Below are 56,829 nucleotides of genomic sequence, written 5' to 3'. Positions count from 1 at the left end.
TGACGCCGGTGTTGCCGATCTGCGGAGCGGTCATCGCCACGATCTGGCGGTGGTAGGAGGGGTCGGTCAGGGTCTCCTGATAGCCCGTCATACCGGTGTTGAAGACGGCCTCGCCGAAGGTCTCGCCGATGGCGCCGTACGCCTGTCCGCGGAAGATCCGGCCGTCCTCGAGGACGTATGCGGCGGGGACGCGGGGTGCGCGTCGCGCCGTGGGGGTGGATGCCGGTGCGGTCATGATGCGCCTTCCACGTTCTTGTCGTTCAGCACGTTCTTGTCGATCTGGTTCGAGTCGTTCTCGTGGGTGACCTTCTCGTGGGCCTTGATCAGCACCTCGATCGCGGTGACCCAGTTCTCGTGGTCCGCGGACTGGTCGGCACGGAAGCCGGAGTCGAGCTCCTTGTCGCCCAGCCGCCAGGTGACGACCAGCAGGCCGCCCTCGGGGAAAACCTTGCCCGCCAGACCCTTGTCCAGGCGCGAGCCACGCAGGTCGTCGACCGGGACGAAGAAGTCCTGCGAGGCCGGGCGGACCACCGTCAGGCCCTCGGCGCTCAGCGTGAGCTCGACCAGGCTGCGGTCGCCCAGGTGGTGGGCGACGACCCGGTCCAGCCAGTTGCCGGCGGTGGTGGTGCCGACGTACCGGCCCTCGGTCTCCAGGATGGTCTCGGTCGTCCGGGCCGGGATGCCGGTGAGCTCCGGGAGTCCGGACTGCACGGTCTTGCGCCACTGCCAGCCCTGGCGCATCAGCCAGTAGACGAGGGCGATGACCAGCAGGATGCCGATGACCCAGCCGACCAGGTCACCCACATGGGTGACCGGCGCGGAGTGCGGGGTCTCCGCTGTCTGCAGAGACGAGGCAAGCAGCTTGACGCTGTCGGCGGCGCTCATACGAGCTCACCGTCGAGCACCGTGGCGTCGCCGCGCAGGAAGGTGGCGACGACGCGTCCGGGCAGGTCCATGCCGCGGTAGGGGGTGTTGCGGCTGCGGGTGGCAAAGGCGTCCGGGTTCACCTCGCCACGGTAGTCCGCGTCGAAGAGCACCAGGTTGGCCGGCTCGCCCACCGAGACGGGGCGCCCGTGGCCCGGGATGCCGCTGATCGCGGCGGGCTTGGCGGACATCCGCTCGGCGACCTCGGCCCAGCCCATCAGACCGGTGTCGACCATCGCGGACTGGACCACGGAGAGCGCGGTCTCCAGGCCGACCATGCCCATCGCCGCGGCGGCCCACTCACACGCCTTGTCCTCGGCGGGGTGCGGCGCGTGGTCGGTGGCGACGATGTCGATCGTGCCGTCGGCCAGCGCCTCGCGCAGGGCCATCACGTCGGCCTCGGTGCGCAGCGGCGGGTTGACCTTGTAGACCGCGTCGTAGGAGCGGACCAGCTCGTCCGTGAGCAGCAGGTGATGCGGCGTCACCTCGGCGGTGACGTCCCAGCCCTTCGACTTGGCCCAGCGGATGATCTCGACCGAGCCGGCCGTGGAGAGGTGGCAGACGTGCAGGCGCGAGCCGACGTGCGCGGCGAGGAGCACGTCGCGGGCGATGATCGACTCCTCGGCGACGGCCGGCCAACCGGCCAGGCCCAGCTCGCCGGAGACGATGCCCTCGTTCATCTGCGCGCCCTGGGTCAGCCGCGGCTCCTGCGCGTGCTGGGCGACGACGCCGCCGAAGGCCTTCACGTACTCCAGCGCGCGACGCATGATCACCGCGTCGTCCACGCACTTGCCGTCGTCGGAGAAGACGCGGACCTGCGCGGCGGAGTCGGCCATCGCGCCGAGCTCGGCGAGCTGCTTGCCCTCAAGGCCCACGGTGACGGCGCCGATCGGCTGCACGTCGCAGTAGCCGGACTCGCGGCCCAGCCGCCAGACCTGCTCGACGACACCGGCGGTGTCGGCGACCGGGAAGGTGTTGGCCATCGCGTGGACGGCGGTGTAGCCGCCCTTGGCGGCGGCCTGGGTGCCGGTGAGGACGGTCTCGGCGTCCTCACGGCCCGGCTCGCGCAGGTGCGTGTGCAGGTCGACCAGGCCGGGCAGGGCGATCAGGCCGTCGGCCGCGATCCCCCGCTCGCCGTCCCGGAGTTCGAGGTCGGCGCCGATCTCGGCGATGACGCCGTCCGTGACGCGGATGTCCTGCGGGTCGCCGCCGAGGATGCGGGCGCCCTGGATCAGGTAGTTCGTGGTGCTCACTTGCCGGTCTCCTCGGACGTGTTCGCAGCAGTCGCGGTGGAAGAAGTCGTGATGGCGGGCTCGGAGCCGCCGAGCAGCAGGTAGAGGACGGCCATGCGGACGCTGACGCCGTTGGCGACCTGCTCCACGATGACCGCGCGGTCGGAGTCGGCGATGGTCGACTCGATCTCCATCCCGCGCACCATCGGGCCGGGGTGCATGACGAGCGCGTGCTCGGGCATCAGCGCCAGGCGGCGGGCGTCCAGGCCGTAGCGGCGGGTGTACTCGCGCTGGGTCGGGAAGAAGGCGGCGTTCATGCGCTCGCGCTGGACGCGCAGCATCATCACCGCGTCGGCCTTGGACAGCGCCGCGTCCAGGTCGTAAGTGACCTGGCAGGGCCAGGTCTCGACGCCGAAGGGCATCAGCGTCGGCGGCGCGACGAGGGTGACCTCGGCGCCGAGGGTGTGCAGCAGGCGCACGTTGGAGCGGGCGACGCGGCTGTGCAGGACGTCGCCGACGATCGTCACACGGCGGCCGGCCAGGTCCTGGCCGACGCCCGGGTTGAGGTGGCGGCGCATCGTGAACGCGTCGAGCAGCGCCTGGGTGGGGTGCTCGTGGGTGCCGTCACCGGCGTTGACCACGCTGCCGTGCAGCCAGTCGGACTCGGCCAGCAGCTTGGGTGCGCCGGAGGCCCCGTGGCGGATGACCACCGCGTCGGCGCCCATCGCCTGCAGGGTGAGTGCGGTGTCCTTGAGGCTCTCGCCCTTGGAGACCGAGGAGCCCTTGGCGGAGAAGTTGATGACGTCCGCGGAGAGGCGCTTCTCGGCGACCTCGAAGGACGTGCGGGTACGGGTGGAGTCCTCGAAGAAGAGGTTCACCACCGTCCGGCCGCGCAGGGTCGGCAGCTTCTTGACGGAGCGCGCGGAGACCTGGGCCATCTGCTCGGCCGTGTCCAGGATCAGCAGCGCGTCCTCGCGGGTCAGGTCCGCGGTGGAGATGAGGTGACGCTTCACTTGGCAGTGCCCTCCAGCTCGCCGAGCAGGACGGCGTCGATCCCGTCGGTCTCTTCCAGCTTCACTTTCACGGACTCGCGCAGCGAGGTGGGCAGGTTCTTGCCCACGTAGTCGGCGCGGATCGGGAGCTCGCGGTGGCCCCGGTCGACCAGGACGGCGAGCTGGACCGCGCGGGGGCGGCCGTGGTCGGCCAGCGCGTCGAGCGCGGCGCGGATGGTGCGACCGGAGAAGAGCACGTCGTCGACGAGGACGACGAGCTTGCTGTCGATGCCGTCGGCGGGGATCTCGGTGTGCTCCAGGGCGCGGGCGGGCTTGAGCCGCAGGTCGTCCCGGTACATGGTGATGTCGAGCGTGCCGACCGGGAGCTCGGTGCCGGTGATCTCGGCGAGCTTGCGGTGCAGGCGGCGGGCCAGATGGGCGCCGCGGGTGGGGATGCCGAGCAGGACGACGTCGTCGGCGCCCTTGGCGCGTTCGACGATCTCGTGCGCGATCCGGGTCAGGGACCGGGCGATGTCGCCCTGGTCCAGTACCTGTCGCTGGGCAGCTGTGGTCATGCCGAAGCCGACCTCCTTCCCCGCCTCACGGGACGGGCCTTAAAGGATGTCTACGGGTGTGGCTCCCGTGGCGTCGGCCGGAGCAGACACGCACGTGGGGAACCGTCGTCCACCCTACCAGGGCGATCACCGAGCGCTCCCACGCACCCCCTCCCACCTGCACCTCCCGCTAAGCCGAACGGGGGTTCGCACGGGTGCCCCGTTCGGCTTGACGAACGCTTATCACTCTGCGTAACCTCACACTCAGTTACGGCCAGGCGACGAAGCGCCCGAAGATCTTGAGGATGTGCCGGGTTCGCGCCGTCCGGGCCGTGGAGACCAGACGAAGCACGTGTTCACAGCTTCAACGCTTCACAGCACTCGTCTTTGCACCTGAGTCCGGGGAGACACATTGTCCAGCGACTACGCGAAACAGCTTGGTGGCAAGCTGCGCGCGATCCGCACCCAGCAGGGGCTCTCCCTGCACGGCGTAGAGGAGAAGTCCCAGGGCCGCTGGAAGGCCGTGGTAGTCGGCTCCTACGAGCGCGGTGACCGTGCGGTGACGGTCCAGCGCCTGGCCGAGCTGGCCGAGTTCTACGGCGTCCCGGTCCAGGAGCTGCTGCCCGGCAGCACTCCGGGCGGCGCGGCCGAGCCGCCGCCGCGCCTGGTCCTCGACCTGGAGCGCCTCGCCCAGGTCCCCTCCGAGAAGGCGGGCCCGCTGCAGCGCTACGCGGCCACCATCCAGAGCCAGCGCGGTGACTACAACGGCAAGGTCCTCTCGATCCGCCAGGACGACCTGCGCACGCTTGCCGTCATCTACGACCAGCCGGCCTCGCTGCTGGTCGACCAGCTGATCAGCTGGGGCGTCCTCGACCCGGACGCGCGCCGCGCGGTCCGCGAGGACGACGCGGTCTGAGCCTCTCCGGCTCCCACCGCCGTACACCTCAGCAGAAACGTTGCGGCAGGCACCTTCGCCCGGTGAGTCCACCCGGTGAAGGCGCCTGCCGCTTCTGCGTTCGAGACTGAAGTTCACACTGTCGTTCGGGCTGCCGTTCACACTGTCGATCGCGCTGTCGTCCGCGCTGGGACGGGCGTGCGCGTCAGCGTTCGGTGCGGCGGCGGCCCATGCGGTTGGAGAGGCCGCCGAGGGCGCCCAGCGGAGCCTTGCGGGAGAGGGCGACCGCGGCCTGGTAGCGGCGGGAGGGAATGCAGACGGACTTGCCGCGGACCAGGTCACGCAGGGACTGGTCCACCACGTAGTCCGCGTCGAGCCAGAGCCACCGGCCCACGCGGGACATGTCCATCTCCGCACGCTGGTGGAACTCGGTGTGGGTGAACCCCGGGCAGAGCGCCTGGAGGCGGACGCCCGTCCCGGCGAGGTCGCGGTCCGCGCCCGCGGTGAACTGGACCACCCACGACTTGCTCGCCCCGTACGTCCCGCGCGGGACGAAGGCCGCGACCGAGGCGACGTTGACGACGTAGCCCCTGCCGCGCTCGCGCATCCCGGGGACGGCGGCACGGGTCAGCCGGAGCACGGCCTCGATGTGGACCTTGAGCATGGTCAGCTCGTCCTCGATCGGGACGTCGAGGAAGCCCTTCTTGAAGCCGAAGCCCGCGTTGTTGACCAGCAGGTCGACCGGATGGTCGGCGTCGGCCAGGCGTGCCTCGACGGCGCTGATGCCCGCCTCGGTGGCCAGGTCCGCCGGGAGCACCTCGGTGGGGACACCGTGCGCCTTGGCGAGGTCTTCCGCGAGCGTGGTCAGCCGAGACTCGTCGCGGGCGACCAGGACCAGGCCGTGGCCGTCCTTGGCGAGACGTCGCGCGAAGGCCGCGCCGATTCCGGCGCTCGCGCCGGTGATGAGTGCAGTGCGCATGCGCCCACGTTACTGGTCAGTTTGCTCCGCTTGACCCACTCGTGCCCGTGCGCTCGAAGAGCAGGTGCGCGACGGAGGGCGAGCTGACGAACTCGACGCACTCGTACCCGTCCGCAGGACCACTGCCGAGGTTGTCGAAGAGCCGCTCGCCGCCCCCGAGCAGGACCGGGACCATCGCCACGTGCAGCACGTCCAACCGCCCGCTGCGCAGGCACTGCTGGAGCGTCGACGCGCCGCCGCCCACGCGGACGTCAGCGCCGTCGGCCGCCTCGAAGGCGCGGTCCAGCGCGGCGTCCAGACCGTCGGTGACGAAGTGGAAGACCGTGCCGCCCTTCATCTCCAGCGGGGGGCGCGGATGGTGCGTCAGCACGAAGACGGGGTGGTGGTAGGGCGGCTCCTCGCCCCACCAGCCGCGCCACGACTCGTCCGGCCAGGCCCCGCGCACCGGCCCGAACATGTTGCGGCCGATCACCGTCGCGCCGACGTTCTCGTCGCCGCGCAGCAGGAAGGCGTTGTCGACGCCCTCGGTGCCGCCCTTCTGACCGATCATCCGCCGCCCGTACGCGGCCTCGAAGACCCACGTGTGCAGCCGCTGGCCGCCGACGCCGAGGGGCGCGTCCTGGCTCTGGTCGGGACCGGCCATGAAGCCGTCCGCGGAGACGGAGATGTTGTGGGCCCTCAGCTGCGCCATGCGTGCCTCCAGGATGATGCGACCGGCGTGCGTCCGGTGGGATCGACGGTTCCCATCAAAGCACCGGGGTACGACAGTGCCCGGACGACGTGAGGCGTGGCGCGGAACGAAAGCGGCGAGTGGCCGCGGCCGGAGGTGCCACCGCGTCCACTCGCCGCCGCAGACTCGCAGCCGCCGGTCTGCAGCCGCTGACCCGCAGCCGCCGGTCTGCCTCAGCCGACGAGGCCGGTCAGCTTCTCCAGCGACTCGTTGAGCGCCTTGGTGGTGGCGTCCTTGATCCGGGCCGCCATCATGTTGACGGCCGCGCCCTTGAACTCGCTGTCGACAGTGACGCTGGTGCCGTTCCCGTCGGCCGCCGCGCCGAGCGCGTAGTGCTGGTGCAGGCTGATGCCCATCGGGCCCTTGCCGTCCATGGTGAGGGAGCTGCCGGCGGCAAGCTCGGTGATGGTCCAGCTGACCTCGGCGGGCATGCCCATCAGGGTCATCTTCTCGCCGTAGACGGCACCGACCACGAGTTCCGTGGGGCCGCCGTTCGGGAAGGCGACATGGATGGTGTTCCACTCGCCGAAGCGTTCGAAGTCGGTGAGCACCGCCCAGACCTTGTCCGCCGGAGCGGGAATCGTGGCACTGACGGATACCTCGGGCATGGCCGATCCTCCTCGCAGAACAGTGCAGTAGCGCAGGGCAGAGCAACGCAGAGCGACGCGGAGCGAAGCAACGCGGAAGCAGCGCACCACCGGGCACGCTGCGTGGAGCTCCCAGCGGAGGTTAGTCAGAATCTGACGAACCATCAATAACTGTGAACGTGCTGCCTTCCTGCCAGATTCGGAGGGGCGCCAGGCGGGTGAAGCCGACGCGCTCGGCGACGGCCAGATCCGCGCCGGACTCGTAGCCCACGACGGGGAGGCCCGGGCAGTGGACCGAGGCGGCGGCGAGGCAGTCGTGCCAGGCGCGGAACAGGACCGCTTCGCGGGCGGCGGCGGTGGAGGTGGTGCCGGGGGCTCCGGCCACGTCGGCGGCGACGAAGAGGTTCGAGACGCCGACCACGCCCGCGCCGAGGCTGAGCAGCGCCCCGGCCGAGAAGTCCGGCGCGGCCATGACCAGGACCGACGGGTCCTCCAGCAGCGGGGGCAGGAAGAGGTCGGCGACCTCGCCGCACCAGGCGATCTCCCACGCCGCCAGCTCCCCCGGCGTGCGCAGGCGCTGCCACGGCGAGGTCGCGGCCGGGAGTTCCGGCTCGCGGGCGATCCAGTGCGCGTCGAGCAGCGGACGGAAGCCGTGCCCGGCCAGGTCGAGGGCGGCGAAGCTGTCCTTGACCGAGACACCGGGCGTCGTGCGGTCGACGCGGGCGAGCAGTTCGTCGACGTCGAGGCGCTCGGCGAGGGTGACGGCGTCCGGGTAGTAGCGCGGAGTGCGCTCCCGGCTGGTCCAGGCGTCGAGCCGGTACTCGCCGCTCAGGCCGTGGGCGCGGCACATCGCCTGGCACCAGTCGGCGTTGTTGCGCGCGGCGGCGCGGACGAGGCTCTGCTGAACGGTCTGGTCCATCACTCGTGGATCATCAAACATGAGGGGGCCTCGGGCCAAACCATTTTGTGAGTCCGGGCGCGAGCAGCACCGGTCAGTGGGCCGCCTTCAGGCCCACCACGCCGCCGATGATCATGGCCAGGAAGACGATCCGGGCCACGGTCACCGGATCGCCGAGCGCCACCATCCCGTAGGTCGCGGTCCCGAGCGTGCCGATGGCCACCCACACCGCATAGCCGGTCCCGAGCGGGACGGAGCGCAGCGCGTAGGCGAGTCCGCACATGCTCAGCACGACCGTCACGCCGAAGACGGCGGTCGGGAGGGGGCGGGAGAAGCCCTTGGACGCCTGCATCGCGACCGCCCAGACGGTCTCGAGGACGCCGGAGACGACGAGCACCAGCCAGGCCACGGCAGAACACCTCTCGCAGTAGGGGGCGGTGCGCGGTGCACCGCTCCTGCTGCGTCGTCTTGTCCTTGCCGGGTACGACGCGCTCGTCCGGAACGGAGGAATCCTCCGTCTCTTCGACGCTAGCACAGCCGCGTCCAACGGCAGCTGTCGGAGGCAAGCCCTAGGGTGCTGCCCATGGCGACTGCTGAGATCGACACGGCCGAACGGCGACGACGGATCCAGGCGCGGCAACTCGCCCGGTGGGCCACGCCGTTGGAGGCCGCGGACGCGGTCGTCGGGCTGCACGCCACGGACGCAGCGACGGTCTTCCTCTCGCTCGCGGCACGGCTGCGGGAGCCCGGCGTCGCGCTGGTCGAGCAGGCGCTCTACGACGACGTCACGCTGGTCCGGCTGTTGTCGATGCGGCGCACGCTGTTCGTCGTCCCGGTGGACGTCGCGCCCGTCGTCGACTCCTCGACCGCCCGCGACATCGCCGCCAAGGAGCGGAAGAAGCTGCTGGAGTTCCTCCGCGAGGGCGGCGGTTGGGACGCGGCATGGCTGGCGGAGGCCGAGCGGTCGACGCTGGCGGCGCTGGAGCGGCTCGGTGCCGCGACCGGGCAGCAACTGGGGGCGGCCGTGCCCGCGTTGCAGGAACGGGTGACGGTCGCGGTGGGCAAGCCGTACGAGGCGGTACAGACCGTGGCCTCGCGGGTGCTGCGGGTGCTCGCCGCCGAGAACCGGATCCGGCGCGACCGGCCGCGCGGGAGCTGGACGTCGAGCGCCTACCGCTGGGTCCCGAGCACGCCGCTGCCGCAGCTGCCCGTCGACGAGGCGCGCGCCGAACTGGTTCGCCGCTGGTTGGCCGCGTACGGGCCGGGCACCGAGGACGACCTGAAGTGGTGGACCGGCTGGACGCTCGGCGCGGTCCGCAAGGCGCTCGCCGCGGTGGGCGCGGAGCAGGTCACCCTGCCAGACGGCCCCGACGGGACCGGCCCGGGCCTGGTGCTGCCCGGCGACGCCGCATCCACCCCCGCTCCCGAGCCGCGCGCCGCGCTGCTGCCCGCGCTGGACCCGACCTCGATGGGGTGGCGCGGACGCGACTGGTACACCGATCCCGGCCATGCCGCGCAACTCTTCGACCGGACGGGCAATATCGGCCCGACCGTCTGGTGGGACGGTCGCGTCGTCGGCGGTTGGGCTCAGCAGCCGGACGGGACCGTCGTCCGGCGGCTCCTGGAGGACGTCGGCGCGGAGGCGGAGGCGGCCGTCGCCGCAGAGGCCGACCGCATGGGCGCGTTCCTGGCCGGGACCACGGTCACGCCCAGGTTCCGTACGCCGCTCGAACGCGAGCTCTCGGCGGTGGGGGCGCGTAGCTAGCTGGTGCCGCGCCGGCTAGCCGAGGGCCTCGGCGTAGGCGGCGCGGAGCGGTTCCCACTCCGCGGCCGGATCCCAGGACTGCCAGTCGACCGCGCCGCCCGCCAGGGCCCGGGCGAGGTAGTCGAGGTGGAGGTGCCAGCCGGCGAGGATCTGTGCGGGCTCCTCGATCGGCGCGGGCAGGCGCGCGCTGAAGGCGAGAGCCGTGCCGCCGCCCTCGTCGGTGAGCTCGAAGCGGACCCGGCCGTGCGGGTCGAGATCGAGTTGGAGCAGGGACGGAGGGTCGTAGGCGGTCACCGTGCCGGCGGCGATCACGGTGCGGCCCTCGGGATCGGTGTTCAGCCAGCGGAGCACCACAGCGCCGCCCTCCGCCGGGTCCAGCCGGTCGGCGGCGGCGAGCCAGCGCCGGAGCAGGGACGGACGCGACACGTGGCGCCAGACCTCGGCCACGGGGTGCGGGTAGTGACGGTAGAAGCACACGGCCTGGTGACCCGCGTCGATCGCGACGACGCTGCCGTCGAGCCGAGGGTCGCTGGAGGTGGCGGACACCCTCCGATCATCGCCCGCCGTTGCGGTTCCGGCTCGCCATTGCATCGCCCCGGTCGTGTCGCACGCTCACGTGCTGCCAGCCGGGAGCTCCTTGCTGAGCAGGGTGCCAATGCCCGCGCGGAGGACGTCGATCCCGTGCTCGGCGGCCGGGGCCTGTCTTATGGACCAGGCCGGATCGGCCTGCGGTGTGAGAGCACCCGCCTCGCCGCGTTGTCGTGGGTCGTCGGTCGCCGGTCGTCGGCGCTCCTGTCAGACCAGCGCGGCGAGCTCGCCCCGGGAGGCGACGCCGAGCTTGGGGTAGGCCTTGTAGAGGTGGTAGCCGACCGTCCGGGAGCTGAGGAAGAGCTGGGCGGCGATGTCCCGGTTGGAGAGGCCCTGCGCGGCGAGGCGGACGATCTGCGTCTCCTGCGGCGTCAGGCCGGCCAGCGGCCCTGCGGTTCGCGGCTCCGCGGTCGCTGCGCCGGAGGCGTCGAGCTCGGTGCGGGCGCGGTCGGCCCACGGTGTCGCGCCCAGGGCGTCGAAGGCGCGGGCGGCGGCGCGGAGCGGCATGCGGGCCTCCGTCTTGCGCCGGGCACGCCGCAGCCACTCGCCGTAGAGCAGCGCCGTGCGGGCCTCCTCCCAGGGCCGGCCGGACCCGCTGTGGAGCGACAGGGCGTCGAGGAAGAGCCGCTCGGCGAACTCCTCCGGGGCCAGCAGGGCGTGACAGCGCAACACCAGTGCACGCGCCCAGGGCTGTTGGGACCGCTCAGCCCAGCGTTCGAAGCGGGTCAGCGGCTCGGCCAACGCCTCGCCCTCGCGGATCCGGACGGCAGCCTCCAGCGCGTCAGGGACGGCGCGCAGCACGCCGACGTGGCCCCTGTCCGGGCCGCGTACCAGCGTGCCCAGGAAGGCGAGCGCCTCCTCCGCGCGGCCCTGACCGAGGTCGAGCAGGCCCTCGGCCCACTGCTGCCACGGCGCGCCGACCCGTGCGGAGGCGCCGCCGCGTGCCTCGGCCGAGGCAGCATGCAGGGCCGTGCGGCAGGCAGCCTCGTCACCGCGCTGCGCGGCCAGGTAGGCGAGCAGGGCGTGCGAGGGCGCGGCCCACTGCACCTGGCGGATGTCCGCGGCCAGCGCCAACGACTCCTCGGCGTGGGCCTGGGCCTGGTCCGGGCGGCCGTGGAACAGCTCACTCTCGGCGAGCGTGATCAACAGCGGCGGCAGTGCGGCCAGCACGCCCCCGGCACGGGCCTCGGCGACGACCTGCTCGGTCACGGCGAGGGCGTCCGCGTCCTGGCCGACGGTGAGCGCGGCGGCGCAGGCCTGGATGAGGTCGACCGGGACGATCGCGCCGGCGGACCGCGCCTGGGCCATCGTGGCGGGCAGGGTGCGGCCTCCCTTCGCGTCGGGGGCCACTGCGTCGGGGGCCGCTGAGTCGCGGGCTGCGCCTTCCGGGCCCTCGGCGTCGGGCGCGCCGGCCGCCACCGCGTCGAGCAGGTAGGCCACGACGGGGGCCAACGGGTCGTCCGCGGGGAGGGACAGGGCGGCGAGACGGCGTTCGGTCGTGCGCATGGCCTCGTCGCCGAGGCAGCGGGCGACGTCGTATGCCTGGAGCAGCACGCGGGCCGCCGGGCCGGGGTGGCTGGCGGCGACCAACTCGGCGGTGTCGAGCAGCAGTTGGTGGGCGGGCTCGTGCGCACCCCGCCAGAACTGGGCCAGGCCCTCGATGAACATGAGGTGCGCCAGCAGCACCGGCTCCTCGGGACGCCGGGCGCGGGCACGCCCGGCCAGCGCCTCGGCCCGCTCGATCTCACCCGCCTCCGTGGCGGACTCGGCCGCCTGGACCAGACGGCGCGTCGCCTCGGCCGGATCCGGACTGAGCTGCGAGGCACGCTCCCAGGCCGACGCCGCGCCCGCATGGCCGCCGCGACGGGCGGCGAGCTCGGCGGCCCGCTCCAGCTCGGCCGCGACCGGCTCGTCGGGCCCGGTGGCGGCCTGGGCCAGATGCCAGGCGCGCCGCACCGGCGTGCCGTGGTCGGCAAGCGCCTGCGCGAGCGACGCATGGACCGCGAGTCGCTGGGCCAGCGGTGCGCGGCTCAGCGCCGCAGCCCGCAGCAGCGGGTGGCGGAAGACCAGCCGTCCGCCCGTCTCCCCCGGCTCGACGCGGACGAGCGCCGACTCCTCCGCCGCCTGCAGGTCCTCGACGTGTGCGCCCAGCCGCTCGGCGGCAGCCAGGACCGTGGGCAGCTCGCCCGTCTCCTCGGCGGCGGCGACCAGCAGCATCGTCTGCGCGGCGGCGGGCAACCGGCTCAACTGGCCGTGGTACGCGAGCTGGAGCCGTCCGGCGAGCGGCAGCGGCTCGCTGCCGGCCCGCTCGGCCGCAGGGAGTTCGTGCAGGGCCAGCGGGTTGCCGTGGGCGAGTTCCAGAAGTTGATGCCGCGTCAGAACATCGACGTCCGGGGCGCTGTGCTGGAGCAGCTCCGCCGCCGCCGTGTGATCCAGGCCGGACAGGCGCAGCTCGGCCAGGCCCGGTGCGACACCTGACGCGCCGTCGGTCGACTGGGCCTCGCCCTCGCGCGCCGCCAGCAGCAGGACCACGCCCTCCGCCGCGAGCCGTCGCGCGGCGAAGAACAGGGCGTCGCTGGAGGCCGCGTCGCACCACTGGAGGTCGTCGATCAGGCAGAGCACCGGCCCGCCCTCGGCCAGTTCGGCCAGCAGCCCGAGCACGCCGAGGCCGACCAGCAGCCGGCTGCCCGGCGTGGACGCGTCCGGCTCGGGATCCGCGAGGCCCAAGGCGCGCTCCAACGCCGACCGTTGGGGCGCCGGAAGCGACTCCAGGCCGCCCAACGCGGGCGCGAGCAGCAGTTGCAACGCGGCGAACGGCAGCTCGGACTCGGCCTCGACCCCGGCCGTGCGCAGCACGGTGAAGCCCTCGGCCGCGTCGCGGGCGTACTCCAGCAGTGCCGTCTTGCCGATACCCGGCTCGCCACGCAGCACGAGCGCTCCGCTGGTCCGCCCCCGGGCGGCGCGCAGCAGTTCGTCGATGGCGGCCTGTTCGGTCCCCCGTCCGTACAGCATGCAAGCACCCTACCGACAGCCACCGACATGTTCGTGCGACAAGTACCTAAGCGCGACTGATTCCGCGTCCTCGCCTTCTCCGTAACGTCTTGACCTGCAGGAACGCACAGGACACCGCACCGGACGAACCGGACGAAGGAGAAGAACAATGGACGCCACCGCGAACACCACCGCCCAGGAGCTCGCCGAGCGCTACATCGCCGCCTGGAACGAGACCGACCCCGCCGCCCGCCGCAAGCTCGTCGACGAGACCTGGGCGGAGGACGGCAGCTACACCGACCCGCTGGTCGTCGCCGAGGGCCGGGACGCGGTCGACGCGACGCTCGGGGCGGTCCAGGCACAGTTTCCCGGCCTGCGCTTCCGCCTCGGTGGCCCGGTCGACGCGCACCACGGCATCGCCCGGTTCACCTGGGAGCTCGGCCCCGCCGACGCCGCCGAGCCGCTGGTGATCGGCTTCGACGTGCTGGTCGCGGACGCGGACGGCCGGATCGCGCAGGTCCTGGGCTTCCTGGACAAGGTCCCGTCCGTCTGAGCCGTCCCACCGACCCCGCGCGGGGCTGCTCCCACAGTCCCGCGCGGCCCCACCCCTCCTTGCCAAGTGCCAAGAACCCCACCCACCGACCCATTGGAGCAGGGCAGATGACCGCCATCCGGGTCCCGGCCGACCGGGACTCACGCCTCCCGCACGAAAACCCCGCCGTGCCCGTCGCGGCCGCCGCACCCGCCGCGCCTGCCGCCCGCAAGGGCCTGCTGCCGGTGGTGCTGACCGCGACCTTCATGTCCGCGCTGGACTTCTTCATCGTCAACGTGGCCATCCCGTCGATGCAGCGGCATCTCGGCGCCTCCCCGGCGGCGATCCAGTGGATCGTGGCGGGCTACTCGCTCGCTCTCGCCGCCGGACTGATCACGGCCGGACGGGTCGGCGACATCGTGGGGCGCCGTCGACTCTTCGCGCTGGGGCTGGCACTCTTCACGCTGGCCTCCGCCGCCTGCGGCCTGGCCCCCGACGTCGCCTTCCTGATCGGTGGGCGCGTCGCGCAGGGCCTCGCCGCAGCGCTGATGGGCCCGCAGGTGCTGGGCATCATCCGCACCTCCTTCCAGGGCAAAGCGCAGGCGCGGGCCATCGCGATGTACGCGCTGACGATGGGCCTCGGCGCGGTGCTCGGGCAGCTGATCGGCGGCGTGCTGATCAAGGCCGACCTGTTCGGAACCGACTGGCGGGCCTGCTTCCTGATCAACCTTCCGATCGGCGCGGTCACGGTCGCGCTGGTCAACCGCTGCGTCCCCGAGTCACGTGCGCCGGAACGTCCGCGCCTGGACAACGTCGGCGTCGTGCTCATCACGGCCGCGCTGGTCACGCTCGCGCTGCCGCTGATCCAGGGACGCGGCGACGGGTGGCCGCTGTGGACGTGGCTGTCGCTGGCCGCCTCGGCCGTGCTGTTCGCCGTCTTCGCCGCGCACCAGCGGCACTTGGGCGCACGGCAGGGTTCACCGCTGGTCCCGCCGGAGTTGTTCCGGGGCCGCGCCTTCACGGTCGGCGCGGTGGCCCAACTGCTGTTCTGGAGCGGCCAGGGGTCGTTCTTCCTGATCCTCGCGCTCTATCTGCAGGTCGGCCGCGGGCTGGACGCGCTCACCTCCGGAGTCGTCTTCACCGCGCTGGGCCTCGGCTACTTCGCCACGTCGCTCCGTGCCGACCTGGTCGCGGCGCGGCTCGGACGCCAGGCGGTGGCCCTCGGCGCGGCGTTGATGGCCCTCGGTCTGGGCCTGCTCTGGGCAGGCACCGCACAGATCGGGACCGCACAGATCGGGACCGCAGCCGGGACGCTGCGAGTGCTGTGGCTGGTTCCGGGGCTGGTGGTCGACGGCGTGGGCATGGGCCTGGTCATCGCCCCGATCACGGCGGCGGTACTGACCCGCGTCTCGCCGCAGCTGGTCGGTGCGGCGTCCGGGGTGATCACGACGCTGCAGCAGGTCGGCGGCGCGGTGGGCGTCGCGCTCCTCGGTATCGTCTTCTACGACGCGCTCGGCAGCAGCGGTCCCGCCGGATACGGCCATGCGTTCCAGTCGGGGCTGGCGGTCCTGGTCGTGGTCGAGCTGGCCCTGGCCGGAGTGATCCAGCTGCTACCGCACGATTCCTGACGGTCCATCAGTTGGGTTGAACGGGACGCCTCCCGGAGCTCTGCGCTCCCGGAGGCGTCCTCGCGCGTGTCAGCGGTGCAACTGCTCCGCCGCCTCGGCGGCGACGGCCTCCGCCACCGCGGCCAACGCCGGGGAATCGAGCCGCCACTGCTGCCAGAAGAGCGGCACATCCCGTGACCGCCCCGGCACGATCCGCCTCAACCTGCCGTCGCGCAGCCGGGGTTGCGCCTGCGCCTCGGGCAGCAGACCCCAACCGAGCCCGGTGCAGACGGCTTCCAGGTAGCCCTCGCTGGAGGGGATCCAGTGCCGTGCTCCGTCCGCACCGGCCATACCCCCGGTCAGCTCGCGGGCGAAGCCCTCCTGGAGCTGGTCGCGGCGGTCGAAGAAGACGACCGGCGCGCGCGGGAGCAGCTCCGCCGGGTCGCCGCGCAACCAGGTGTCGACGAACTCGGCGGTGGCGACGGGCAGGTAGCGCATCCGTCCGAGCGCGCGCACCGAGCAGCCGGCGACCGGCTCGGGCGTGGAGGTGACCGCGGCCATCACCTCGCCGTCCCGCAGCAGCGCGGTGGTGTGCGCCTCGTCCTCCCGGCGCAGGTCGAAGGTGAGGCCCGGCTCCCCGGGTGTGTGGCCGAGGCGGCCCAGCGCGGGGACGAACCAGGTCGCCAGCGAGTCCGCGTTGACCGCGATCGCCAGGCGCGGCGGCGTGTCCCCGGCGTCCAGGCCGAGCGCGCTCCGCGCGTCCCCTTCGAGCTGGGCCAGCTGCCTGCCGAAGCGGATCACCACCTGCCCGGACTCGGTGGCCCGCACCGGCTTGGTCCGCGTCAGCAGAACCCGCCCGGTGCGTTGCTCCAGCGCCTTGATCCGCTGACTCACGGCGGAGGGCGTGAGGTGGAGCGCGGCTGCGGCGGCGTCGAAGGTCCCCTCGTCGACCACGGCCAGCAGCGTCCGGACGAGATCGTGCGGCGACCGGCTCTGCGACGGGGCAAGGGGCGGACCGTCTGACTTCATGGCTGCTAATGCTACGTAAAAATCTTTAGCTGGTCTGCAGCAACCTCCCCGACCTAGCGTGGCGGGCATGGGAACACCGCTCACCGCTCTTACCGCCGGTTTCGGCACCGGCCTCTCGTTGATCGTCGCCATCGGCGCGCAGAACGCGTTCGTCCTGCGTCAAGGAATCCGACGCGAGGCGGTGCTGCCGGTGGTGGCGATCTGCGCGGTGTCCGACGCGGCGCTGATCGCCTGCGGCGTGGGCGGGCTCGGCGTCGTGGTCACGGCCTGGCCGGGCGCGATGACCGCCGTCCGGGTCGTCGGCGTGGCGTTCCTGCTCTGCTACGGCGTGCTGGCGGCGCGGCGCGCCTTCCGTGCGCCCGACCCGTCCGGCCCTTCCGGCCTGGAGGGCGGCGGCCCGACCGTCCGCTCGGGCCGCAGGGCCGTGCTCTCCTGCCTGGCGATGACCTGGCTCAACCCGCACGTCTACCTGGACACGGTGCTGCTCCTGGGCGCGGTCGCAGCCACCCACGGCACCCTGCGCTGGCAGTTCGGCCTGGGAGCCACTCTCGCCAGCCTCTGCTGGTTCGCCGCCCTCGGCTTCGGCGCCCGCCTCCTGGAGGGCTTCTTCCGCCGCCCCTCCTCCTGGCGCGCCCTCGACGGCCTCGTCGCCGCGACGATGCTGCTGGTCGCCCTGACGCTGGCGACCGGCGGCTGACGCTGCGTCAGTTTCCACCCACGGTCAGTTGCCCTGCGCCCACAGCCTGCGGACATGCCCGAGATGGGAGCTGATCAGCTCCTCTACCCCCGCCACGTCGCCCGCGATGATCGCGTCGAGCAGCCGCTCGTGCTCCTCCGCCGACTCGACCAGGCGGCCCGCCGAGACCAGGGCCTGGAGGCCGTAGAGGCGGGAGCGGCTGCGCAGGTCGCGGACGGTGTCGACGAGGTGGCGGTTGCCGTGGAGCGCGAGCAGGCCGAGGTGGAAGCGGCGGTCGGCGTCCACGTAGGCGATCAGGTCGCCCCGGCGGGCGGCCGTGACGATGTCGCGGGCGTGGGCGCGGAGGGGTTCGAGCTGGGCCGGGGTCGCGGTCTCGGCGACGCGGACGGTGGCCGGGATCTCGATCAGCTCGCGGATCTCGGTGAAGTCGTCCAGGTCCTGCTCGGTCAGGCCGACGATGCGGAAGCCCTTGTTGCGGACGACCTCGACCAGGCCCTCTTTGGCCAGGTCGAGCATCGCCTCGCGGACCGGCGTGGCGGAGACGCCGAACTCGGCGGCCAGGACCGGCGCCGAGTAGACGATGCCGGGACGGAGTTCACCGGCCACCAGGGCCGCGCGCAGGGCGTGGGTCACCTGCTCGCGCAGGCTGCGCCGCTCCTGCACCGCAGGGAGGTTGAGCGAGCCGCCGCCCGGGCTCTCGATGGGCTCCGTCGTCACCGTCGTACCTCTCGCGCGAAATCCTGTGCAACATCATCCTGCACCATCACGTGACACGAACGAACCCGCGCGTCAGAGCAGGAACCCGGCGGGGAAAGGGTCGGCAGGGTCGAGGAAGTACTGTGCCGTGCCCGTGATCCAGGCGCGCCCGGTCACCGTCGGCACCACGGCCGGTCGCCCGGCGACGGTCGTCTCCTCCAGCAGTCGGCCGACGAACCGGGTGCCGATGAACGACTCGTTGCGGAACTCCGCCCCCAACGCCAGCTCCCCGCGCGCGTGCAGCTGGGCCATCCGCGCGGACGTCCCGGTGCCGCAGGGCGAGCGGTCGAACCAGCCGGGGTGGATGGCCATCGCGTGCCGCGAGTGGCGAGCGTCGGAGCCGGGCGCGGCGAGGTAGACGTGGTGCACGCCGCGGATCCGCTCGTCCTCCGGGTGGACGGGCTCGCCCGCCGCGTTGACGGCGGCCATGGTTGCCAACCCGGCGCGCAGGATCTCGTCCTTGGCGGACCGGTCGAACGGCAGGCGGTAGTCGTCGAGTTCGACGAGCACGTAGAAGTTGCCGCCGAAGGCGAGGTCGTAGCGGATCTCCCCGAAGCCGGGCACGGCGACCTTGGCGTCCAGCCGCTCCGCGAAGGCGGGCACATTGCGCAGGGTCACCGAGGTCGCCGATCCGTCCTCGACGGCCACGTCCACGACGACCAGCCCGGCGGGCGTGTCCAGCCGGACGGTCGTCACGGGCTCCACGACGGGCACCATCCCCGTCTCCACCAGCACGGTCGCCACCCCGATGGTCCCGTGCCCGCACATCGGCAACAGCCCGGACACCTCGATGAACAGCACCCCGTAGTCGGCGTCCGGCCGCGTCGGCGGCTGCAGGATCGCCCCGCTCATCGCTGCGTGGCCGCGCGGCTCGTACATGAGCAGGGTCCGCACATGGTCCAGATGCTCGGCGAAATACGCCCTGCGCTCGGCCATCGTCGCACCCGGGATCACGCCGACGCCGCCGGTGACGACGCGGGTGGGCATGCCCTCGGTGTGGGAGTCGACGGCGTGGTAGATCTGACGTGTTTTCATGACCCGCTCCTCCTAACGCAGTCCCTCGGCGAGGACCTTCTCCGTCGCCCGGGTCACCAGCTCCCGAGCCGGGCCGGTCAGCTGCGCACGCGGGGCACGGCTCGGACCGCCGTGGCGACCGGCAAGGTCCATGGAGAGCTTGATGGCCTGGACGAACTCCGTCTTCGAGTCCCAGCGCAACAACGGGTGCAAGGTGCGGTAGCGCGGCAGGGCGACGGCCAGGTCCCCGGCCACCGCCGCGCGGTACAGCTCCGCACAGGCGCGCGGCAGGGCGTTCGGATAGCCGGCGATCCAGCCGACCGCACCGGCCAGCGCCAGCTCCAGCAGGACGTCGTCCGCACCGATCAACAGGTCGAGACCGGGGGCCAGTTCGGCGATCTCGTAGGCACGCCGGACGTCTCCGCTGAACTCCTTGACCGCGACGATGCTCCCCGCGGCATGCACCTCGGCCAACAAGGACGGGACGAGGTCGACGCGGGTGTCGTGCGGGTTGTTGTAGGCGACGACGGGCAGGCCGACCCGGGCGACCTCGGCGTAGTGCGCGATCACGCCCTCGCGGTCCGCGCGGTAGGCGTTCGGGGGCAGTTGGAGCACCGATCCGGCGCCTGCCGCTGCCGCCTGCTCGACCCAGCGCCGCGACTCGGCGCTGCCGTAGGCGGCGGTACCGGCCATCACCCGGCGGCCGTCCCCGGCGGCCTCGACGGCGACCCGGACCACCCGGGCCCGCTCCTCGTCGGTCAGGGTCTGGTACTCGCCGAGCGAGCCGTTGGGGACCACGCCGTCGCAGCCGTTGTCGAGCAGGAACCGCACATGCCGCGCGTAGGCGTCGTAGTCGACGGACCCGTCCTCGCGGAACGGGAGTGCGGTGGCCACCATGACTCCGTGCCAAGGCGCTTGGCGCTCGTCGGAGGTGGGAACAGGGGCGGGGGTCATTCCTTGGCTCCTCGTGTGGGCGGGGAAGCGGACGGGGGCGGTTCGACGGCGGACTCGGCCAGCAGGCCGAGCGGGACGGGCACGGCAAGCGGGCGGGTCAACGCACCGTCGACGTACGGTTCGGATGCGGAGGTCGCGTAGCCGGCACACAGGCGGGAGACGGCGGGACCGCACATCCGGCCCTGGCACCAGCCCATTCCGGCGCGGGTCAGCAGCTTGACGGTCCGCTGGTCGCCTGCGCCCAGTCCGACGACCGCCTCGCGGATCTGACCTGTCGTCACCTCCTCGCAACGGCAGACCTCGGTGTCGTCGTCGAGCCAGGCGGACCAACCAGGGCCCGGCGCATGGCGGATGGCCATCAGCTCGGCGAACTCCCGCAACCTGGCGCGGCGGCGCAGCAGCGCCGCGGGCACTGCGCGGTCGCCCGCGACAGCCCGCCCCGCCAACTCGCCTTCGACAAGCGCCAGCTGCACGCCCCCGACCCCGGTGGTCTCGCCGGCGGCCCAGATACCGGGGACGCTGGTGCGCTGGCTCGCGTCGACCTCCAGCGCGGCGGCGCCGTCCGCCGACCGGACCGTGCGGCAGCCGAGTTCGAGCGGGAGCTCCAACTGCGCGACCAGCCCGTGCCCGACCGCCACGGCATCGCACGCGACACGCTGCTCCGTGCCCGGGGCCGGCCGCCACGCGCGGTCGAGCCGCATCAGCGTCACCGACTCCACCCGGTCGACGCCGTGCGCGGCGACGACCGCGGTGCGGGTGCGCAGCGCCACCCGGTGCCGGGCGAGGACGGCGGCGTGCCGCGCTCCCTCGACCAACTTGCCGGGGTTGGCGGCGAGCACCCGCGCACCGGACGCGTAGCCGAGGTAGCCGGCCGCCTCGGCCACCAACGGCACCTGCGCCCCGGCCTTGACCAGCGACGCTGCCACGGCCAGCAGCAGCGGCCCGCTTCCGGCGACCACGACGCGGCGTCCCGGCAGCACCAGGCCGGACTTGAGCATCGCCTGCGCTCCCCCGGCGGCGACGACACCAGGCAGCGTCCAGCCCGGGAAGGGCAGCTGACGCTCGTGCGCACCGGTGCCGAAGAGAACATGACGAGCCGTCAGGCTCCGTGCCTGACGTTGGTCCGGGCCGGTGAGAGCGTGGATCCGCCACCGCCCTCCGTTCGGCGTCGGGACGACGGACCAGACGTGGTGGTCGGCGAAGTACTCGACCGGACCGAGCCGTCGCAGCAATGCCGCGAATGCGGCCCAGCCGCGGTGCAGCGCCTGCGGCCGTGCGGCGTGGAGTTCGGCGGCGGGCTGCCGGTAGAACTGCCCGCCGGGCCGCGGCGCGGCGTCCACCAGCGCGACGCGAAGCCCGCGTTCGGCCGCCGCCACGGCACCGGCCAGGCCGGCCGGACCCGCGCCGATCACGGCGAGGTCGAAGTCGGCGGCAACGCGCTCGACCTGACCGGCACAGTCGACCTGACCGGCATGCTCAGGCGAGGTCGGCATGACCGCCCCCTCGCTGCGTCCGCACCTGCGCGCCGGGGCGGGCCGGAGCCAGGCAGGCGCGGACGTTGGGCGTGCCGTCCAGTTCGACCAGGCAGTCGAAGCAGACGCCCATGCCGCAGAAAGCACCACGCGGGCGATTGCCGTTGCGGGTCAACCGCCAAGCCAGGCGGCCGGACTGCCACAGCGCGGCCGCCACCGTCTGCCCGTGCAGAGCGGGGACGGGCTCGCCGTCGAAGCGGAACTCGAAGCCGGCCCCGGGCCTGGCCCTGACGAGCTCGAAGGGGTCGGGCGGTGTGCGACTCACGGCTGCGCCTCCTGCTGCGGATGGGCGAACCTGGCGGGATCGAAGGGCGCAGGGTCGAGGAACGGTCTCTCGCCACGGACGAGTTGGGCGATCAGCAGACCGGTCGCCGGGGCGAGCCCGACGCCCGCGCCCTCGTGACCGCAGGCGTGGAACAGCCAGGACCGGACCGCGTCGCGCCCGATGGCGGGCAGGTGGTCGGGGAGGTACGGCCGGAAGCCCCGGTAGGCGCGGATCGCCCGCACCGAGGCGAGGGCGGGGAAGAGCGCGGTCGCCTGCGCGGCCAGGCGCGCCAGCGCGGGCACGGACAGCCGCCGGTCGAAGCCGACCCGCTCCCGGGTCGCGCCGATCAGCACCGGACCCGCCGCCGTGCCCTCGACCACGGCCGAGCTCTGCAAATCGGCCGATCCGCTGGCGACGTCCGCGACGTAGTCCGCCGCGTAGACCTTGTGCCGCACCAGGGGCGGCAGCGGCTCGGTGACCAGGACGAAGCCGCGTCGGGGCCGTACCGGCAGCGTGGATCCGGCCAGCGCCGCAACCTCACCGCCCCACGTGCCGGCCGCGTTGACCACCGTGTCGCAGTGCAGGGTGCCGTGACGGTCCGTCAGCACGCGTCCCCGGTCCAGGCCGATCACGTCCGTGCGGGTCAGCAGATCAACCCGGCCGGTGTCCCGTGCCCGCCGCAGCAGCGACGCCGCCGCGCGAGCCGGCTGTACCTGGGCATCCTGCGGATAGTGGACGCCACCGGCCAGGTCCGGTGCGAGCTGCGGTTCGAGCTCGCCCAGGCGCTCGGCGGGGACCCACTCGGCCGCGACGCCTGCCTTTCGCTGTCCCTCGGCCAACTCCCGCAGCGCGCCCAGCGCCTGGGCCTCCGAGGCGACCACCAAGCCGCCCTTGGGCTCGTACTCCAGCGCCTGCGCGCCGAGTTGCTCGGCGAGCTCACGCCACAGGCGGATGCCCGCGAGCGCGAGGTCGAGCTCAGGACCGGGCAGCTTGTCCGAGACCAGCAGGTTGCCCTCACCCGCTCCGGTCGTCCCCCCGGAGACCGGCCCGCGATCCACCACCGCAACGCGCACCGCAGGATCCGAGGTGAGCGCATCCGCGCACGCCGCGCCGATGATCCCGGCGCCGATCACGACCACGTCGTAGCGAAGACCTGTAGGCACGTCAGTAATATGTCACACAGCATCCCGGCCGACAATGGTCCACGCGCGGCCATGCACGGTCGCGCACGACCCCGCACACCCGGTCACGTCCGGCAGTACGCCTGTCCGTCGAACGTCCACTCCCAGCCGACCTCGCCCCGCTGCTCGCAGACCCCGGAAAGGGTGACCACGCCGGGCAGGTTCAGCGCGTGGCCGACACAGAGGACCTCGCAGAGCAGGTCCAGGTCCTCGTCCTCGATCCGCAGCACGCCACCCGGCTCCATCCGCAGATCGGCCCACGCGGTCACCGGCTCGTCCTGGGCGAAGAGGCCGCAGACCACCGTGAACGCCCCCACCCCCGCACCGAGAAGGAATCCGCGCAGGGCCTCCGCGCCGTGGGCGTAGGCGATGCGCAGCAACTGCTCGGGAAAGACGCCGGACAACGCAGCCTCCGCGGTCTCGCCGAGCATGCGTGCCAGCATCCCCCGGACCTGACCGCGCTCGTGGGCACGCTCGACGCGCAGCAGGAACTCCGCGAGCGGTTCACCGTGCCAGGGGACCCACTCCTCCTCGCCCGCCGGGTCGGCGAGGTAGGCCAGGTGACTGTCGCCGTCCGTGAGCGGCAGGCTCTCACGTGCGCAGTAGGCCTCGAAGTCCTCCGGCGAGAAGGCCCGCGCGTGCATCTCGACGCAGTCGCGCTGGAGGTCGGCCAGCAGCGCCTCGATATCGCGCAGGTAGTCGCCGAAGCTCTCGTAGCTCGTGCACCCCTCGGAGCGCAGCTCCTCGAAGTCGCCCCGGTTGGTAACCAGACCGAGCATGGTCGGCCGGACCGCCGGCGTCGGCCGCGCCGAGTCCGCGGGCGAGCCGCAGCGGCGGTGGTCGCGCGGGGTCACGACCCGGACGGGCGGGCACTGCGCAGGTCGGGGGCCATTGGGACGAGCCTGCCGGACGGGACGAGCGTGCCTGGCCATGGGAGCCTCCGAAGCTGAACGAGGGGTCGTACTGCTCCTCGTCCTCCCCTCCGGCGATCTTCCTATGCACACCCTCTGTAACAGAACTGTCACTGCTGGTGACGCAGGGCTACGACAGGCACCAACAAAAAGCCACAGGACAGACGAAAGCGCCCCGCCACTCCCCGACTCCGGGGTGGCAGGGCGCCGACGTCTTCGCGAAGCCGCCTGGCTCGTGCGCTCAGTGCGCTCAGTCGCGCTGCGTGCGCTCAGTCGCGCTGCTGGGCGCGGAGCGAGGGCTTCAGCTCCATCAGCCGGGCCAGCAGCCCGTTGACGAAGGAGGGGGACTCATCCGTGGAGAAGTCCTTGGCGATCTCGACGAACTCGTCCAGGACCACCGGGTCCGGGACCGAGTCCTCCCAGATCAGCTCGTACGCACCGAGGCGGAGCACGTTGCGGTCCACGATCGGCATCCGGTCGAGCGTCCAGCCCACCGCGTAGGTGGAGAGCAGGTCGTCGATCCGGGCCGCATGGCGGCCGTAACCCTCGACGAGGTCCCGGGTGTACTCCGGAACCTGCGGCACGCCCTCCTCCCCCGTGCGGGCGCGCGCCACCCACTCGGCGAGGACCAGCGTGGGCCTGACGCCCCGGTGGTCAGCCTCGAAGATGATCTGGAAGGCCTTGGTCCGGGCCTTGTTACGCGCGGTGGCCACGGTTAGGAATTCACCCGGCCGAGGTAGTCGCCGGTGCGGGTGTCGACCTTGATCTTCTCGCCCTGGTTGATGAAGAGCGGGACGCCGACCTCGGCGCCCGTCTCCAGCGTCGCGGGCTTGGTGCCACCGGTGGAGCGGTCGCCCTGGAGGCCCGGCTCGGTGAAGGTGACGACCAGCTCGACGGCGGCCGGGAGCTCGATGTACAGCGGGGCGCCGTCGTGGATCGCGACGACCGCGTCGAAGCCCTCCAGCAGGAACTTGGAGGCGTCGCCGACGACCTTGGGCTCGACGTGGGTCTGCTCGTAGGTGTCCATGTCCATGAACACGAACTGCTCGCCGTCCTTGTAGGAGAACTGCATCGTGCGCTTGTCGACGTTGGCCGTCTCGACCTTCACGCCGGCGTTGAAGGTCTTGTCGACGACCTTGCCGGACAGCACGTGCTTGAGCTTGGTGCGCACGAAGGCCGGGCCCTTGCCGGGCTTGACGTGCTGGAACTCGACGACGGACCACAGCTGGTCGTTGTCGAGCTTGAGCACCATGCCGTTCTTGAGGTCGTTGGTGGAAGCCACAGTCGCCCTAACTTCTGGATTTCGCTTGTCAGCGTTGTCAAGGAACCAAGTCACGTGTCCGGGGACCCCGAAGCGGGATCACAGGGCGAGGAGCTCCTTGGTCGTGATGGTGAGCAGCTCGGCGCCCCCGTCCTCGGAAGGACGGACGACGAGCGTGTCCTCGATCCGGACACCGCCGCGACCCGGGAGTGTCACCCCCAGTCCGACCGTGACCGGCACACGGTTCTCAAGTTTACCGAACTCGCCAGGCCACAGATCCAATGACCCCAGGCGTGGCTCCTCCTCGACATCCAGACCCACTCCGTGACCGACTCCCTCGGCCTGCACGTCCGGGTGCCCGGACGCCTCCAGCACGCGGCGCGCGGCCTGCGCGCAGTCGTCCAACGAGCCCCCCAGCACCAGCCCCTCGCGCGCGGCGCGTTGGGCCGCGAAGACCAGGGCGTGCAGCTCTATCTGCCACTCCTGCGGGGCCAGCCCGACCACGAACGTCCGTGCGGCGGACGCGCGGTAGCCCCGGTAGCAGGCGCCGAGCGAGACGGTGATGAAGTCGCCCTCCTCCACCCGCCGGTCCCCCGGCAGATGCCGCAACCGCCCGGCGTGGTCGCCGGTCCCGACCCGGACCGGGAAGGCCGGTCCGTCCGCGCCGTGGTCGACCATCCGCCGCTCCAGCTCCATCGCCAGATGGCGCTCGCTGCGACCGACCAGGATCGACTCCAGCAGCTCGCCGAGTGCCTGGTCGGCGATCTCGCCCGCGACCCGTAGGCAGTTCAGCTCCTGCTCGTCCTTGACCACCCGCAGTTGCTCCACGCCGTGGTGCAGGTCGCGCAGTTCGGCGCGGGCCGCTGCCACGGCGACGGCGACGGCGCGATGACGGGCGACGGTGAGGTCGTGCTCCTCCACGCCCAGCACCTCCACCTGCGCGGTGGAGGCGAGGACGGCGGCGGGGTCCTGTCCGGGCGGCACGAGCAGCTCGTCCAGCGCGTCGTCCCGGTCCCGGAGCGGATGCGCCACCGCGAGGAGCGCGTGGTCGCGCGTCAACAGCAGGGCCTCCGCCGAGGGCACCCCCGTCAGCCACCGGACGTTCGACGGCGCGGTCACCAACGCGGCGTCCACACCAGCGGCGCTGCAGCGCGCCCGCAGGCGCTCCCGTCGCTCTCCGTACACGTCAGCCATGCTCCGAGGCTATGTTCGCCGACGGCGCCCCGCTCGTTGGAAGCCCTCCGTGAGCAGCAATTTCCGAGCGGTGGGGAAGTTGCACTTACCTCCAGGGGTGCGGGGCTCTGCGCGAGCAACCACCCTGTGCGGACGGCCCTGAACGTTCGGTGCCTACCTGCGTGGGTGGCTTGTCGCGCAGAGCCCCGCGCCCCTAGAGGTGTAACTTCCCCACACCTGAAAACTGCGACCCCGTACTCCCGAAGGACTTACCGCCCGCTGTGAAGAGCCTGCTGCACCGCGTGGTCCAGCGCTGCCGCCGTCTGCGCGATGTCCATGCGGGAGTTGTCGATGATCGGCAGGCCGCTCCCGTACCACCCGGACATGCGGCCGTGGATCACGGCCACCTGCTCGTCGGGCAGCCGTCGGTGCCCGCTGCGCTGCGCGTTGCGGGCGAGGACGACGTCCAGGCCGGGAAGGAGGACCACGGCGATCAGCTGGGGGCCGACGTGGCGGCGCCAGCCGCCGAGGCCGACGGCGGGTTGGTCCGGGAAGACCGCGTCGTCGATGACGACGGAGAAGCCGTTGGCGAGATAGTTCCGCGCGGCGAAGCCGCAGGTGCGGCGGGCCAGGCGGTACTGCGCCTCGGCCTGGTCGTTCCAGCCCGCGGTCGGGCTGGCGAAGCCCGAGCGGACCCACTCCCGGACGTCGTCGAGGCTGACGTGCGCGGTGGGGGTGGGTCGCCGTTCCGCCCAGTAGCGGGCGACGGAGGTCTTGCCCGCGCCTGCCGGGCCGATCAGCAGCAGGGAGAGCGGCCCTCCCGCCGACGCCGCCACCGGTGGTGGCGGTGGCGTGGGCAGCACGAACTGCCCGGTCTGCCCGATCGCCGCGGACTCCGGCAGCGCGCGCAACTGCAGCGTGGCCCGGGGCGGGCCGGAGTTCGAGGACGGCGGCAGGCTGCCCGGGTAGTACCCGTGGCTCTCTGACATCCGGTCACCTCCCGGGGGACGACGATACAACGCGCCGACCCCCGGTACAGTGCCTCACCAGCTGATTGGCCTGATCACAGGGTTGCTCGGCGGCCCGCTCAGCGGTCTGCTCAACGATCTGCGGCAAGCGCCCGCAACGCCAGTTCGTACGAGCCGATGCCGAAGCCGGCGATGGTCCCGCTGGCGACCGCGGAGATCACCGAGGTGTGCCGGAACTCCTCCCGCGCATGCGGGTTGGAGATGTGGACCTCGATCAGCGGCGCGGTGCGCTGGGCCGCCGCGTCCCGCATGCCGTACGAATAGTGCGTGAACGCACCGGGGTTGATGACGACGGGCAGTTGACCGTCGGCCGCCTCGTGCAGCCAGCGGATCATCTCGCCCTCGTCGTTGGTCTCCCGCACGTCGACGTCGAAGCCGAGCTCCGCGCCGAGCTTCGTGCAGCGCTCGACCAGGCCCTTGTACGAGGTGGACCCGTAGACGTCCGGCTCGCGTGAGCCCAACCGGCCCAGGTTCGGGCCGTTCAGCACCAGGACCCGCTGCATCGGACCTCCCTGCGTCGGACCTCCCTGCATCAGACGCCGACCTCCGCGTACGCGGCGACCAGCAGCGTCGGGTCCGGAGCCTCCAGCACGGTCGGCTTGCCCAGACCGTCGAGCACGATGAACCGCAGCCGGTCGGCGCGCGACTTCTTGTCCACCTTCATCGCGTCGAGCAACTTGGGCCAGGCGTCCGCCCGGTAGGTCAGCGGCAGGCCGACGGAGGCCAGCACCGCCCTGTGGCGGTCGGCGGTGGCGTCGTCGAGCCGGCCGGCCAGGCGGCCCAACTCGGCGGCGAAGACCATGCCGACGCTGACCGCGGCGCCGTGACGCCACTTGTAGCGCTCGTTGCGCTCGATCGCATGACCCAGCGTGTGGCCGTAGTTGAGGATCTCCCGCAGCCCGGACTCGCGCAGGTCGCCCGAGACGACCTCGGCCTTGACCTTGATGGACCGCTCGATCAGCTCGGCCGTGTGCGGCCCGGCGGGGGTCTTGGCGCCCTCCGGGTCGGCCTCGATCAGGTCGAGGATGACCGGGTCGGCGATGAAGCCGGTCTTGATGACCTCGGCCAGCCCGCTGACGTAGTCGTGCTTGGGCAGGCTCTCCAGCGTGTCCAGGTCCGCCAGCACACCCACCGGCGGGTGGAAGGAGCCGACGAGGTTCTTGCCCTCAGCGATGTTGATGCCGGTCTTGCCGCCGACCGCGGCGTCGACCATGCCCAGCAGCGTGGTCGGCATGGCGACCCAGCGCACGCCGCGCAGCCAGGTCGCGGCCACGAAACCGGCCAGGTCGGTGGTCGCGCCGCCGCCGATGCCGACGACGACGTCGGTCCGAGTGAAGCCGGTCTGCGCGAGCACGGACCAGCAGTACGCGGCGACCTCGGCCGACTTGGCCTCCTCCGCGTTCGGGATCTGGAGCGCGATGGCCTCGTAGCCCTGCTCGGCCAGGTCGTCGCGGATGGCCTCGCCGGTCGCGGCCAGCGCCTCGGGGTGGACCACCGCGACGCGCTGCGCGGCGGTGCCGATCAACCCGGGCAGCTCACCCAGCAACTGACGGCCGATCAGTACGTCGTAGGCCTCGCTGCCGCCGCTCGCGCCGACACGAATCCTCGTAATGTCCTGACGCCCACTCATGCCTTTTTCAACTCCAGTGCGTCCATGACCGCGTCCGCGACCTGATCCGGCGTCAACCCGGCCGTGTCGACCACGACCTGGGCCACGCGCGTGTACACGGGGCGGCGCTGCTCCATCAGTTCACGCCAACGCGCACGCGGACTGCCGACCAGCAGCGGACGCGGCGCGTCGAGGCCGACCCGCTTGACGGCGTCCGTCAGCGCCACGTCGAGGAAGACCACCGGCAGACCGTGCAACAGCTCCTCGGTCTCCGCGCGCATCACCGCGCCGCCGCCGAGGGCCAGCACGCCCGCGTGGTCGGCGACGGCGGTGCGGACCGCCTCCGCCTCCAGCGCGCGGAAGTGCGGCTCGCCGTCCTCGACGAAGACGTCCGCGATCGGCTTGCCCGCCATCGCGACGACGTCGGCGTCCGTGTCCCGGAAGCCGACGCCGAGCCGCGCGGCCAGCAGCTCGCCGACCGAGGACTTCCCGGCGCCGGGCGGGCCGACCAGGACGACGACGGGCTGCGTCAACTCACTGCGCGTCACTTCACCACCAGGTGGTCGAGGTAGCCCTGGACATTGCGACGGGTCTCGCTGACGTTGTCGCCGCCGAACTTCTCGTTGACCGCGTCCGCCAGGACCAGCGCGACCATCGCCTCGGCGACGATGCCCGCCGCCGGGACGGCGCAGACGTCGGAACGCTGGTGGTGCGCCTTGGCCGCCTCGCCGGTGCGGGTGTCGATGGTCGCCAGCGCGCGCGGCACGGTGGCGATCGGCTTCATCGCGGCGCGGACCCGCAGCAGCTCGCCGGTGCTGAGGCCGCCCTCGGTGCCGCCGGAGCGGCCCGACGCGCGGCGCACGCCCTCGGGGGTCGGCAGGATCTCGTCGTGGGCCTGCGATCCGGGGATCCGGGCCAGCTCGAAGCCGTCGCCGACCTCGACGCCCTTGATCGCCTGAATGCCCATCAGCGCGGCGGCCAGCCGCGCGTCGAGGCGACGGTCCCAGTGCACGTGCGAACCCAGACCGACCGGGACGCCGTAGGCCAGCACCTCGACCACACCGCCGAGGGTGTCGCCGTCCTTGTGGGCCTGGTCGATCTCCGCGACCATCCGCTTCGACGCGTCGGCGTCCAGGCAGCGCACCGGGTCCTCGTCCAGCCGCGCCTCGTCGACGGGGACCGGGACCACCCCGGCCGGGGCCTTGGCCGCGCCCAGCTCGACGACGTGCGAGACGAGCTCGATCCCGCAGGTCTCCTTGAGGTACGAGCGGGCGACCGCGCCGAGCGCGACCCGGGCCGCGGTCTCACGGGCGCTGGCGCGCTCCAGGATCGGACGGGCCTCGTCCAGCGAGTACTTCTGCATGCCCGCCAGGTCGGCGTGGCCCGGACGCGGGCGGGTGAGCGGCTCGTTGCGGGCCAGACCGGCCAGGATCTCCGCGTCGACCGGGTCGGCCGACATGACCTGCTCCCACTTCGGCCACTCGGTGTTGCCGACCATGATCGCGACCGGCGAGCCCATGGTCAGACCGTGGCGGACGCCGCCGAGAAAGGTCACCACGTCCTGCTCGAACTTCATCCGCGCACCACGGCCGTAACCGAGCCGACGACGCGCGAGGGCGTCGGCGACGATCTCGGTGGTGACGGGGACTCCGGCGGGCAGACCCTCCAGCGTCGCGACAAGTGCGGGGCCGTGCGACTCCCCGGCCGTCAGCCAGCGCAGCGTTCCCAAGGGTGTGCTCCTTCAGCTCCCGAAACTGCCTCTGTCGCGATCCTCCCATGTCGGACACGCAGGAGCAGAATCCGTCCCACGAACTGATCAGTCCGTGGGACGGTTCGTGGGGCGCGCGGGGACGCGGTTCCGCGAAGCGGAACGTGCACCAGGCCGTCAGTGCGCGGCGGCCAGTGCGGCCTCCCCGGCGGTGCGCATGGCACCGACCACGTCGGCGTCCGCGAGGCCGGTGAACATCCGGAACTGGAGCACGGCCTGGTGCACCAGCAGGTCGAGCCCGCCGAGCACCACGCCGCCCTGCTGCTGCCAGGCGGCGGCCAACGACGTCGGCCACGGGTGGTAGAGCACGTCGAACAACGCGCCGAGACCCTCCCTGGGCGCGGCCGACAGCGCATCGGCCAGGAAGTCGGTCGCGCCGACCGGCGTCGTGGAGACGACGAGCTCCGCATCGAAGGCCTCGGCTGCCCGGTCCCACTCCTGCGGGACCACGTCGACGCCGAGCCGCTCGCCGAGCGCCCGCATCTGCGCCGCCCGCTCGGGGCCGCGCACGAAGGCGAGCACCGGACCGTCGCAGAGCTGCGCCAGCGCGGCCAGCGCCGAGGACGCCGTCGCCCCGGCGCCGAGCACCGCCGCGCTGCGGACCCGGGTGACGCCGCGCTCGCGGAGCGCGGCGACCAGCCCGGGGACGTCCGTGTTGTCGCCGGTGCGGCGGCCGTCCGGGTGGAAGACGACCGTGTTGACCGCGTCGACCGCCAGCGCGCCCGCGCTCACCTCGTCGAGCAGGCGGATCACCACGCGCTTGAGCGGCATGGTCAGCGAGAGCCCGGCCCAGCCCTCGCCCGCCACGTCGAGCTTGCCGAGGAAGTCGGGCAGACCCACCTCGTCGACCTCGAAACGGTCGTACTGCCACTGCGGCGCCAGCCCCAGCGCCTCGTACCCGGCACGGTGCAGCACCGGCGAGAGCGAGTGCGCGATCGGGCTGCCGAGCACGGCAGCCCGCCGTACCCGCAGCTGATCCTGACGGTCCGTCACTGGCACTGTCCCGTCGAGCGGTTGACGTTCTGCCCGTGGTTGGCGCAGTAGAGCTGGACGTCGTTCAGGAAGTCGCTCCAGGTGACCGCGAACTTGGTGTCGGTCGAGTCGACGGCGACGAAGTACACCCACTGGCCCGGCGTCGGGTTCAGCACCGACTGGATCGCCGCCTCGCCCGGGTTGCTGATCGGCGTGGGCGGCAGGCCCTTGGACTTGTAGGTGTTGTAGCCGTTGGTGATGCCGTCCTTCTGGGCGTTGGTGAAGGTGGTGCTGCCCAGGAAGTACTGCAGCGGGGTGTCGAGCTCCAGGTAGCCGTTGGTCGCGTTGGTGTTCAGGCGGTTGTAGAGCACCCGGGCGATCTTGCCGAAGTCCCCGACGTTGTTGCCCTCGGCCTGCAGGATGCTGGCCTCGGTCAGCACCGCGTAGGCGTCGCCCAGGTTCTGCGACTTGCCCGCCGTGGCGAGCGAGAGCTTCTGGATCTCGTTGTTGGTGTTGGCCACCATCTGCTTGAGCAGGTCGAGCGGCTTCATGCCGGTGGCGATCGAGTAGCGCGTCGGCCAGAGGAAGCCCTCGGGGTTGTTGTGCGCCTCGGGCGGCAGGCCGAGCTGGCTCGCGTCCGCCTTGGCGACACCCGCCGTGGTCCCGGGCGTGAGCTTGAGGGCCTGGTCGATCCTGCCGTAGATGTACTTGGAGGTCTTGCCCTCGGGGATCACCAGCGAGTTGCCACCCGCCTGGTCGATCAGCAGCTGCACGGCCGCGGCGCCGGACATGTGCGAGTTCAGCTCGTAGTACCCGGGCTGGATGGAGACCGACTTGTTGTTGGCGTTGTACGCGTTGGTGAACGCCTTGCTGCTCTCCACCACGCCGGCCTGGACCAGGACCTGCGCCATGACGTCACCGGTGGCGCCGTCCGGGATCTGCACCTGGACCTGGGTGCTGGTGCCGTTGCCGGCGTAGTCCGGCGGCGGGCCGAAGTGCGACTCGTAGTACTGGTAGCCGAAGTAGCCACCGGCGCCGAGGCAGGCGACCAGCACGAGGGACAGGCCCAGGCAGGTCATGCCGCTGCGCTTGCGCTCGCTGCGGCCACGCTCCGCGTCCTTGCGGCGACCGCTGCGGCTGTCGTCGGACTCGGAGAGGAAGGGAACGTACGCCTCCTCGCCGTCCTCGGACTCCTCGACGAAGACGTCCTCGTCGCTGCGCCTGCGACCGCGACCAGCGGTGTGGCCGTCCCCATAGCCATCGTGGCCGTCGCCGTAGGGGTCGAGATCCTCGTCGGACTCGCCGGGGAACGTCTCGCCCCGCGCCTCCGCCTCGAGCCGGGCGGCCTCGGCCACCCAGTCGATCCCGTCCGGGCCGGGACCCGACGGCTGCTGCTGCGGCTGAGGGTGCGTCGCCTGCGGGTTCTGCGGTCCCTGCGGCGCGCCCGGCATCGGCTGCGACTGCGGACGCGGCCGGTACTGCGGCTGCCCCGGACCCGGCTGCGGCGGCTGCTGCGGGTACGGCTGCTGTTGGGGCTGACCGATCTGGTGGCCGGACTGCTGCTGGCCGTACGGGTACTGCTGCGGCTGCTGCGGGTACGGCTGCTGCGGCGGGGTGTACACCGGCTGCTGGCCGGTGCCGTAAGGATCCTGCGGCCAGCCCTGCTGCGGCTGCTGCGGGTGCTGCGCCTGCGGCGGCTGTGGCGCCTGCGCGTGCTGCGGGTACGGCTGTTGACCGTAGGGGTACGGCGGCTGCGGCTGCTGGGGGTGCTGTGGCTGCCCGGTCTGCGGCCCGTACGGATACGGCGACTGCGGCGGATAGCCGCCCTGGTCCCCGTAGGGGCCACCCTGGCCCCACGGTTCGGAGCCGTAGCCCCGGCCCTGGTCGGTCATGCATCCCCTCGGATTCAGCGACGCCCGGTCCAGAAGGCGTCAGCGGCGAATCGAACCAGCGTGCCCATCGGCGGCGCCGTGGACGGAACGTTACCCGACCGAGTCCGACAACTCGGTTTGGCCACGTCCACGCCACGCTGAGCCGCGCCGCCCGTCGCTCAGTGTGACGAAAGGGGCCCGCCAGAAAGCGGACCCCCATTCAGCCGGGCGTCACTCTACAACGGCTGGACCGTCTCGCCGGGCGGTCTTCCGCTGGATTTCTCGGTCTCCAGCGCGCTCTGCAGGATGACCACGGCTGCTGCCTGGTCGATCCGCGAGCGCCCCTGCTTCGACTTCACTCCTGCGGCGCGCATGCCTGCCGCCGCGCTGACGGTGGTCATCCGCTCGTCGACCAGCCGCACCGGCACCGGGTACACCCGGGTGGCCAACTGGCCTGCGTACTCACGGACCTTGGCCGCCGCCGGTCCCTCGCGCCCGCTGAGCGAGCGCGGGAGCCCCACGACGACCTCGATCGCCGCGTACTCCTCGACGATGGCCGTCAGTCTTCCGAGTGACTTCTTACCTGCCGGGACCGTCTCCACCGGAGTGGCCAGCAGCCCGTCGGGGTCACAGCTCGCGACCCCGATCCGGGCGTCGCCGACGTCCACGGCGATCCGGCGGCCTCGGCGCATGGACGGCGCGTCCACAGCGTCCACGCGCCTCAGGCCTTCTCGGCGACGAGGGTGCGCACCGCCTCGACGGCCTGGCCGACCGCGGACGCGTCCTGGCCGCCGCCCTGGGCGACGTCGTCCTTGCCGCCACCGCCGCCACCGAGGGTCTTGGCCGCGGCGCGGACCAGCTCGCCGGCCTTGACGCCGCGCTCGCGGGCGGCCTCGTTGGTGGCGATCACGGTCAGCGGACGGCCGTTGGCCACGGTGAACAGCGCGACGACGGCGGCCCGGCCGCCCTGGCCGACCCGGGCGCGGACGTCCAGAACCAGCTTGCGCAGGTCGTCGGCGCCGGTGCCGTCCGGGACCCGGCCGGTGACCAGGGCCGTGCCGCGCACGTCCTCGGCGCCCTCGGCCAGCCCGGCGGCGGCCTGGAGCACCTTCTCGGCGCGGAACTTCTCGATCTCCTTCTCGGCGTCCTTGAGCTTGGCGAGCATGCCGGAGATCTTCTCCGGCAGCTCCTCCGGACGGCCCTTGACCAGCTCGGTCAGCTGGGCCACTACGGTGTGCTCGCGGGCCAGGAAGTTGTACGCGTCCACGCCGACCAGCGCCTCGACGCGGCGCACGCCGGAGCCGATGGACGACTCGCCGAGCAGCTTCACCAGACCCAGCTGGGCGGTGTTCTGCACGTGCGTGCCGCCGCACAGCTCCTTGGAGAAGTCGCCGATGGTGACGACGCGGACCTTCTCACCGTACTTCTCGCCGAACTCGGCGATGGCGCCCTGCTTCTTGGCCTCGTCGATGCCCATGATCTCGGCGGTGACGTCGAGTTCGCGGGAGAGCACCTCGTTGATCTTCTGCTCGACGTCCGTCAGCACCGTGCCGGGGACGGCGGTCGGCGAGCCGAAGTCGAAGCGGAAGCGCCCCGGGGAGTTCTCCGAACCGGCCTGGGCGGCCGTCGGGCCGAGCGCGTCGCGCAGCGCCTGGTGGGTCAGGTGGGTGGCACTGTGGGCGCGGGCGATGGCCCGGCGGCGGCGCACGTCGATGGTCGCCTGCACGGCGGAGCCGACGGTGATCTCGCCGACCTGCACGACGCCCTTGTGCACGATCACGCCGGGGACCGGCTTCTGCACGTCGTGGATGTCGATGACGGCACCCGACTCGGTGCGGATCCGGCCGTGGTCGGCCAGCTGGCCGCCGCCCTCGGCGTAGAACGGGGTGCGGTCGAGCACGACCTCCACGTCGTCGCCCTCGGAGGCGGCCGGCGCGGAGACGCCGTCCACCAGCAGGCCGACGACGGTGGCCTCGGACTCGTTGTGGGCGTAGCCGGTGAACTGGTTCTCGCCGGACGCGTCCGCGATGGAGCGGTAGGCCTGGACGTCGGCGTGGCCGGTCTTCTTGGCGCGCGCGTCGGCCTTGGCCTTGTCCTTCTGCTCCTTCATCAGACGGCGGAAGCCGTCCTCGTCCACGGAGAGGCCCTGCTCGGCGGCGATCTCCAGGGTGAGGTCGATCGGGAAGCCGTAGGTGTCGTGGAGCTGGAAGGCGTTGTCACCGGAGAGCACCGCACCGCCCGCGGTGCGGGTCTCGGTGATGGCGCTGTCAAGGATGTTGGTGCCGGCCTTGAGCGTCTTGAGGAAGCGGGTCTCCTCGGCCAGCGCGACCGTCTCGATGCGCTTACGGTCCGTCAGCAACTCGGGGTACTGCCGGCCCATCGTGTCGAGCACGACGTCGAGCAGCTGCTCGACGACCTCGCCCTGGGCGCCCAGCAGGCGCATGTTGCGGATGGCGCGGCGCATGATGCGGCGCAGCACGTAGCCGCGGCCCTCGTTGCCGGGGGTGACGCCGTCGCCGATCAGCATGGCGGAGGTGCGCATGTGGTCGGCCACCACGCGCAGCGACACGTCCGAGGCGTGGTCGGCGCCGTAGCGGACGCCGGTCAGCTCGGTGGCCTTGTCGATGACGACGCGCAGCGTGTCCGTCTCGTACATGTTCTGGACGCCCTGGAGGATCATCGCCAGGCGCTCCAGGCCGAGCCCGGTGTCGATGTTCTTGGCCGGGAGGTCGCCCAGGATCGGGAAGTCCTCCTTGCCGGTGCCCGCACCGCGCTCATACTGCATGAAGACCAGGTTCCAGATCTCCACGTAGCGCTCGTCGTTGACGGCCGGGCCGCCCTCGACGCCGAACTCCGGGCCGCGGTCGTAGTTGATCTCCGAGCACGGGCCGCAGGGCCCGGGGACGCCCATGGACCAGAAGTTCTCCGACTTGCCCAGACGCTGGATCCGCTCGGCGGGAACGCCGACGACGTCGCGCCAGATCTGCTCGGCCTCGTCGTCGTCCAGGTAGACGGTGATCCAGAGCTTCTCCGGGTCGAGGCCGTAGCCGCCGTCGGCGACGGAGCTGGTGAGCAGCTCCCAGGCGTACGTGATCGCCCCTTCCTTGAAGTAGTCGCCGAAGGAGAAGTTGCCGCACATCTGGAAGAACGTGCCGTGGCGGGTGGTCTTGCCGACCTCCTCGATGTCCGGGGTGCGGACGCACTTCTGCACGCTGGTCGCCCGGGAGAAGTCCGGCTTGGTCTCGCCCAGGAAGTAGGGCTTGAAGGGCACCATGCCTGCGTTGACCAGCAGCAGGGTGGGGTCGTCCGCGATCAGCGACGCCGAGGGGACGACGGTGTGGCCGCGCTCCTCGAAGAAGCGCAGCCAGCGGCGGCGGATCTCAGCCGACTCCATTACAGGTCCTCATTCCGGTCGAGCTTGCTGGTGGTGATGCTGGGCTGGTGCTGGTGCTGGTGCTGGAGGTTCTGCGGATTCCGTGCTGCCAATGCCTGCCGCGCGGGCGGCTCCGCCGCGTCACGGCCGCGGGGAAGTGCGGAGCGCTGCGGCGCTGCACGCAGCACCGGCGCGTCGGACGGGCCGGGCGCGGCGAGCACGCTGCCGTCCAGGCCGAGCTCGCGGTTGAGCTGGAGCTCGCGCTGGAGCATGCCGGCGCGCACCTCGTCCCTGAAGTTGCGGACGGCGCGGCCGACTTCGAGCGAGCCGACGGCCGCGCCCTCGGCCAGGCTGCCGGGGGTGAGCGAACGGGCCACCCGGTTCGCCTTGTTGAGGGTCCAGACGGTGGCGCCTGCGCCCACCGCCATCCAGAAGATCCGGCGCATCGGTCAGGCCCTCCTTCCCAGGCCCAGCAGGCGCAGCAGTCCGTTGCGACGCACCGTCGCCCGCTGCACCTCGGCCTTCACCATCCGCTCGATGATCTCGCGTTCCGTCTGGTGCGGCACGTATTTTTCGGGCCGCCCCGCCGCCCGCTGCTTGGCCACCGCGCTGCGGACGCCGTAGCTGAAGGCGGAGAGCTTGACCAGCGGGCCGCCCAGGGTGGCCGCCATCGTCGACGACAGCGCGTGCGCGTTGGCGGCGGCGTCCTGGACGTCCGCCGTGATCGCGTCGACGCGGACCAGCTGGTCGTTGGCGGCGCGCAGCGCGTCGGCCGCCTCGTCGAGCAGCGGCACCGCGCGTTCGGTCACCGCCTCGACCAACTCGGTCGCCTGGCGCAGGGCGCGGGCGAGCCGCACCAGCACCACGGCGAGGAGAGTGACCAGCACCGCCCAGAACACGGCGACGACGAGGCCCGCGACCTCTCCACCCGACACCTTGGCGCTCCCTCGCAACGGCTGACCTGCGTCAGCCGACCGGCACAAGCTTGAACGTTCTGCGAAACCCTATCGCGCCAAGTGGGAGGATCCCGACCGCCCTACCACCCGGCCCGGCGGCGCGTGCTGCAACGGCGACATTCCTGAGCGGATCCGCGACGGGAACGTAACCTACCGTTTGGTCACCTCGTTGGGCCGTCCAGGGGAAAGTACCCAGCGCCTGTCCGGCCACGGCGCTGGCCTCCGAACCTCCGAAGGGGTATCTGTGCAGAGAGGCTCGTCCGGCAACCTGCCCGCCGAGTTCACCGGATTCGTCGGCCGACGGACCGAGCTGGCCGAGGCGCAGCGGCTGCTGCGGGCGGCGCGGCTGGTCACCGTGGTCGGCCCCGGCGGTGTCGGCAAGTCCCGGGTCGGCCTGCGCGCCGCCGCCATGACCGCGCACCGGTTCCCCGACGGCGTCTGGCTCGTCGAGTGCGCCACGGTCACCGATCCCGCGGTGCTCTGCCACACGATCGCCGAGGCGATGCGGCTGACCGACGGCACGGCCCGGCCGGTCCGCGAGGTGCTGCTCGACTTCCTGCGCCCCCGCCGTCTGCTGTTGGTGCTGGACGGTTGCGAGCACCTGGTGGAGGAGCTGGCCCCCACGGTGGGCATGATGCTGGCCGCCGCCCCGGGCCTCCATCTGCTGGCCACCAGCCGCCAGCCGCTCGAGGTCGCCGGGGAGCACCTGCTCCCGCTCGCGCCGCTCCCGGCCGACGGTCCCGACTCGGACGCCGTCGCCCTCTTCGCCCAGCGGGCCGCGGCAGTGCTGCCCACGTTCCGGCTGACGGAGGAGTCCTCGGCGCAGGTCGCCACGCTCTGCCACCGTCTGGACGGCATCCCGCTGGCGCTGGAGCTGGCGGCCGGACGGCTCCGCGTGCTGTCGGTCGAGCAGATCACCCAGCGGCTGGACGACCGCTTCCGGGTGCTGACCGGCGGCTGCCGCACGGCGCTCCCCCGACACCAGACGCTGCGCACCGCGATCGGCTGGAGCCACGAACTCTGCTCGCCGCACGAACGGTTGCTCTGGGCCCGGCTCTCGGTCTTCGTCGGTCCGTTCGACCTGGAGGCCGCGGAGTACGTCTGCGCCGGTCCCGACCTGCCCGCCGAGGACGTGCTGGACGTGCTGTCCGAGCTGGTCGCCAAGTCGATCGTGCTGCGCGAGGACGAGCCTCTCGACGCCGACGGCACGCCGCGCTACCGGATGCTCGACACCCTGCGCGAGTACGGCGCGCAGTGGCTCCACGACTCCGCCACCGAGCTGCAACCGCAGCGCCGCCACCGAGACTGGTACCTGGGCCTGGCCACCTGGGGCGAGGTCGAGTGGTTCAGCCCGCGCCAGCTGGAGACCTGCGTCCGCACCGAGCGTGCGCACAGCAATCTGCGCGCCGCGCTGGAGTACTGCCTGGTCGAGCCGGGCGAGGAGCAGCTGGCGCTCTTCCTGGTGGGCACCCTCTGGTACTTCTGGGTCGGCTGCGGCCACCTGGCCGAGGGCCGGATGTGGCTGGACCGCGCCCTGGCGCTGGCCCCCGAGCCCACCGATGCGCGGGCCAAGGCCCTCTGGGTGACCGGTTACCTGGCCACCCTCCAGGGCGATCTCCCCCATGCGCTGCCGGTGTTGGAGGAGTGCCGCCAGCAGGCGCTGGAGACGGGCGACGACCGGGCGCTCGCGTACGCCGTGCACCGGCAGGGCTGCGCGGCGCTGATCGGCGACGAGCTGGACCGCGCGGTCGAGCTCTTCGACGAAGCCCTGTGGCACTACGACCAGTTGGGCGAGCTCAACAGCAACGTGCTGATGGGCATGTTCGAGCTGGGGCTGGCCCACACCTTCCGGGGCGACAAGGCCACGGCCGCGACCTGGATGGCCAAGGTGCGCGGTGAGTGCGAACGCTTCGGCGAGCAGTGGGCCTACGCCTACGGCCTCTTCGCCAGCGCCTTCTCGGCCTGGACCGACGGCGAACCGGCGCTCGCCCTCAGGCATGCACGCGAGTGCGTCCGCCTCAACCACGCGTTCCGGGACCTGGTCGGCCTGGTGCTCGGGCTGGAACTGGTCGCGCTGATCACCACCGCGCCCGGCCCCGACGGCTCGCCGGGCGACCTGCACGAGGCCGCGCTGCTGCAGGGCGCGGCGAGCACGGTCTGGCGTTCGGTCGGCACGCCGCTCTTCGGCTCACGCAACTTCACCGCCGCCCACGAGGAGTGCGCCCGACGCATCCGCGCGGGCCTCGCCGAGGAGGAGAGCGCGGAATCGTTCCGCTCCGGGGCCGGGCTCGACCTCGACACCGTCGTCGCGCGCGTCCTCACCGGCCCCCCGGCACGTGCGCTCGCCCACCGTGCGGGCGAGGACGCAGTCGGGACCGAAGCAGGGACCGAGGCCGGTTCCGACACCGGGTCCGGGGAAGCACAGCGCCCCCACGACCGTGAGGCCGTGGGGGCGCTGCGAGGACCGCTCGCGGGTCAGCGCGAGTAGTACTCGACGACGAGCTGCTCGTCGCAGATGACCGGAACCTCACGCCGCTGCGGCATGCGGTCCAGGCGGAAGGCCAGGGCCTTCAGGTTGACCTCGAGGTACTTCGCGGTCTGACCCTCACCCGCGTTGCCACCCTCACGGGCGACGACGAACGGGGTCTTCTCCTTGGAACGCTCGCGAACCGTGACGACGAAGCCGGGCTTCATCTGGAACGACGGGCGGTTGACCTTGTGGCCGTTGACCTCGATGTGGCCGTGGACGACCATCTGACGGGCCTGGTAGATGGTGCGGGCGATGCCCGAACGCAGGACCAGGGCGTCGAGACGGGTCTCCAGCAGAGCGACGAGCGCCTCACCGGTCTTGCCCTCGACCTTGCGGGCACGGTCGAACGCGCGCGCCATCTGGGTCTCGGACAGGTCGTACTGGGCGCGCAGACGCTGCTTCTCGACCAGACGGACCTTGTAGTCCGAGTTCTGCTTGCGGCCACGGCCGTGCTGCCCCGGGGGGTACGGGCGGGCCTCGAAGTACTTGACGGACTTCGGGGTCAGCGGAATGCCCAGTGCACGGGCAATCTTGACCTTGGGGCGCTTCTGGTTCGTCATGAACCGCTACCTCTTTCGGTGTGTAACTGGCTCACCGCTGTTGAAGGAGGTCGCCTCTCGCGGTCCGGGAGACCAACTCACCCCAGGGGTGAGCCGGCAGCCGTTTCCAGGACCGGGCACATAGTGCTGCACGCGAGTGGCCCACCGACCCGTACGGGTGGTGGGCTGCACGCGACACCCGAAGGTGCGCAGACGCTCCTGCCGTCGCCCTCACGGACGTCGGCCTGTATGACGCCCCGCCGGTGACGCCGCGCCCTGCCGGGCGCGAACACGGGACGTCTCGCTCCCGACAGTGTACGGGGTGTTGGGCAGTCCGTATGACGCGGACAGCCAGTTGCAGCGTCCGGGGCGGGGCTCCGTTGATCTGCGGCTCCGCCGCGTGAGCGCGGCAAGCCGGGCCGATGCTGCCGCAGGTAGTTGCACTACCAGGGGCGCGGGGAACTGCGCGACAAGCCACCGTGTGTGGTGTGAGGCCGAACGCGCAGGGCCATCCGCACGCCCGTGGTCACTCGCGCAGTTCCCCGCGCCCCTGGGGGGCTTCGCCACCAAGCCGCCCCCGCACCCACTCGGCAATGTCGGCGTACCGCGCCTCCGCGCCGTGCCGCGTCGGGCGGTAGTACTGCTTGCCGTGGATCGCGTCCGGCGCGTACTGCTGGGCCGCGATGCCTTCCGGCAGGTCGTGCGGGTAGACGTAGCCCTGGGCGTGGCCCAGCTTCTTCGCGCCTGCGTAGTGCCCGTCGCGCAGATGCGCCGGGACAGGGCCGGCGAGGCCGCCGCGGACGTCGGCCAGGGCGTCGGCGATCGCCGTCGTCGCGGAGTTGGACTTCGGGGCGAGGGCCAGGGCGATGACCGTGTGCGAGAGGGTCAGCGCCGCCTCGGGGAACCCGATCATCGCCACGGCCTGCGCGGCGGCGACCGCCAGCGGCAGGGCGTTCGGGTCGGCGACGCCGATGTCCTCGCTCGCGGAGATCATCAGCCGCCGGGCGATGAAGCGCGGGTCCTCGCCCGCGTCGATCATGCGGGCCAGATAGTGCAGCGCAGCGTCGACGTCACTGCCCCGGATGGACTTGATCAGCGCGCTCGCCACGTCGTAGTGCTGGTCGCCGTCGCGGTCGTAGCGGACCGCCGCGCGGTTGACGGCCGTCTCGGTCAGCTCCAGCGTGACCGCCTCCGACTGCTGCTCGATCGCCGCGCCAGCCGCCGCCTCCAGCGAGGTCAGCGCCTTGCGGGCGTCGCCTCCCGCGATCCGGACCAGGTGGTCCTCGGCGTCCTCGGCCAGCTCGACCGCGCCGCCGAGCCCGCGCTCGTCCGCGACGGCGCGGCGTAGCAGCGCACGGATGTCGTCGTCGGTGAGGGACTCCAGCGTCAGCAGCAGCGAGCGGGAGAGCAGCGGCGAGATCACCGAGAAGTACGGGTTCTCGGTGGTCGCCGCGATCAGCGTGACCCAGCGGTTCTCCACGGCCGGGAGCAGGCTGTCCTGCTGGGCCTTGGAGAAGCGGTGGATCTCGTCGAGGAAGAGGACGGTCTCCTTGCCGCTGGTCCCGACGGCCCGGCGCGCGCCCTCGATCACCGCGCGGACCTCCTTGACGCCTGCCGTGATCGCCGAGAGTTCGACGAAGCGACTGTCGGTGGCCTGGCTGATCACGTAGGCCAGCGTGGTCTTGCCGGTGCCGGGAGGCCCCCAGAGGATCACCGACGACGTCGCGGCAGGCCCGTTCGTCGCCGCGACCAGGCGCCGCAGGGGCGAGCCGGATTTGAGCAGGTGCTGCTGACCGGCGACCTCCTCCAGCGACCGGGGCCGCATCCGTACCGCGAGCGGCGAACGTCCGGGCTCCTTGGTCTGCAGGTCCTCGGCTGCGGCGGTGAACAGGTCTGGCTCCACGTCTCGACCCTACCGGCGCGCACCGACAGTCCGTGCGCCTCGCGTTCAACGCCATGAAGTCATTTGCCTATAGTCTGTAGGAAAATGCATACTTGACATAGGCGAACGCGTGACGAAGGGACGGCCATGGCGCGGGCGGGACTCACCCCCGAACGACTGACCCGGGCGGGAGCCGAGTTGGCGGACGAGGACGGCTTCGACCAGGTCACCGTCTCGGCGTTGGCCCGGCGCTTCGACGTCAAGGCCGCCAGCCTGTACGCACATGTGAAGAGCACCCACGACCTGCGGACGCGGATCGCGCTGCTCGCCCTGGAGGAGTTGGCGGACCGCGTGGCCCACGCGATCGCGGGCCGCGCCGGGCGGGGCGCGCTGGCCGCGTTCGCCGACGCCTACCGCGACTACGCCCGCGAGCACCCGGGCCGCTACCAGGCCGCGCGGTTCCGGCTCGACGCGGAGACGGCGGCGGCAAGCGCCGGCGTGCGGCACGCGCAGATGACGCGCGCCCTGCTGCGCGGCTACCGCCTGGCCGAGCCGGACCAGACGCATGCCGTGCGGATGCTGGGCGGCCTCGTCCACGGCTTCGTCGAGCTGGAGACAGCGGGCGGGTTCAGCCACACCGCCGTCGACGCGCAGGAGTCGTGGTCCTGGACCATCGACTCCCTCGACGCCATGCTCCGCGCCCGGGGCGCCCAGGCCGTGGACGGCCAGGCCGACTGACGACCACCCACTCGGCGACCACCAACTCGCCGAACACCGAAGAGCCGAGACCATGGACACCGCACACACCGCGCACACCGCCCCAACCCTGATCACCACCCCCGTCACCGAGGAGCTGCTGCGCGGCCATCTTGACGTCGAGACCACCCCGCACGGCGGACTCCTCCCGCACCGGCTCCCGGCATGGGCCCGACGACAGCTTCCTGACGCGCAGTTCGCCATGGTCGAGGCGCAGCCCTCCGGCGTGCGGCTGGCGTTCCGCACTCGGGCCACCACGGTCGAGCTGGAGACCGTGCCCACCAAGCGGGTCTACCGTGGCCTGCCGGCTCCGGCCGACGGGGTCTACGACCTGCTCGTCGACGGCACGTTGACCGCGCAGGCCGTCGTCGCGGGCGGCCGGACGCTTCTTGTCGACATGACGACAGGCAGCGCCGAGCTCCGTGAAGGCCCGTCCGGCGTCGCGCGTTTCGCCGGCCTGTCGGCGCGGGACAAGGCCGTCGAGATCTGGCTCCCGCACAACGAGACGGCCGAGTTGCTGACCCTGCGCACCGACGCGCCCATCGCGCCCGAGCCGGCGAGCGGCCGCAGGCGCTGGCTGCACCACGGCAGTTCCATCAGCCACGGTTCGAACGCCGCGAGCCCCACCACCGTCTGGCCCGCCCTGGCCGCCGCCACCGGCGGGGTGGAACTGGTCAACCTCGGCTTCGGCGGCAGCGCGCTGCTCGATCCCTTCGTCGCGCGGACGATGCGCGACACACCGGCCGATCTGATCAGCCTGAAGATCGGCATCAACGTGGTCAACGCCGACGCGATGCGGCTGCGCGCGTTCGGTCCGGCCGTGCACGGATTCCTCGACACCATCCGCGAGGGCCATCCGACCACGCCGTTGCTGGTGGTCTCGCCGATCCTCTGCCCGGTCCAGGAGGACACGCCCGGTCCGCTGGCACCCGACTTCTCCGGCGGCACGCTGCGGTTCAAGGCCACCGGCGACCCGGCCGAGCGCGCTGCCGGACGCCTGACGCTGACCACGATCCGCGCGGAGCTCGCCCGGATCGTCGCCGAGCGGGCCGCCGACGACCCGAACCTGCACCACCTGGACGGTCGCTCGCTCTACGGCCCGGCGGACTACGACGAGTTCCCGCTGCCCGACGCGATCCACCCCGATCCGGCCGGGCACCGACGCATCGCCGAGAACTTCGCCCGGCTGGTGTTCACCGCAGGCGACGGGCCGTTCGCAGCCGCAGGCGTCTGACCAAGGCCTGAAGCAGGCTCACTCCGCTGGAGTGGTCCACGGCACTCTCTCCGGCCACGGGTGGCCGCTTGGCCGCGCCGACGGAAAACCGTTGGCGCCCTGGGGCACTCCGGCGGCAGGATGATCCGCATGTTCCCGCAGCCCATCGCCCAGCTCCCCGCAGTCGCGGGTGCGATGGCCGCTGCGCACCTTCCGGCAGTCGCAGCAGCCGCAGCCGTGTTCGGCGCTGCATTCGACGGCGCGCGAAGCTGACCTTCTCCGGGACGCGTCCCCGGGACCTCAGTCGGGGAAGGTCGGCCCGATGCTGAGGTTCCGTCACATCGCTTTCCACAGAAGACTTCCGGAGCTGGATCACCATGGCCAAGCAGGCCTTCGTGCGGACCAAGCCGCACCTGAACATCGGCACCATGGGTCACGTCGACCACGGCAAGACCACCCTTACCGCCGCCATCACCAAGGTGCTGGCCGAGCGCGGCGGCGGCAGCTACGTGCCGTTCGACCGCATCGACCGCGCCCCGGAGGAGGCCGCGCGCGGCATCACCATCAACATCGCCCACGTCGAGTACGAGACCGCCACCCGCCACTACGCCCACGTCGACATGCCGGGGCACGCCGACTTCGTGAAGAACATGATCACCGGCGCCGCCCAGCTGGACGGCGCGATCCTGGTCGTGTCCGCCCACGACGGCGTGATGCCGCAGACCGCCGAGCACGTGCTGCTTGCGCGTCAGGTCGGCGTCGAGCACGTGGTGGTGGCGCTCAACAAGGCCGACGGCGGCGACCCGGAGCTGCTCGACCTGGTCGAGCTCGAGGTCCGCGAGCTGCTCGCCGCCCACGGTTACGACGGCGCGACGCTGCCGGTCGTCCGCGTCTCCGGGCTGCGCGCGTTGGAGGGCGACCCCCAGTGGTCGGCCGCGCTGCTCGCGCTGCTGGACGCGGTGGACGTCCACGTGCCGACGCCGGTCCGCTACACCGACGCGCCGTTCCTGATGCCGATCGAGAACGTGCTGACCATCACCGGTCGCGGCACCGTCGTGACCGGTGCCGTCGAGCGCGGGCGGGTCCGGATGGGGGACCGGGTCGAGGTGCTCGGCTTCGGGTCGGAGGTGGTCTCGGTGGTCACCGGCGTGGAGACGTTCGGGCGGACCATGGAGAGCGCCGAGGCAGGCGACAACGTCGCCTTGCTGCTGCGCGGCGTCCAGCGCGGCGAGGTCCGGCGCGGCCAGGTGGTCGCGGCGGCCGGCAGCGCCTCGGTGCACCAGGCCTTCACAGCCCGGCTGCACCTGATGAGCACGGCGGACGGTGGTCGCCGCACGCCGATCACCAGCGGGTACCGGCCGCAGTTCTACCTGCGCACCGGTGACGTGGTCGGTGACGTGACCCTCCCGGAGGGCGTGCCGCTGGCCATGCCGGGCGACACCGTCGAGGTGGCGGTGACCCTCGGCCAGCCGGTCCCGCTGGAGCCGGGTCTCGGCTTCGCCGTCCGCGAGGGCGGCCGCACCGTCGCCGCCGGCACGGTCGGCACGGTCACGGGGTAGGTCGCCGACTGGCGACGGCATGCGGGAGGCGGGGCGAGCGGGGCAGGGCGGACGGGGCGGGGAGTTACGGGAGACCGCGGCTTCCCGCCCTTGCTTGCCCTTTGCTGCGCCACGCTGCTGGGGGGCGAACCCTCGGCAGCTGACCGCGACCGCGACCATCCAGAGCACCGACAGGGTCACGGCCTAACACCAGCGGTAGACCAACTCCGGCCTCCCCACCTGGCCGTACTGCGGTTCGCGCCGCGCCCGACCGGTCTCGACCAGGTGCTCCAGGTACCGCCGCGCGGTGATCCGCGAGACGCCCGCCGCCGTGCCGACGGCTGCCGCCGACAACCCTGCGTCGGCCTCGCGGATCACCGAGGCGACGGCCTCCAGGGTGGGCGTGGTCAGGCCCTTCGGCAGGGTGGTCCCGCGCGGCGAGCGGAGTTCGGCGAAGGCCCGGTCCACCTCGTCCTGGCCCAGTGCCTCTCCCCCGCGCTCCAGGCTGGCGCGGTAGCGGGCGTAACGCGCCAGCCGGTCCTGGAGCGTGGCCGCCGCGAAGGGCTTCAGCAGGTACTGCACGACCCCGATCGACACCGCGCGCCGCACGGTCGCGAGGTCCCGCGCCGACGTGACGGCGATGATGTCGGCCCCGTGCCCGGCCGCGCGGATGCCGCGCACCAACTCCAGACCGTGCCCGTCCGCGAGGTACAGGTCGAGCAGGATCAGCGCGACCGGCGTGCCCGTGTTCCGCGCACGTTCCAGGAAGCGCAGCGCCTCCGCCACGCTGTGGGCGACTCCCGCGCAGCGGAATCCGGCGGCTCGCTCGACGTAGCGGGCGTGCGCCTCGGCCGCGACCGGGTCGTCCTCGACGACCAGCACGTCGATCACCGCGCACCCACTCCCTCGTGCTGCAGCGGAATCCGCACGGTCAGCACGGCGCCGCGTCCCTCGCCGACCGTGACGCTGCCGCCGTTGCGGCGCGCGGCCTGGGCGACCAGCGCGAGGCCGATGCCCCGCCCGAGGGCCTGCCCGCCCGCCTGTCCCGACTGCTGCCCGGACGGCTTCGTCGACCAGCCGCGTTCGAAGATCCGGTCCACGGCGTCCGGCGCGATGCCACGTCCGGTGTCGGCGACGCGCAGCAGCATCTCGCGGGCGTCGGTGCGGGCGGTGACGGTGACCGTCGGCGGGCCGTCGTGCTCGGCCGTGCCCTCGATCGCGGCGTCCATCGCGTTGTCGATCAGGTTGCCGAGCAGCGTGACCAGGTCCCGGGCGCTGAGCTGTGGGGGGAGCGCGTCGTCGATCCGGCTCTCCTCGGTCAGCACCAGGTCGACGCCGCGTTCGGCCGCCTGCGCGGCCTTGCCCAGCAGCAGCGCGGCCAGCAGCGGTTCGTCGATCGCGCCGACGACCCGGTCGGTGAGCTGCTGGGCCAACTCCAGCTCGGCGGTGGCGAAGTCGACCGCCTGGCGGTGGCGTCCCGTCTCGATCAGCGACACGACTGCGTGCAGCCGGTTGGCCGCCTCGTGCGCCTGCGCGCTCAGCGCCTCGGCGAAACCCCGGACGGAATCCAACTCGCCGCTGAGCGCCTGGAGTTCGGTGTGGTCCCGAAAGGTGACCACGGTGCCGAGATCCGAACCGTCGCCGATCGGCGAGGTGTTGACCACGACGACGCGGTCGGCGGTCAGGTGCAGTTGGTCCCGGACCGGCTCCGGCCCGGCCACCGCCGCCCGCAGCGGCTCCGGCAGGGCGAGTTCCGCGAACGGGCGGCCCTCCACCGGGCCGTCCAGGCCCAGCAGCTCGCGCGCGGCGTCGTTGCAGAGCACGACCGTCCCGGCGCGGTCGAGCAGGACCAGCCCCTCGCGCACGGAGTGCAGCGTGGCCTGGTGGTACTCGTAGAGGTGGCTGAGCTCGGCCGCACCCATGCCGTGGGTGTGGCGGCGCAGGCGGCGGTTGGCGAGCCAGGTGCCGAGACCGCCGAGAGCCAGCGCGGCCAGCGCGACCAGCACCAGCCCGGTGATCGCCCCGCGCAGACGGCTGCTCAGGTTCTCCACCGTGATGCCGACGCTGACAAGCGCGACGATCCTGCCGTGCGCGTCGCGCACCGGTGTCACCGCGCGGACGGAGGGGCCGAGCGTGCCGGTGTAGGTCTCGGTGAAGGTCCGCCCGGCGAGTGCGGGGGCGATGTGGCCGAGGAAGTGTCTGCCGATCTCCGCCGGGTCCGGGTGGGTCCAGCGCACGCCGTGGGTGTCCATGATCGTGACGAAGTCGACGCCCGCATCCTTGCCGACCTGCTCCGCGTACGGCTGGAGCACGGCCGTCGGGTGCGGGCCGACGGCTGCCTGCGCGACGGTGGGCGCGTCGGCGACAGCCCGTGCCGTCGCGACGACCTGCCGCTCGGCGGCCTGCTCGGCGCGGTCGCTGGTCCAGATGTAGGCGAGCACCGCTCCCCCGGCGACCACGACGGCGACGATCAGCACCTGCACCGCGAAGAGCTGCCCGGCCAGGCTGTGCGCGACGCGGTTTCGTCGGCGCAGTGTGGGCGGTTCGGCCCGGTCGTGGTGCAAGGTCCGGTGCATGGTGGCCAGTCTGCCTGCCGCTGCGCCGGGTGAGTAGCGCTCGTGCCGTGAACGATATGAACGCAAACGTGACCCTCCCCACGCCCGCCCCCATAGTCGTCGCAACCGGCCCGCCCACCGCTTGCGGCCGGACGCACCGTCAGGTCCCGGGGACGACGACCACCACCGGCAAGGGAGCCGCACTCATGGCAGCAGCCTCAGCAGTCAGACGCGAACGGACGCACTACCTGTATCTGGCCGTGATCGGCGCAGTGCTCCTCGGCATCGTGGTGGGCCTGGCCGCGCCGTCGTTCGCGCTGCAACTCAAGCCCGTGGGCACGGGTTTCGTAAACCTGATCAAGATGATGATCAGCCCGGTCATCTTCACCACCATCGTGCTGGGCATCGGCTCGGTGACCAAGGCCGCCAAGGTCGGCAAGGTCGGCGGTCTCGCCCTCGGCTACTTCGTGGTGATGTCGACGGTCGCACTGGCGATCGGCCTGGTCGTCGGCAACCTGGTCAACCCGGGCGCGGGTCTGCACCTCACCGACTCCCTGGCCAAGGCGGGCCACGCCCAGGTCGCCGCCGGCGGCGGCGAGGGCACCGGCGACTTCCTGCTCGGCATCATCCCGACCACCCTGGTCTCCGCGCTGACGGGTGGCCAGGTGCTGCAGACCCTGCTGGTCGCGCTGCTGGTCGGCTTCGCGCTGCAGTCGATGGGCACAGCGGGCGCCCCGATCCTGCGCGGCGTCGAGCACCTGCAGCGGCTGGTCTTCCGCGTGCTGTCGATGATCATGTGGGCGGCGCCGGTGGGCGCGTTCGGCGCGATCGCAGCAGTGGTCGGCGCGTCCGGCTGGGCCGCGCTGAAGTCGCTGCTGATGGTCATGCTGGGCTTCTACGTGACCTGTGCGATCTTCGTCGTCGTGGTGCTGGGCCTGCTGCTGCGCGTGGTGGCCGGGGTCAATGTCTTCGCCCTGCTGCGGTATCTCGGCCGCGAGTTCCTGCTGATCCTCTCCACCTCGTCGAGCGAGAGTGCGCTGCCGCGCCTGATCGCCAAGATGGAACACCTGGGCGTGAGCCGCCCGGTTGCGGGAATCACCGTCCCGGCGGGCTACAGCTTCAACCTCGACGGCACGGCGATCTACCTGACGATGTCCTCGCTCTTCATCGCCCAGGCGATGGACCGCCCGATGTCGCTGGGCCATCAGATCTCGCTGCTGCTCTTCATGATCATCGCCAGCAAGGGCGCAGCGGGCGTCACCGGCGCCGGCCTCGCCACCCTCGCGGGCGGCCTCCAGTCCCACGCCCCGGCCCTCGTGGACGGCGTCGGCCTCATCGTCGGCATCGACCGCTTCATGAGCGAGGCCCGCGCCCTCACCAACTTCGCGGGCAACGCCGTCGCCACGGTCCTGATCGGCCACTGGACCCGCGAGCTGGACCACGACCGCATGCACCTCGTCCTCGGCGGACGGCTGGCCTTCGACGAAGGCGCGCCTGCGCTGGACCCGGTTGCCGTGATGCCGACACAGGCGCCTGCTTCGGTCTGACAGGGACGTTGCAAACGTCAGGGGCGCGGTGCTCTGCTTGATCAACTGCAAGCAGTTCCCCGCGCCCCTGAAGAAGCTACGACTTACGCCTCTGCCTGCTTCGGCTTCGCGTCGACGCCGGCTTCCTTGCGCTGCGCAGCAGTGATCTCCGTCGGAGCGCCGGTCAGCGGGTCGCCGCCGTTGGACGTCTTCGGGAAGGCGATGACGTCGCGGATCGTCTCGTAGCCGCCCAGCAGGGCGACGAGGCGGTCCAGGCCCAGGGCGATGCCGCCGTGCGGGGGCGGGCCGAAGTCGAAGGCGTTCAGCAGGAAGCCGAACTGCGACTGGGCCTCCTCGGGCGACAGGCCGATCGCGTCGAACGCGCGCTTCTGCACGTCCTTCTGGTGGATACGGATCGAACCGCCGCCGATCTCCGAACCGTTGAGGACCAGGTCGTACGCGTTGGAGAGCGCGCTGCCCGGGTCGGTGTCGAAGGTCGACATGGACTCGGCCGTCGGGGCGGTGAACGGGTGGTGCACCGCGTGCCAGCCCTGGAACTCGCCCTTGTCGTCCTCGATCGGCTCGAACATCGGGAAGTCGACGACCCAGAGGAAGGCCCACTTGGACTCGTCGATCAGCCCGCAGCGCTTGCCGATCTCCAGACGCGCAGCACCGAGCAGCTCCTGCGAGGCGGTCTTCTTGCCCGCGGCGAAGAAGACGCAGTCGCCCGGCTTCGCGCCGACCGCGTCGGCCAGGCCGGCGAGGTGCTCCTCGCTGAGGTTCTTGGCGACCGGGCCGCGCAGCTCGCCGGTCTCCTCGTCGATCAACACATACGCGAGCCCGCGCGCGCCGCGCGCCTTCGCCCAGTCCTGCCACGCGTCCAGCTGCTTGCGCGGCTGGGACGCGCCGCCCGGCATCACCACGGCGCCGACGTACGGGGCCTGGAAGACGCGGAACTCGGTGCCGCTGAAGTACTCGGTCAGCTCGGTGAGTTCGTTGTCGAAGCGGACGTCCGGCTTGTCCGAGCCGTAGCGCGCCATGGCGTCGGCGTAGGTCATCCGCGGCAGCGGCAGCGGGACCTCGTAGCCGAGGACCTCGCCCCAGACGCGGGAGACGACCTCCTCGCCCAGCTTGAGGATGTCCTCCTGGTCGACGAACGAGGCCTCGACGTCGAGCTGGGTGAACTCCGGCTGACGGTCGGCGCGGAAGTCCTCGTCACGGAAGCAGCGCGCGATCTGGTAGTAGCGCTCCATGCCGGCGACCATCAGCAGCTGCTTGAACAGCTGAGGCGACTGCGGCAGCGCGTACCAGTGGCCCGGCTGCAGGCGGACCGGCACCAGGAAGTCGCGGGCGCCCTCGGGGGTGGAGCGGGTCAGGTACGGCGTCTCGATGTCGAGGAAGCCGTTCTCCTCCATCACCGTGCGGATGATGTGCGAGGCCTTGGAGCGCAGCCGGAGCGCGCGGGCCGGACCCTCGCGGCGCAGGTCCAGGTAGCGGTACTTGAGGCGGACCTCCTCGTTGACCGAACCCGGCTCGTACTCCGCGACCTGGAACGGCAGCGCCGCGGCCTCGGAGAGGACGGTCAGCTCGGAGACGACGACCTCGACCTGGCCGGTCGGGATGTCGGGGTTCTCGTTGCCCTCGGGGCGGACGCGGACATCGCCGACGATCTTGACGCACCACTCGGAGCGCAGCTCGCCCACGGCCTCCAGGTCGCGGAAGACGACCTGGACGGTGCCGGAGGTGTCCCGCACGTCAACGAAGGCCACGCCGCCGTGATCGCGGCGGCGGGCTACCCAGCCGGCGAGGGTGACGGTGGTGCCGGCGTGCTCCGGGCGGAGCGTGCCGGCCTCGTGGGTGCGGATCACTGGAGCTTCTCCTTCAGGGTGGTGACGAGAACGTCGAGGGCGACCGGAGTCTGGTCACCGGTGCTGAGGTCCTTCAACTGGACGACGCCGTCGGCGAGATCGCGTTCGCCGGCGACGATCGCCCAGCGGGCGCCGGAGCGGTCCGCGGCCTTCATCGCGGCCTTGATCCCCTTGCCGCCGAAGACGATGTCCGCGGAGACGCCCTCGCGGCGCAGCTGGGTGACCGTCGCGAAGAGGACGCGGCGGGCCTGCTCGCCGAGCGGCACGGCGAAGACGTCGGTGGCGGCCGGGGTGTCGAGGGTGATGCCCTCGGCCTCCAGCGCCAGCACGGTGCGGTCGACGCCCAGCGCCCAGCCGACGGACGGCAGCGCCGGGCCGCCGATCATCTCGGACAGGCCGTCGTAGCGACCACCGCCGCCCACCGCGGACTGCGAGCCGAGGCCGTCGTGGACGAACTCGAAGGTGGTGCGGGTGTAGTAGTCGAGCCCGCGGACCAGCTTCGGGTCGTCCTCGAAGGCGACCCCGGCAGCGGTCAGCAGCTCACGGACCTGCTCGTGGTAGGCCTTGCAGCCCTCGCAGAGGTAGTCGACCAGCATCGGCGCGCCGACCAGCTGCGCCTGCACGTCCGCACGCTTGTCGTCGAGCACGCGCAGCGGGTTGATCTCGGCGCGGCGGCGGGTCTCCTCGTCCAGGTCCAGGCCGCGCAGGAAGTCCTGCAGCGCGGCGCGGTAGACCGGACGGCACTCGCGGTCGCCCAGACTGTTGAGCAGGATGCGGAAGTTGCGCAGCCCGAGCGAGCGGTAGGCGTCGTCGGCCAGGATGATCAGCTCGGCGTCAAGCGCCGGGTCCTCCGCGCCGATGGCCTCCGCGCCGACCTGCCAGAACTGGCGGTAGCGGCCCTTCTGCGGCTTCTCGTAGCGGTACTGCGAGCCGCTGTACCAGACCTTGACCGGCAGGTTGCCGACCCGGTGCAGGTTGGCCTCCAGCGTCGCGCGCAGCACGGACGCGGTGCCCTCGGGCCGCAGCGCGATGCGCTCGCCGCCCAGGGTGGTGAAGGCGAACATCTCCTTGGTGACGATGTCGGTGGACTCACCGACGCCGCGCGAGAAGAGGTTGATGTCCTCGAAGACCGGCGTCTCGATGTAGCCGTAACCGGCCCGGCGCAGCGGCGCGGCGAAGGCCTCGCGTACGGCCAGCACCGTCGGCGCGTCGGCGGGGAGGATGTCGTAGGTGCCCTTGATGGCTTGGAAGGCCTGGGAGTTGCTGCTCACGTCTCGTCTCAATCAGATTCCGCGGCGCGGGGCGCCGGTCGGCGCGGCGCTGCCGGCGACCTGAAGCAGGTACGGGTTGGCGGCACGCTCGCGACCGATGGTCGTCTGGGGGCCATGACCGGAGAGGACCACGGTCTCGTCCGGCAGCGGCAGGCACACGCGGGCCAGCGACTGCAGGAGGGCGTCGTGGTCGCCTCCGGGAAGATCGGTGCGTCCGACGGAGCCGGCGAAGAGCAGGTCACCCGAGAACAGCACCGGCGGAAGCTCCGGTGCGGCGGGCGTCCTGAACGTCACCGACCCCTCGGTATGGCCGGGCGCATGCTCGACCGTCAGGCTCAGCCCGGCGAGCTCCAGGACGCTGCCGTCGGTCAGCACCCGGACGTCGTCCGGCTCGCCGACCGTGATCCCGCCCATCAGCTGCGCGCCGAGGGAGCGGCCGAGGGCCTTCTCCGGATCGGAGAGCATGTAGCGGTCGTCCGGGTGGATCCAGGCCGGGATCCCGCGTGCGCCGCAGACCGGGACGACCGAGGCGACGTGGTCGATGTGCCCGTGCGTCAACACCACCGCGACCGGCTTCAGCCCGTGCTCGCGCACCGCTTCCTCGACACCGGCGCTCGCCTCGTGGCCGGGGTCGACGATGACGCACTCCTCACCGGCGGCGGGGGCCACGAGGTAGCAGTTGGTGCCCCAGGCTCCAGCGGGAAAGCCGGCGATGAACACGTGGGTCCTTTGCGCGTCGGTGGTGGCTGCTTCAGGTACCTGCGCCAGTGGATGGCTGCGGATGCTGCATGCAGCCTACCGGCGGTACGGGAGGGATCGCGAACCCGTATCCGGCGCGTCAGCGGCTTCGCCGCGCGAGGTCGGCGTCGCCCGTCCGGCGGCTCGTAGCCGCATCTCACCTCGCGTTTACAGGTTCGCTCCCTACACTAGGCCGCCGTCGGGTGGGAGGATCCCCGCGACCGGGCTCTGACGGGCCCGTCTGCGCACCGACGAACACTGACCTGACCGACTGACCGACCTGACCGCAGACCCGAGGAGTGTGGGCGGTGGCCCCCAACGACACGCGCAGGCCCCAGCAGCTTCCCAAGGACAAGGAGAAGCGCCGCCGCGAGTTGCAGCGGATGAAGCTGGACCGCCAGGCCCAGGCTCGCGCGCAGCGGGTCGCTGAGTCCCGTCGCCGCACGGCCATCGTCGGCGCAGCGGTCGTCGCCGTCGCGGCGGTCGCCGTCGGCGCTGTCGCGCTCTGGCCGAGCGGGTCGTCGGCGAAGTCCTCGGACGCCGCGTCCGCGACCAAGGCGGCGGCCCCGTCCGCCTCGGCGTCCGCCGCCGGCGCCACCACGGCCGCGGGCTACACGATCCCGGCGAAGAAGGACGGCTCCTGGAAGACCGAGCCGGCCATGACCATCGACACCTCGGCGACGTACACCGCCAAGATCCAGCTGGGGCAGGGCGAGGTGGACCTCAGGCTGGACGCCGCCGCCGCGCCGCACACCGTCAACTCCTTCGTGTTCCTTGCCGGGCAGCACTTCTTCGACGGTGTCTACTGCCACCGTCTGACGACGTCCGGCATCTACGTGCTGCAGTGCGGCGACCCGACCGGCACCGGCTCCGGCGGCCCGGGCTACCAGTTCAAGGACGAGAACCTCAGCGACCCGGCCGTCAAGGGCGGCACCTATCCGGCCGGGACCATTGCCATGGCCAACTCCGGTGCGAACACCAACGGCTCGCAGTTCTTCCTGGTCTACAAGGACAGTGCGCTGCCCGCGAACTACACGCCCTTCGGCACCATCACGGGCGGCCTGAACGTGCTCAACGCTATTGCCGCCAAGGGCACGGACAACAGCAACGGCAGCGGTGACGGCCACCCGATGCAGCCGGTCGTCATGAACAGCGTCACCACGACGAAGAGCTGACCCGGTTGCGCGCCCGCGCGGGCGCGCAACGCTTACGGGCGACGACCCACCGGAGCGGTTTGACGGCGCAGGCAACAATCCGGGCGGGGATACGGACAGCGCCGGTGGTCGTCGCCTATGTTGGCGTCTTGTAGGGTGCGCTTCTGCGCTTCCGGCAGCGCGGTTGTGAACCGGCCGGACAATCGAACGTGGGCGGCGTCCGTCCCTTCTGCGACAACTGTCCAGAAGACGGGCGCCATATGGAGGAGGCGCTGTGAGCAGCGAGCCGTGGGGCCGGGTCGACGACGAGGGAACCGTCTACGTGCGGACGGCCGACGGCGAGCGCGTCGTCGGTTCGTGGCAGGCGGGGTCTCCCGAGGAGGCGCTGGCCTACTTCACGCGCAAGTACGAGGGCATCGCTGTGGAGATCGGCCTTCTGGAGCGCCGCGTGCGCACCACCGACCTGGCGGCGAAGGACGCTCTCACGGCCATCGAGCACCTGCAGGCGCAGGTGACCGAGGGCCACGCGGTCGGCGACCTGGACGCCCTGGCCAAGCGACTTCAGGCGCTCGTGGCCGAGGTCGAGTCGCGTCGCGAGGAGCGCAAGGCGGCCCGGGCCAAGGCCCAGGAGGACGCCCGCGCCGCGAAGGAGGCGCTGGTCGCCGAGGCGGAGCAGCTGGTCGAGTCGTCCCAGTGGCGCGAGGCCGGCGACCGGCTCCGCTCCCTCGTGGACACCTGGAAGGGCCTGCCGCGCCTGGACCGCAAGTCCGACGACGAGTTGTGGCACCGCTTCTCCCACGCTCGCTCGGCGTTCTCCAAGCGCCGCAAGGGGCACTTCGCGCAGCTGGACCAGCAGCGCGAGGAGGCCAGGCTCAAGAAGGAGAAGCTGGTCGTCGAGGCTGAGTCGCTGTCCGGCTCCACGGACTGGGGCGACACGGCGGCCCGCTACCGCGAGCTGATGACGGAGTGGAAGGCCGCGGGCCGCGCCCAGCGCGAGGCCGAGGACGAACTGTGGACCCGCTTCCGGGGCGCGCAGGACGTCTTCTTCCAGGCCCGCTCGGCGGTCTTCGACGAGCGTGACGCGGGTGAGCGCGACAACGCCCACGCCAAGGAAGCCCTGCTGGTCGAGGCGGAGGCGCTGCTCCCGATCGGCGACCTGAAGACCGCGAAGGCGTCCTACCGCGACATCGCCGAGCGCTGGGAGGCCATCGGCCACGTCCCACGGGATGCGCGTCCGCGCCTGGAGGGTCGCCTCCGGACGGTCGAGCAGGCCATCCGCGAGGCGGAGGAGGCCGAGTGGCAGCGCAGCAACCCTGAGGCGCGGGCCCGCGCCGCGGGCATGACGGGCCTGCTGCAGGCGGCGGTCGACAAGCTGGAACGGCAGATCGCTGCGGCGCAGGCCAAGGGCGACGCACGCCAGGTGGCGAAGCTCCAGTCCGAGCTGGACGGCCGCCGCGAGCTCCTGGCCCAGGCCCAGAAGGGCCTGGAGGAGTTCAGCGGCTGAGAGCTCATTTCGCTCCCGCAGGTAGTTGCACTATCAGGGGCGCGGGGAACTGCGCGACAAGCCACCCAGTGTGGTGAGTCGCTCAGCGAGCAGGGCCATCCGCACAGGGTGGTTGCTCGCGCAGTTCCCCG

The 56,829-nt window shown here is 72.0% G+C and carries 53 protein-coding genes and 1 riboswitch (1 of these 54 only partly in view); of the genes, 12 read left to right on the top strand and 41 right to left on the bottom strand.

Annotation, left to right across the window (positions count from 1 at the left end):
* The 5 genes in view from carA to pyrR are tightly spaced (each overlapping or abutting the next) and all read right to left on the bottom strand, a layout consistent with a single transcriptional unit that may run on beyond the window.
* On the bottom strand, positions 1-235 hold the beginning of the coding sequence (gene carA, locus ABH940_RS19765) for a glutamine-hydrolyzing carbamoyl-phosphate synthase small subunit (protein ID WP_370069885.1). The gene continues 923 nt to the left of window position 1, outside the view; the window shows 235 of its 1,158 coding nt (coding positions 1-235); it begins with the start codon at positions 233-235; its stop codon lies off the left edge, out of view.
* Entirely contained in the window at positions 232-885 is a 654-nt protein-coding gene (locus ABH940_RS19760; protein WP_370069887.1) for a hypothetical protein, read from the bottom strand. Before ABH940_RS19760 ends, carA begins: the two co-directional genes overlap by 4 nt.
* Entirely contained in the window at positions 882-2,177 is a 1,296-nt protein-coding gene (locus ABH940_RS19755) for a dihydroorotase (RefSeq protein WP_370105858.1), read from the bottom strand. Before ABH940_RS19755 ends, ABH940_RS19760 begins: the two co-directional genes overlap by 4 nt.
* Positions 2,174-3,169, bottom strand: coding sequence for an aspartate carbamoyltransferase catalytic subunit (locus ABH940_RS19750; protein ID WP_370069891.1), 996 nt, complete (start codon positions 3,167-3,169; stop codon positions 2,174-2,176). Before ABH940_RS19750 ends, ABH940_RS19755 begins: the two co-directional genes overlap by 4 nt.
* Positions 3,166-3,723, bottom strand: coding sequence for a bifunctional pyr operon transcriptional regulator/uracil phosphoribosyltransferase PyrR (gene pyrR, locus ABH940_RS19745; RefSeq protein ID WP_370069893.1), 558 nt, complete (start codon positions 3,721-3,723; stop codon positions 3,166-3,168). The genes ABH940_RS19750 and pyrR overlap by 4 nt, the downstream gene beginning before the upstream one ends.
* 391 nt (positions 3,724-4,114) lie before the next feature.
* On the opposite strand from pyrR, the gene ABH940_RS19740 reads away from it, so the two are divergent.
* On the top strand, positions 4,115-4,618 hold the full coding sequence (locus ABH940_RS19740; protein ID WP_037606436.1) for a transcriptional regulator: 504 nt from the start codon (positions 4,115-4,117) through the stop codon (positions 4,616-4,618).
* Positions 4,619-4,802: 184 nt separating this feature from the next.
* Here the strand turns inward: ABH940_RS19740 and ABH940_RS19735 are convergent, their stop codons facing one another.
* From ABH940_RS19735 to ABH940_RS19715, 5 genes are all read right to left on the bottom strand, one after another.
* Positions 4,803-5,576, bottom strand: a complete 774-nt coding sequence (locus ABH940_RS19735; RefSeq protein WP_370105857.1) for an SDR family NAD(P)-dependent oxidoreductase — start codon at positions 5,574-5,576, stop codon at positions 4,803-4,805.
* A 16-nt stretch (positions 5,577-5,592) separates the two neighbouring features.
* Entirely contained in the window at positions 5,593-6,267 is a 675-nt protein-coding gene (locus tag ABH940_RS19730) for a dihydrofolate reductase family protein (RefSeq protein WP_370069898.1), read from the bottom strand.
* Positions 6,268-6,479: 212 nt separating this feature from the next.
* On the bottom strand, positions 6,480-6,914 hold the full coding sequence (locus ABH940_RS19725) for an SRPBCC family protein (RefSeq protein ID WP_370069900.1): 435 nt from the start codon (positions 6,912-6,914) through the stop codon (positions 6,480-6,482).
* A 121-nt stretch (positions 6,915-7,035) separates the two neighbouring features.
* Entirely contained in the window at positions 7,036-7,812 is a 777-nt protein-coding gene (locus tag ABH940_RS19720) for a hypothetical protein (RefSeq protein WP_370069902.1), read from the bottom strand.
* Positions 7,813-7,885: 73 nt separating this feature from the next.
* Complete coding sequence (locus ABH940_RS19715) at positions 7,886-8,200, bottom strand: multidrug efflux SMR transporter (protein ID WP_370105856.1); 315 nt, start codon at positions 8,198-8,200, stop codon at positions 7,886-7,888.
* Positions 8,201-8,248: 48 nt separating this feature from the next.
* Positions 8,249-8,313: riboswitch (guanidine-III (ykkC-III) riboswitch) on the bottom strand.
* Between the two features lie 61 nt (positions 8,314-8,374).
* On the opposite strand from ABH940_RS19715, the gene ABH940_RS19710 reads away from it, so the two are divergent.
* Positions 8,375-9,556 carry a winged helix DNA-binding domain-containing protein gene (locus tag ABH940_RS19710; protein WP_370069906.1) on the top strand — a complete coding sequence of 394 codons (1,182 nt, stop codon included), beginning with the start codon at positions 8,375-8,377 and terminating at the stop codon, positions 9,554-9,556.
* Between the two features lie 15 nt (positions 9,557-9,571).
* Here ABH940_RS19710 and ABH940_RS19705 read toward each other — a convergent pair whose 3' ends face one another.
* Together ABH940_RS19705 and ABH940_RS19700 are read right to left on the bottom strand one after the other, a co-directional pair.
* Entirely contained in the window at positions 9,572-10,102 is a 531-nt protein-coding gene (locus tag ABH940_RS19705) for an SRPBCC domain-containing protein (RefSeq protein ID WP_370072654.1), read from the bottom strand.
* 249 nt (positions 10,103-10,351) lie between these two features.
* On the bottom strand, positions 10,352-13,156 hold the full coding sequence (locus tag ABH940_RS19700) for an AAA family ATPase (RefSeq protein ID WP_370072653.1): 2,805 nt from the start codon (positions 13,154-13,156) through the stop codon (positions 10,352-10,354).
* A 148-nt stretch (positions 13,157-13,304) separates the two neighbouring features.
* Here ABH940_RS19700 and ABH940_RS19695 point away from each other — a divergent pair, with 148 nt between their 5' ends.
* Together ABH940_RS19695 and ABH940_RS19690 are read left to right on the top strand one after the other, a co-directional pair.
* Complete coding sequence (locus ABH940_RS19695) at positions 13,305-13,688, top strand: nuclear transport factor 2 family protein (RefSeq protein WP_370072652.1); 384 nt, start codon at positions 13,305-13,307, stop codon at positions 13,686-13,688.
* Positions 13,689-13,795: 107 nt separating this feature from the next.
* Entirely contained in the window at positions 13,796-15,295 is a 1,500-nt protein-coding gene (locus ABH940_RS19690; protein WP_370072651.1) for an MFS transporter, read from the top strand.
* Between the two features lie 69 nt (positions 15,296-15,364).
* Here ABH940_RS19690 and ABH940_RS19685 read toward each other — a convergent pair whose 3' ends face one another.
* Positions 15,365-16,303, bottom strand: coding sequence for a LysR family transcriptional regulator ArgP (locus tag ABH940_RS19685; protein WP_370105855.1), 939 nt, complete (start codon positions 16,301-16,303; stop codon positions 15,365-15,367).
* Between the two features lie 67 nt (positions 16,304-16,370).
* On the opposite strand from ABH940_RS19685, the gene ABH940_RS19680 reads away from it, so the two are divergent.
* Entirely contained in the window at positions 16,371-17,000 is a 630-nt protein-coding gene (locus ABH940_RS19680) for a LysE/ArgO family amino acid transporter (protein WP_370072649.1), read from the top strand.
* A 24-nt stretch (positions 17,001-17,024) separates the two neighbouring features.
* On the opposite strand, the gene ABH940_RS19675 is transcribed toward ABH940_RS19680, so the two are convergent.
* From ABH940_RS19675 to ABH940_RS19575, 21 genes are all read right to left on the bottom strand, one after another.
* Positions 17,025-17,702 carry a GntR family transcriptional regulator gene (locus tag ABH940_RS19675; protein WP_370072657.1) on the bottom strand — a complete coding sequence of 226 codons (678 nt, stop codon included), beginning with the start codon at positions 17,700-17,702 and terminating at the stop codon, positions 17,025-17,027.
* An 87-nt stretch (positions 17,703-17,789) separates the two neighbouring features.
* Entirely contained in the window at positions 17,790-18,791 is a 1,002-nt protein-coding gene (locus ABH940_RS19670; protein ID WP_370072648.1) for a proline racemase family protein, read from the bottom strand.
* Between the two features lie 12 nt (positions 18,792-18,803).
* Entirely contained in the window at positions 18,804-19,724 is a 921-nt protein-coding gene (locus ABH940_RS19665; protein WP_370072647.1) for a dihydrodipicolinate synthase family protein, read from the bottom strand.
* On the bottom strand, positions 19,721-21,217 hold the full coding sequence (locus tag ABH940_RS19660; RefSeq protein ID WP_370072646.1) for an NAD(P)/FAD-dependent oxidoreductase: 1,497 nt from the start codon (positions 21,215-21,217) through the stop codon (positions 19,721-19,723). Before ABH940_RS19660 ends, ABH940_RS19665 begins: the two co-directional genes overlap by 4 nt.
* Positions 21,201-21,521: a (2Fe-2S)-binding protein gene (locus ABH940_RS19655; protein ID WP_370072645.1), complete on the bottom strand. Its 321-nt coding sequence runs from the start codon at positions 21,519-21,521 to the stop codon at positions 21,201-21,203. Before ABH940_RS19655 ends, ABH940_RS19660 begins: the two co-directional genes overlap by 17 nt.
* Complete coding sequence (locus tag ABH940_RS19650) at positions 21,518-22,684, bottom strand: NAD(P)/FAD-dependent oxidoreductase (protein ID WP_370105854.1); 1,167 nt, start codon at positions 22,682-22,684, stop codon at positions 21,518-21,520. Before ABH940_RS19650 ends, ABH940_RS19655 begins: the two co-directional genes overlap by 4 nt.
* A gap of 83 nt (positions 22,685-22,767) precedes the next feature.
* On the bottom strand, positions 22,768-23,556 hold the full coding sequence (locus ABH940_RS19645; protein ID WP_370072643.1) for a hypothetical protein: 789 nt from the start codon (positions 23,554-23,556) through the stop codon (positions 22,768-22,770).
* 326 nt (positions 23,557-23,882) lie between these two features.
* Positions 23,883-24,326, bottom strand: a complete 444-nt coding sequence (nusB, locus tag ABH940_RS19640; protein WP_370072642.1) for a transcription antitermination factor NusB — start codon at positions 24,324-24,326, stop codon at positions 23,883-23,885.
* Between the two features lie 2 nt (positions 24,327-24,328).
* A complete protein-coding gene (efp, locus tag ABH940_RS19635) occupies positions 24,329-24,895 on the bottom strand; it encodes an elongation factor P (protein ID WP_370072641.1) in 567 nt (188 codons plus the stop codon).
* 78 nt (positions 24,896-24,973) lie between these two features.
* Positions 24,974-26,068, bottom strand: a complete 1,095-nt coding sequence (locus ABH940_RS19630) for a M24 family metallopeptidase (protein ID WP_370072640.1) — start codon at positions 26,066-26,068, stop codon at positions 24,974-24,976.
* Between the two features lie 248 nt (positions 26,069-26,316).
* On the bottom strand, positions 26,317-27,036 hold the full coding sequence (locus ABH940_RS19625; RefSeq protein WP_370105853.1) for an AAA family ATPase: 720 nt from the start codon (positions 27,034-27,036) through the stop codon (positions 26,317-26,319).
* A 110-nt stretch (positions 27,037-27,146) separates the two neighbouring features.
* Positions 27,147-27,578 carry a type II 3-dehydroquinate dehydratase gene (gene aroQ, locus ABH940_RS19620; RefSeq protein ID WP_370072638.1) on the bottom strand — a complete coding sequence of 144 codons (432 nt, stop codon included), beginning with the start codon at positions 27,576-27,578 and terminating at the stop codon, positions 27,147-27,149.
* A gap of 29 nt (positions 27,579-27,607) precedes the next feature.
* On the bottom strand, positions 27,608-28,705 hold the full coding sequence (aroB, locus tag ABH940_RS19615; protein ID WP_370072637.1) for a 3-dehydroquinate synthase: 1,098 nt from the start codon (positions 28,703-28,705) through the stop codon (positions 27,608-27,610).
* Entirely contained in the window at positions 28,702-29,232 is a 531-nt protein-coding gene (locus tag ABH940_RS19610; RefSeq protein WP_370072636.1) for a shikimate kinase, read from the bottom strand. Before ABH940_RS19610 ends, aroB begins: the two co-directional genes overlap by 4 nt.
* Positions 29,229-30,413: a chorismate synthase gene (gene aroC / locus ABH940_RS19605; RefSeq protein WP_370072635.1), complete on the bottom strand. Its 1,185-nt coding sequence runs from the start codon at positions 30,411-30,413 to the stop codon at positions 29,229-29,231. Before aroC ends, ABH940_RS19610 begins: the two co-directional genes overlap by 4 nt.
* Positions 30,414-30,569: 156 nt before the next feature.
* On the bottom strand, positions 30,570-31,451 hold the full coding sequence (locus tag ABH940_RS19600; RefSeq protein WP_370105852.1) for a shikimate dehydrogenase: 882 nt from the start codon (positions 31,449-31,451) through the stop codon (positions 30,570-30,572).
* Entirely contained in the window at positions 31,442-33,316 is a 1,875-nt protein-coding gene (gene mltG, locus ABH940_RS19595) for an endolytic transglycosylase MltG (protein WP_370105851.1), read from the bottom strand. The genes ABH940_RS19600 and mltG overlap by 10 nt, the downstream gene beginning before the upstream one ends.
* A gap of 215 nt (positions 33,317-33,531) precedes the next feature.
* Entirely contained in the window at positions 33,532-33,987 is a 456-nt protein-coding gene (ruvX, locus tag ABH940_RS19590; RefSeq protein WP_370072656.1) for a Holliday junction resolvase RuvX, read from the bottom strand.
* Positions 33,988-34,016: 29 nt separating this feature from the next.
* Positions 34,017-36,689 (bottom strand): alanine--tRNA ligase, encoded by a 2,673-nt coding sequence (gene alaS, locus ABH940_RS19585; protein ID WP_370072632.1) that lies wholly within the window; start codon positions 36,687-36,689, stop codon positions 34,017-34,019.
* Positions 36,689-37,114 (bottom strand): DUF6167 family protein, encoded by a 426-nt coding sequence (locus ABH940_RS19580; protein WP_370105850.1) that lies wholly within the window; start codon positions 37,112-37,114, stop codon positions 36,689-36,691. The genes alaS and ABH940_RS19580 overlap by 1 nt, the downstream gene beginning before the upstream one ends.
* A 3-nt stretch (positions 37,115-37,117) precedes the next feature.
* Positions 37,118-37,603, bottom strand: coding sequence for a DUF948 domain-containing protein (locus ABH940_RS19575; RefSeq protein WP_370072630.1), 486 nt, complete (start codon positions 37,601-37,603; stop codon positions 37,118-37,120).
* A gap of 265 nt (positions 37,604-37,868) precedes the next feature.
* Here ABH940_RS19575 and ABH940_RS19570 point away from each other — a divergent pair, with 265 nt between their 5' ends.
* Positions 37,869-40,112, top strand: coding sequence for an AAA family ATPase (locus tag ABH940_RS19570; protein ID WP_370105849.1), 2,244 nt, complete (start codon positions 37,869-37,871; stop codon positions 40,110-40,112).
* Here ABH940_RS19570 and rpsD read toward each other — a convergent pair.
* On the bottom strand, positions 40,100-40,714 hold the full coding sequence (gene rpsD / locus ABH940_RS19565) for a 30S ribosomal protein S4 (protein WP_370072628.1): 615 nt from the start codon (positions 40,712-40,714) through the stop codon (positions 40,100-40,102). The two genes, ABH940_RS19570 and rpsD, sit on opposite strands and share 13 nt — an antisense overlap.
* 505 nt (positions 40,715-41,219) lie before the next feature.
* Positions 41,220-42,596, bottom strand: a complete 1,377-nt coding sequence (locus tag ABH940_RS19560) for a replication-associated recombination protein A (protein WP_370105848.1) — start codon at positions 42,594-42,596, stop codon at positions 41,220-41,222.
* Between the two features lie 126 nt (positions 42,597-42,722).
* On the opposite strand from ABH940_RS19560, the gene ABH940_RS19555 reads away from it, so the two are divergent.
* The 3 genes from ABH940_RS19555 to tuf all read left to right on the top strand — a co-directional run bounded on the left by ABH940_RS19555 (position 42,723) and on the right by tuf (position 46,103).
* The gene (locus ABH940_RS19555) at positions 42,723-43,313 is read left to right on the top strand and encodes a TetR/AcrR family transcriptional regulator (protein ID WP_370072626.1); all 591 of its coding nucleotides are present in this window, start codon (positions 42,723-42,725) and stop codon (positions 43,311-43,313) included.
* A 52-nt stretch (positions 43,314-43,365) separates the two neighbouring features.
* Positions 43,366-44,565, top strand: coding sequence for a GDSL-type esterase/lipase family protein (locus ABH940_RS19550; protein ID WP_370072624.1), 1,200 nt, complete (start codon positions 43,366-43,368; stop codon positions 44,563-44,565).
* 356 nt (positions 44,566-44,921) lie between these two features.
* Positions 44,922-46,103, top strand: a complete 1,182-nt coding sequence (gene tuf / locus ABH940_RS19545; RefSeq protein ID WP_370105847.1) for an elongation factor Tu — start codon at positions 44,922-44,924, stop codon at positions 46,101-46,103.
* 183 nt (positions 46,104-46,286) lie between these two features.
* On the opposite strand, the gene ABH940_RS19540 is transcribed toward tuf, so the two are convergent.
* Together ABH940_RS19540 and ABH940_RS19535 are read right to left on the bottom strand one after the other, a co-directional pair.
* Positions 46,287-46,973, bottom strand: coding sequence for a response regulator (locus tag ABH940_RS19540; RefSeq protein ID WP_370072622.1), 687 nt, complete (start codon positions 46,971-46,973; stop codon positions 46,287-46,289).
* Positions 46,970-48,658, bottom strand: coding sequence for an ATP-binding protein (locus ABH940_RS19535; protein ID WP_370072621.1), 1,689 nt, complete (start codon positions 48,656-48,658; stop codon positions 46,970-46,972). The genes ABH940_RS19540 and ABH940_RS19535 overlap by 4 nt, the downstream gene beginning before the upstream one ends.
* A gap of 185 nt (positions 48,659-48,843) precedes the next feature.
* Here ABH940_RS19535 and ABH940_RS19530 point away from each other — a divergent pair, with 185 nt between their 5' ends.
* Complete coding sequence (locus tag ABH940_RS19530; RefSeq protein WP_370072620.1) at positions 48,844-50,184, top strand: cation:dicarboxylate symporter family transporter; 1,341 nt, start codon at positions 48,844-48,846, stop codon at positions 50,182-50,184.
* Between the two features lie 83 nt (positions 50,185-50,267).
* On the opposite strand, the gene aspS is transcribed toward ABH940_RS19530, so the two are convergent.
* Genes aspS through ABH940_RS19515 form a run of 3 tightly spaced genes read right to left on the bottom strand, consistent with a single transcriptional unit; the run spans position 50,268 to position 54,022 of the window.
* Positions 50,268-52,031 (bottom strand): aspartate--tRNA ligase, encoded by a 1,764-nt coding sequence (aspS, locus tag ABH940_RS19525; protein ID WP_370105846.1) that lies wholly within the window; start codon positions 52,029-52,031, stop codon positions 50,268-50,270.
* Complete coding sequence (hisS, locus tag ABH940_RS19520; protein ID WP_370072617.1) at positions 52,028-53,302, bottom strand: histidine--tRNA ligase; 1,275 nt, start codon at positions 53,300-53,302, stop codon at positions 52,028-52,030. Before hisS ends, aspS begins: the two co-directional genes overlap by 4 nt.
* 12 nt (positions 53,303-53,314) lie before the next feature.
* Positions 53,315-54,022 (bottom strand): MBL fold metallo-hydrolase, encoded by a 708-nt coding sequence (locus ABH940_RS19515; protein WP_370072616.1) that lies wholly within the window; start codon positions 54,020-54,022, stop codon positions 53,315-53,317.
* 401 nt (positions 54,023-54,423) lie between these two features.
* Here ABH940_RS19515 and ABH940_RS19510 point away from each other — a divergent pair, with 401 nt between their 5' ends.
* Together ABH940_RS19510 and ABH940_RS19505 are read left to right on the top strand one after the other, a co-directional pair.
* Entirely contained in the window at positions 54,424-55,215 is a 792-nt protein-coding gene (locus ABH940_RS19510) for a peptidylprolyl isomerase (protein WP_370105902.1), read from the top strand.
* A gap of 253 nt (positions 55,216-55,468) precedes the next feature.
* On the top strand, positions 55,469-56,698 hold the full coding sequence (locus ABH940_RS19505) for a DUF349 domain-containing protein (RefSeq protein WP_370072615.1): 1,230 nt from the start codon (positions 55,469-55,471) through the stop codon (positions 56,696-56,698).
* Positions 56,699-56,829 lie beyond the last annotated feature (131 nt).

It is taken from the genome of Streptacidiphilus sp. BW17, assembly GCF_041262485.1.
Lineage (GTDB): Bacteria > Actinomycetota > Actinomycetes > Streptomycetales > Streptomycetaceae > Streptacidiphilus.
Note: the sequence above shows the minus strand (reverse complement) of the source record. Positions and strands in the feature narration are given on the sequence as shown.

Excerpts from the sequence above, each read along its gene's own strand:
- ABH940_RS19760 (WP_370069887.1), bottom strand. The coding sequence starts at position 885 with ATGAGCGCCGCCGACAGCGTCAAGCTGCTTGCCTCGTCTCTGCAGACA.
- pyrR (WP_370069893.1), bottom strand. The coding sequence starts at position 3,723 with ATGACCACAGCTGCCCAGCGACAGGTACTGGACCAGGGCGACATCGCC.
- ABH940_RS19735 (WP_370105857.1), bottom strand. The coding sequence starts at position 5,576 with ATGCGCACTGCACTCATCACCGGCGCGAGCGCCGGAATCGGCGCGGCC.
- ABH940_RS19730 (WP_370069898.1), bottom strand. The coding sequence starts at position 6,267 with ATGGCGCAGCTGAGGGCCCACAACATCTCCGTCTCCGCGGACGGCTTC.
- ABH940_RS19725 (WP_370069900.1), bottom strand. The coding sequence starts at position 6,914 with ATGCCCGAGGTATCCGTCAGTGCCACGATTCCCGCTCCGGCGGACAAG.
- ABH940_RS19720 (WP_370069902.1), bottom strand. The coding sequence starts at position 7,812 with ATGGACCAGACCGTTCAGCAGAGCCTCGTCCGCGCCGCCGCGCGCAAC.
- ABH940_RS19710 (WP_370069906.1), top strand. The coding sequence starts at position 8,375 with ATGGCGACTGCTGAGATCGACACGGCCGAACGGCGACGACGGATCCAG.
- ABH940_RS19700 (WP_370072653.1), bottom strand. The coding sequence starts at position 13,156 with ATGCTGTACGGACGGGGGACCGAACAGGCCGCCATCGACGAACTGCTG.
- ABH940_RS19695 (WP_370072652.1), top strand. The coding sequence starts at position 13,305 with ATGGACGCCACCGCGAACACCACCGCCCAGGAGCTCGCCGAGCGCTAC.
- ABH940_RS19690 (WP_370072651.1), top strand. The coding sequence starts at position 13,796 with ATGACCGCCATCCGGGTCCCGGCCGACCGGGACTCACGCCTCCCGCAC.
- ABH940_RS19685 (WP_370105855.1), bottom strand. The coding sequence starts at position 16,303 with ATGAAGTCAGACGGTCCGCCCCTTGCCCCGTCGCAGAGCCGGTCGCCG.
- ABH940_RS19680 (WP_370072649.1), top strand. The coding sequence starts at position 16,371 with ATGGGAACACCGCTCACCGCTCTTACCGCCGGTTTCGGCACCGGCCTC.
- ABH940_RS19670 (WP_370072648.1), bottom strand. The coding sequence starts at position 18,791 with ATGAAAACACGTCAGATCTACCACGCCGTCGACTCCCACACCGAGGGC.
- ABH940_RS19665 (WP_370072647.1), bottom strand. The coding sequence starts at position 19,724 with ATGACCCCCGCCCCTGTTCCCACCTCCGACGAGCGCCAAGCGCCTTGG.
- ABH940_RS19660 (WP_370072646.1), bottom strand. The coding sequence starts at position 21,217 with ATGCCGACCTCGCCTGAGCATGCCGGTCAGGTCGACTGTGCCGGTCAG.
- ABH940_RS19630 (WP_370072640.1), bottom strand. The coding sequence starts at position 26,068 with ATGGCTGACGTGTACGGAGAGCGACGGGAGCGCCTGCGGGCGCGCTGC.
- ABH940_RS19625 (WP_370105853.1), bottom strand. The coding sequence starts at position 27,036 with ATGTCAGAGAGCCACGGGTACTACCCGGGCAGCCTGCCGCCGTCCTCG.
- aroQ (WP_370072638.1), bottom strand. The coding sequence starts at position 27,578 with ATGCAGCGGGTCCTGGTGCTGAACGGCCCGAACCTGGGCCGGTTGGGC.
- aroB (WP_370072637.1), bottom strand. The coding sequence starts at position 28,705 with ATGAGTGGGCGTCAGGACATTACGAGGATTCGTGTCGGCGCGAGCGGC.
- mltG (WP_370105851.1), bottom strand. The coding sequence starts at position 33,316 with ATGACCGACCAGGGCCGGGGCTACGGCTCCGAACCGTGGGGCCAGGGT.
- ruvX (WP_370072656.1), bottom strand. The coding sequence starts at position 33,987 with ATGCGCCGAGGCCGCCGGATCGCCGTGGACGTCGGCGACGCCCGGATC.
- alaS (WP_370072632.1), bottom strand. The coding sequence starts at position 36,689 with ATGGAGTCGGCTGAGATCCGCCGCCGCTGGCTGCGCTTCTTCGAGGAG.
- ABH940_RS19580 (WP_370105850.1), bottom strand. The coding sequence starts at position 37,114 with ATGCGCCGGATCTTCTGGATGGCGGTGGGCGCAGGCGCCACCGTCTGG.
- rpsD (WP_370072628.1), bottom strand. The coding sequence starts at position 40,714 with ATGACGAACCAGAAGCGCCCCAAGGTCAAGATTGCCCGTGCACTGGGC.
- ABH940_RS19555 (WP_370072626.1), top strand. The coding sequence starts at position 42,723 with ATGGCGCGGGCGGGACTCACCCCCGAACGACTGACCCGGGCGGGAGCC.
- ABH940_RS19550 (WP_370072624.1), top strand. The coding sequence starts at position 43,366 with ATGGACACCGCACACACCGCGCACACCGCCCCAACCCTGATCACCACC.
- tuf (WP_370105847.1), top strand. The coding sequence starts at position 44,922 with ATGGCCAAGCAGGCCTTCGTGCGGACCAAGCCGCACCTGAACATCGGC.
- ABH940_RS19535 (WP_370072621.1), bottom strand. The coding sequence starts at position 48,658 with ATGCACCGGACCTTGCACCACGACCGGGCCGAACCGCCCACACTGCGC.
- ABH940_RS19530 (WP_370072620.1), top strand. The coding sequence starts at position 48,844 with ATGGCAGCAGCCTCAGCAGTCAGACGCGAACGGACGCACTACCTGTAT.
- ABH940_RS19510 (WP_370105902.1), top strand. The coding sequence starts at position 54,424 with ATGAAGCTGGACCGCCAGGCCCAGGCTCGCGCGCAGCGGGTCGCTGAG.